We start from the raw sequence: 56687 nt of genomic DNA on the forward strand, positions 1-56687 counted from the left end.
AGCGCGCCGTTGACGTAGACCTGCGCGCGGTCGCGGCCGTCCACCACGCGGATGCGCTCGGGCTCGGTCGTGTCGCGCTCGATCTGCGTGCGGTAGAGGACGTAGCCGTAGGACTGGCCCATGTCCTCCATCGTCTGCGGGTAGAGCGAGCGGACGGGCTCGGGGTCGAGGCAGCCGAGGTTCTCGAAGAGACCGGTGCGCGCCTTGAGCTCGATCTTCTCGGCCGGGACGTTTACCGCGGACTTGATCAGCGGCTCTGCGGTCCAGTTGTCCGGGAAGAGGTCGCGCACGACGTCGCGCAGCTTGTACCACTTCTCGGTGGGGTTGCCCTCCTCGTTCAGAGGGGCGTCGTAGTCGTAGGAGGTGACCTGGTGAAGGTCGTGGGTGTGGCGGGCGGAGCAGCCGTTCATGAAGCCAAAGTTGGTGCCGCCGTGGAACATGTACAGGTTGATGGACCCGCCGAGCTCCAGAAGCTCGCGCACGGAGTCAGCCAGGTCCTGGGCGTCGCGCGTGATGACGTTCTCGCCCCAGCGGTTGAACCAGCCGTCCCAGAACTCCATGCACATGAGCGGCCAACTCTTGCCGTGCTCCTCGTGGAAGGCCTTGAGGTTGGCAAAGTTCTCGGCCGCGCGGGAGCCAAAGTTGCCGGTGACGAAGACGTCGTCGTCGATGAGCGTGCCTGCGCGCAGGCATCCGCGCCACGGACCGTCGGAGGTGCACAGGGGGACGTCTACCCCGCGGTCGAGCATGAGGTCGCGGATGCCGCGCAGGTACTCCTTGTCCTCGCAGTAGGAGCCGTACTCGTTCTCCACCTGCATCATGAGGATGTTGCCACCGCGCGTAACCTGACGCTCGACCAAAATGGGCATGAGCGCGTCATAGTAGGCAGCGACGCGGGCGAGGAACTTGGGGTCGCGCGAGCGCGGACGCAGGGCGTGGTCTGCGAGCAGCCAGGCGGGCAGGCCTCCCCACTCCCACTCGGCGCAGATGAACGGCGACGGGCGGACGATGATCCACAGGCCCAGCTCGGTCGCCTCGTCGAGGAAGCGGGCCAGGTCGCAGATGCCCTCGAAGTCGAACTCGCCGGGACGCGGCTCGTGGAGGTTCCACGGCACGTAGGTCTCGACGGTGTTGAAGCCCATCGCCTTGAGGTTGTAGAGGGAGTGGCGCCAGTCCGACGGGTGAACGCGGAAGTAGTGAATCGAGCCAGAGAGAATCGTGAAGGGCTTGCCGTCGAGCAGGAACTGGTCCTTGATCTCGAAAGTGTGCATCTCACTCCTCACGTCCGGACCGCTGGTTAATCGTTAAAGCGTCGTTCCGCGCGTCGTCGGTCGCTGGTCGCGCATGGTAGCCACTATACACGTTCTCGACATGTTTGTTGTGAAATTATGAAGAGACGTGTGAACGGTCGGTTTTGTCCCGTGAGTGGAGTTTTCTGTTTTCGCAGTTCAGAAGTGGTATTAGTCACCACTTTTCGAATAAACACCAGCTAGTTGATAGAAAGAACTGGTAGTAACAACTGTATCAGTAATACCAGTGGTACTTATTTCGGCAGACCACTCGTCCCGCCCCCGGACGGCGCCGTGCGCCACGCCCGCCCAGAAAGATATGATGGGACAGACGCCTCCGGGGTATCTGTCAGATGGGACAGACACCTCCGGGATATCTGTCACATACCGCTGGCAAAGGAGCCGCCATGATCTCCACCGTCACGCTCAACACCTCCATCGACAAGGCCTACCAGCTTGCCTGCCCGCTCGTGGACGGCACGGTGATGCGCGTGCAGACCTGCATCGACAACGCCGGCGGCAAAGGGCTGAACGCCGCCCGCGCGGTCGCGACCTGCGGCGAGAAGATCGTGGCCACGGGATTTGTGGGCGGCAACAACGGCCGGCTTCTCTGCGAGCTTCTGGACGCCGACGGCATCGAGCACGACTTCGTGCACGTGGCGGCCGAGACGCGCTGCTGCGTGAACGTGCTCGAGCCAAACGGCCGCTCGACGGAGTTCCTGGAGCCCGGCCGCGCCGTGAGCGCGGACGAGGTGTCTGCCGTGCGCACGAAGGTCGCCGAGGTGGCGGCACGCGCCGACGTGGTGACCTTCAACGGCTCCGTGCCGGCAGGCTGCAGCGACGACATCTACCGCGAGCTGGTGGAGGTCGTGCGCGCGGCGGGCAAGCCGGCGATCCTGGACACCTCGGGCAAGCTGCTCGTGGGCAGCCTGGCCGCCCGTCCCGCGATGATCAAGCCCAACACCGACGAGATCCAGGCGATCCTGGGCCGCAAGCCGGAGTCCATCGACGAGATCTACGCCGCGGCGCGCGAGGTGCACGAGACCTACGGCATCGAGAAGGTCGTGGTGTCGCTGGGCGGCAACGGATCGGTCATGGCCTGCTCCGAGGGCGTCTTCCGCGGGCGCGCGCCGCGGATCGAGGTGGTCAACCCCGTGGGCTCGGGCGACACGATGGTCGGCGCCTTCGCCGTCGCCATGGAGCGCGGCATGGCAGTTAAGGACCAGCTCGCGTTTGCGATGGCCTGCGCGAGCGCCAACTGCCTCACGCCCTCGACCGGCCACTTCGACATGGCCGTGGCCGACGAGCTGCGCACCGGCACGAGCGTCGAGAAGGTCGCGTAGCCTCCGAACCTGGCGGCGCCCCGGCCCTCCCCTGTGCCCAGACAGTCCTCGCCGCAAAGAGCGCGGCTGCGGAACTGCGCCAGAGGAAGGCCGGGCGCCTTTTGCTGCAGGGTATGTACACCGCCTCTTGAGGGTATGTACACCTTTCCGGAATGCTCGTTCTTCTCGACAGCTCATCTACCTGGGGAAACGCTGATAGTCCGAACTCGGACGATGTACATACCCGGTATGCGCGGCGTACATACCCTCGATGGCGGCGGGGATGATGAGTGATGGGCAGCGGCTACGGGGCCGGACGCAGTTCAAGGCGGGCCGAGAAGGACGGGCGCTCGCCGGCCGTGACGTCCACCGTGAGCGACCCGCCCATCGACACCGCGAGCGCGCGGGCGACCGCGAGACCAAGGCCGGTGCCGCCGGAGTTGCGCGCGGGGTCTCCTTGGTAGAAGCGCTCCGTGAGGCGCGCGGGGTCGAGCCGGGCGGCGTCGGCGGGCGCAACGGGGTTCTCGACCGTGAGCGTCGTGCCCTCGACGCGCACGCACGGCGCGCCCGAGCCGTGGACGAGGGCGTTCTCCAGCAGGTTGGCGATCACACGCGCGAGGCCGTCGGGCGCAGCGAGCACGGGCGCGGTCTCGCCGAGCCGCACGTCGGGCTCCCAGCCGCGCACCGCGAAGACCCCATAGCGGGCGGCGAGCGCATCCGCCGCGGCATCAGCGAGGTCGCAGGCGACAAGCTCCGGCTCCCAAGACGGGTCCGCGGCGCGGGCGTAGGTGAAGAGGTCGTCCACGAGCACGCGCATGGCAGCGAGGCGCTTCTCGGCACCCTCGAGGTAGCGGGCGGCGCGCTCCGGGTCCGTCGCGCGCTGGGCGAGCTGCAGGTAGCCCTGGGCCCCGGCGAGCGGGGTGCGGATGTCGTGGGAGAGCGCGGCGAGCTGCTCGCGGAAGCGCTCATCGGCGCGGCGGCGCTCGAGGTCGCGCTCGAGGTCTGCGTCCAGGTGGCAGTCGACCGCGCGGGCGAGCTCGGCGACGGCAGGGTCGGCGGACTCCAGACGCGCACGGAGCGCGGGAGCCACGGCGGCGCGGTCCAGCAGCTCCGCCAGCCGCGCGAGGTCGCGGTCGCGGGCCCGGCGTGACGAAAAGGGGCTGTCCCTCTTCATCACAGGCTCACACGGGACATGAGCCTGTGGGAGATGACCCAGAACGCCGCGATGCAGACGACGCACGTCACGACAGGACCCAGGTCAAGCGTCGCGTTCATGCTGAGCAGCGCCGCCGGCTGAAGCGGCATCAGCAGCTGGGCCAGGTCGTAGGCGAGCTCCTGGGAAAACGGAATCGCCACCGCCATGGGCACGAGAAGCGCCAAGTTGAGCAGGCCACCTGCGAGCATGATCGAGATGAGCAGCGTCGTCCCAAAGCCGCGCGAGCGCCGGGAGAGCCACAGGAGCAGCAGGCCAAAGGCGGCGTACGTCCATCCCACGAGCATGCTGGCGAGCACGCGCAACACAAGCTCGCCCAGCGGCATCCCCTCGAGCTGTGCGCCGGGCGCGAGCAGCAGGATGAGCCCCAGCAGAACCGTCCAAGCCGTGAGCACCATCGAAAGCATGAGCGCAAGAATCATCCGCGTAGCCACGTAGTCGGCCCTTCCTCGCTCTGTGGCAATCGAGGCCCGCAGCCCGTCCGACGACAGGTCATGAACCGTGATGCCGGTCACAGCGAAGCACGTGCCAAAGATGGCTCCCGTATTGACAAGCGAGAGGAGCGACGACTCAAACGATATGACCAGATGCATGTCGGCATTCTGCGGGGTGAGCAAGGTCGTGAGGAGAGTCGCAAGGGCCCGCAGTGCCGGCAGCACAAAGGCCCCCTTCACGTAGGCGTCGCGCGAGGCGAGGTAGAGCGCGGCGCGAAGCTGGTTTCTCAGGTTGGTCATGGTGCTCACCTGCCCTTCTTTGACGTGCGGCGTCCGGCGGTGCCCGCCTTTCCGTCGATGATGCGCACGAGCTCGGCCTCCACGTCAGGCGCGCTCACGGCGAGCTCCGTCACGGCGATGCCCGCGGCCAGGAGCACCTGCGCCAGCACCGTGCGGTCCGGCTCGCCGCCGCCCGGCGCCGTCACGCGCAGGGCGCCGTCCGGCAGCACGCGCACCGTGAGGCCCGGCAGCTCCTCGGCGAGCACGGCCACCGTGCGCTCCGGGGCGTCGACGCGCAGCGTGAGGTAGGTGGCGCAGGCGTCGGCGAGCTCGTCGGAGGTGAGCTGGCGCATGAGGGCGCCGTCGCGCATGATGCCGTAGTGCGTGCACATGCGCTCGAGGTGCGTCAGGATGTGCGAGCTGATGACGATCGTCACGCCGCGCTCGCGGTTGAGGCGGATTAGAAGGTCGCGCAGCTCGGAAGCCCCCGTGGGGTCGATGCCGTTGAGCGGCTCGTCGAGCAGCAGCACCTCGGGCGAGCCGAGCAGCGCGAGGGCCACGCCGAGGCGCTGGCGCTGGCCCGCGGAGAGGTCATCCACGTAGGAACCGCGCGGCCAGAGCGCACGGCGCTTGCCGTCGCCGCCCGTTCGCTCGTCCAGGCCCACAGCCGCAAGCACTTCTCGGCACGCCTTCTGTGGGTCGGGCAGGCCGAGCACCAGGGCGCGGTTCATAAGGTTCTCGAAGGCATCGAGCCGGCCGTAGACCGCGGGCGCCTCTATGAGCACGCCGACGCGCGGGTCGGACTCGCACGGGCGCAGCTGCCTGTCAAGGACGCTCACGGTGCCCGCGTCCTGTCGCATGAAGCCCGCGACGAGCTTGAGCAGGGTGGACTTGCCCGCGCCGTTCTTGCCCACGATTCCAAAGACGGAGCCGGCAGGCACGGCGAGGCTCACGTCGCACACCGCGCGCACGCGGCCGCGCGAGAAGGACTTGGAGAGGCTGCTCGTCTCGATGGCGTTCATGGTGTCCCCCTTCCCTTGCTGCTTTCAGCCTACCCGGAAGGTGTCGGCAAACGCTCCAGAGACCTACAAGACTTTGACAAGATGCGCGCGTGGCAACGGGAAAGCGCGCCAACCCTACAGGCTCTTCGGAAGGTTCCCGTAGACCCCCTGTCTATGTCCCACGCGCACGACCTCAATAAGCAGCCTGTCCTCATGGATGCTGGCAAGTATGCGATATGACCCCACGCGATAGCGCCAACCCGACTCCGTTCCCTGGATCTGCTTTGATCCGGGAATGGCCTTGGGGTTATCGCAGCCCACGAGGTTTGTCTCAACCCACCTGACAACCATCGAGCGCTGCTTCCTTTCAATGGAAAGCAGCTCCTTGGCAGCTCGTCTCGTCCACTCGACCTCGTAGCTCACTCAGCATCGGCGGCCATCCTCATGACCTCCTCCATGCTGTAGCGGATACCGTCATCTGAACGAATCGCCTCGTCATAGGCAAGCTTGTCCGCAGCCTCCTCGACCTTCTCGAGGGCCGCCTCCCTCACCACATCGGAAAACGTGCTCCCCACGAAGTCGGCGTATGCCTGAATCCAAGACTTCTCCTCAGGCGCAAAACGAATCGCCGTCGCCCCCATTGCCATGGTCTGCCCCTTTCGTACTACGCTGTAGTACGAATAGTATACCCACTTACTGGCTAGAAGTCGTCTCGAGCTTGAAGCCGATGCCCCAGACGGTCTGGAGGTAGGCGTCGGTGCCGGACGCGCGAAGCTTGGCGCGCAGGTTGCTCACGTGCGTGGCGATGGTGCGCTCCTCAGTGAGGGCCTCCTCGCCCGCAACCAGCTCAAAGAGGGCGCGCTTGGTGAAGACGCGGCCGGGCTCGGCCATCATGGCGGCGAGGATGTCAAACTCGGTGCGCGTGAGGCGCAGCGGAGCGCCGTCCACGGCAAACGTGCGGGCGGCGGAGTCGAGCTCCCAGCGGCCAAAGCGCGCTACGACGCCCGCGCGCTCTTCTCGCCCGCGGCCGCGCAGCTGCACCTCCACGCGCGCGAGCAGCTCGTCGAGGTCGAAGGGCTTGACGAGGTAGTCGCTCGCGCCCAGGCGAAGGAGCGCCACGCGGTCCGTCACGGCGGACTTCGCCGAGGTCACGATTACGGGAGCGGCAACGCCGGCAGCGCGAAGGCGCCCGATGAGCTCCTCGCCGGGGACGCCGGGCAGCATGAGGTCCAAGATCACGAGGTCGAAGGGCCGGTTCTTCTCGGCGGCGCGCTCTGCCGCAAGCAGGGCCTCCGTGCCGGAGAAGGCCGGCACGCACGCGTAGCCCTCGTCCCCGAGAAAGGTGCAGACCACCTCGGAGAGCGCGGCGTCGTCCTCGACCACGAGGGCGTGGGGGCTGTTGGCGAGCGTATTCATGGAGCCAGTATAGCCCCGACCCCGCCGTGAGGGTATGTACACCGCCCGCTCAGGGTATGTACACTTTCCGGCCCACCAGCACTTCTCGCCCGCGTCTCTGACCTGCGGCTTTGCGAGAAGAACCTCAAAGTCGACTGTACATACCCGATATGCGCACTGTACATACCCTCAGGGACGGGCGCCCCTCAGCGCGTAAACGGCCACTCTCCCGCCGCGAGCGCCTCGATTGAGGCGGCCACCGCGTCGTCCTCGCAGGCACCGATGTGCCAGCGCGCCGCCTCGGCCGCCTCCGGCGCGGCGCCCGCCACCGCCACGGAGTTCTTCACGGCGGCGAACATCGGCAGGTCGTTGTCCGCGTCACCGAAGACCACGACGTCGTCGAGGCCCACGCCCAGACGCTCGGCCAGCCACGCCACCGCGGTGCCCTTGTTCCAGCCGCACGGCATGATGTTGGAGTACGTGGGCATGGCCCGGTCCACGTCAAACGCCACGACCTCGGCACCCAGCCGTGCGACGAGCTCGGCCATGGCCGCCTCGCCCGCGCCGGTGAAGACGTTGGCCTTCACCACGGGAAAGTCCGGCAGCTCACGTGTCACGCGGCAGCGCTCGGCATAGGCCGGGAAGTGCGCTGCCAGCACCTCGAGCTCGCCCTCCACCAGAAGCGGGGTCGCGTCGTCAAAGCAGACCAGCCCGGCGCCCGGCGTGGCGGCGACGATGGCGCGCAGCTGCTCGAGGGCGTCGGACGCGAGCGACTGCTCCATGACCTTCTCGCCGCCCAGGTAGACCTGCATGCCGTTGGTCGCGAGCGCCGTGGAGCAGCAGGCCGCGTCCCCGCCAAAGAAGTCCGGGATCCACGAGTAGCCGCGTCCGCTCGCGGCGCCCACCCAGAGGCCGGCGTCGATCGCCGCGTGGAAGGCGGCGACGGTGCGCTCCGAGACCTGGCGCCGACCGCGCGGCAGGATGGTCCCGTCAATGTCGGTGAGGATGAGCTTCACGGCCACGTTCTTCTCCCTTCGCCTTGTGCCCCGCGCATGGGGCGCACTCAGTATATGACGCGGCAGCCCAGCTCGGCCGCGTCCGCGCCCACCACGCCCTCCGGGTCCGCGTCCATGATCACGGCCTCGACGCGCTCGAGCGTCCCAAACCACAGGAGTCCGGCAGCGCCGACCTTGCTCTGGTCCATGAGGACGAACGTCCGAGAGGCGCAGCCCAGGTACGCGCGCTTGAGCTCGGCCATGTCCTGGTTGTTGGTCATGAGGCCGCGACCGGGCACGTAGGACGTTGGCGTGACGAAGGCCTTGTCCGGGTGGAGCATCTCGAGCGTGCGCATGGCGAGCGGGCCCGCGGTGTAGCGGTGCCCCTTGCGCAGGCTGCCTCCGAGCATGATGACGTCGAGGGAGGGCGCGGAGCGGTCGACGTAGTCGGCGATCGTGAAGTCGTCGGTCACGATGGTCACCCCCGTCCGTCCCGAGATGGCGCGGACAAGCTCGAGCGCCGTGGTGCCCGAGTCCACGAGCACCGCGTCCCCGTCCTCCACGAAGGGAGCCGCCAGCCGCGCGATGGCCTGCTTGGCCTCCACGTTCACGTTCACGCGCCGGTCCTGCACCGAGACCGTGAGCGTCTTGGAGAGCGAGACGGCGCCGCCGTGCGTGCGGCGCAGCTTGCCGTCGCGCTCGAGGGCGTCGAGGTCGGCGCGCGCCGTCACGCGGGACACGCCAAAGGCCTCCGCGAGCTGCTTGACCTGCACGGACGTCGCGCGGTCGAGCATGGAGAGAATCGCCGCGCGCCGCTCCTCTGATGACATTGCCATGCTCGCCCGCCCTTCTCGACGCTGTTCTCGCCCGCCGGCTACGCACCCGCCGGCTGCGTTTGTGTGCGAATTGTGTTTCCTTTTCTTGCCTTACCGGCAATCTATCACATTGTCTTTGCTTTCGTTTTGGAAAGCGCATCGGGCGGCGGCGGGGCTTGGCCGCCCAGCGGAGGGCGAGAAGAACGCCAGCGCTGCCTTTGCTTTCCCTTCCCCGCGCCGCTCGGCGGGCGCGCCGGGCCCCGCACGCGCGCGGGCCGCCTACAATGGCGGTATCAGCCGCTCCGAGGAAGGGAGTTTCGATGCTCGTCACCACGAAGGAAATGCTGCTCGACGCCCAGGCCGGCCACTACGCCGTCGGCGCGTTCAACGTCGAGAGCCTCGAGTTCGTCATGGCCGTCGTGAAGGCCGCCGAGGAGCTGCGCTCCCCCGTCATCATGCAGACCACGCCCGGCACCGTGAAGTACGCCAACCTCGACTACTTTGCCGCCATGTGCCGCGTCGCCGCCGAGCAGGCGAGCGTGCCCGTGGCCATCCACCTCGACCACGGCGACGGCTTCGACCGCGCGGTCCAGGCCATGAAGGCCGGCTACACCTCCGTCATGATCGACGGCTCCCACGACACCTTCGAGGACAACATCGCCCTCACCTCCTCCGTGACCAAGGTCGCCAAGCCGCTGGGCATCCCCGTCGAGGCCGAGCTCGGCAAGGTCGGCGGCAAGGAGGACGACGGCCCGGCCGTCGAGGGCGAGAGCCCCTACACCGACCCCGAGGAGGCCCGCGAGTTCGTCGAGCGCACCGGCTGCACGTCGCTCGCCATCGGCGTGGGCACCGCGCACGGCGTCTACACCGAGACCCCGCACATCGAGCAGAGCGTCGTGAAGGCCATCCGCTCCGTCGTGGACGTGCCGCTCGTGCTCCACGGCACCTCCGGCGTGCCCGACGACCAGGTCGCCGAGGCCATCAAGAACGGCATCTGCAAGGTCAACTACGCCACCGAGCTGCGCCAGGCCTTCATGCGCGGCTTCATGGGCTACATGGCCGAGAACCCCGGCGCCTTTGACCCCAAGAAGCCCAACAAGCCCGGCATGCAGGAGATCACCGACCTCGTCAAGGTCCGCATGACCAACCTCGGCTCCGTCAACAGGGCATAAGACAGGCACCGCCCCGACCACGCAGCTTTGGCCCCGGTTGCCGTCCCCGTGAGGGCGCAGCAACCGGGGCCTTCCTGTGTTTATAGGGCCCACGGAGCCCGTCCTCGTACTCCCGTGAGGACAAGGACGTCGAGCGAGAAGAACCTGCCCGCGTCACATAAAACGGGCCCCGACGCGCGCGGCGCGGGTCCGTTGACATTTTAACCTGACGACATTGTCAAAACGCTACGCCTCGGCGAGGCCGGAGTTGACGAGCTCGGCGATCTTCTCGGCATCGTCGAACGCCTGGACGTTCGCGCGGAAGCCGTCGTCCATGAGCAGGGCGGCCACCTTGGAGAGCAGCCGCAGATGCGTGGTGCCGGCCTCGGCGGCGGGCGTCAGGATGGAGATGGCGCAGGTGACGGGCGCATTGTCCATGGAGGGCCACTCGATGCCCTCGGTGAACTTGACGACGATCATGCCCGCCGCCTTGATGGCGTCGCTCTTGGCGTGGGGGATGGCGAAGCCGCCCGTCATGCCCGTGGTGCCCTCGACCTCGCGGGCCTTGTACGCCCCGTAGACGCCCTCGGCGTCATCGGAGAGGCCCAGCTCGACGGCCTTGGCGGCCAGCAGCCTGAGCGCCTCGTCGACGGAAGCGGCGCTCTGGCCGAGAACAACGTTGGATGCGGGAACGAACTCGCTCATCTCTACCCCCCTGCCCGGCGGCGTTCGCCGCCCGTGCCTATTCGTAACAGATACATGGTAGCACCGCGCGGGGAGGACGAGGACATCGGCGTCATCCTCCCCGCGCGGGCACATTCGGGGCTCACGTGAGCGCGTCGGCGACGAAGGCGCGGGACAGCCCGGACTATCCCCTGGCCTCGCGACGCAGGCGCAAGGCCTCGTAGGCGCAGCCGTACATGGCCGCCTGGTTTCCGAGGCTCGCCGCCTCGATGCGTGCCTCCTTGCACGGCTTGAGCGCGTACTCCGCGAACTTCTTGCGCAGCTCGGGGGCGAAGGTGGCAAAGGCACCCGCCACGCCGCCGCCGATGAGGTACATCTCGGGGTCCACGATGCAGGAGATCTGCGACATGGCCAGGGCCAGATAGTCGCACATCTTGTCCACGGCGAGCTGGGCGCACTCGTCGCCGCCCGCGAGCGCGCGGAAGACGGAGAGCGTGTCGGTGGCGTGCTCCACGTGCACCGGCGTCACGCCGCGACGCTCGCACTCCTCGAGGTAGAGGCGCACGATGCCCTGCGCCGAGGCGTACTGCTCGAGGCAGCCGCGCCGGCCGCAGCCGCACGTGCGCGTCTCGTCGCGGTTGAGCGTGATGTGGCCGATCTCGCCGCCCGCGCCAAAGGAGCCGGCGATGAGCCTGCCGCCCACGACCACGCCGGCGCCGACGCCCGTGCCCAGCGCGATGAGCACGTAGCTGGAGACGCCCTGCGCCACGCCGGCCCACATCTCGCCGAGCGCCGCCGCATTGGCGTCGTTGACGAAGGCGATGCTCGCGTTGGGGAACTCCGCGGAGAGCGCGCCGACAAAGCCCTCGGGGTCGAGCTTGATGTTGGCGAGAAGACCCACGGTGCCGTCATCGGCCACGGGACCGGGGATGTCCAGGCCGCAGGCGATGACGTCGGCGGCGGTGGCGTCGTGGGCGGCGAGGACCTTGCCCAGGCCCTCGGTCACGGTGGCGTATGCCACGGCGTCCACGAGCGCGGGCGTCGGGATCTTGCGCTCCTCGAGCAGCTCTCCCTCGGGCGTGAACAGTCCCGCCTTGATGCTCGTCCCGCCGACGTCGATGCCCAGCACCATATCCATGTCTTGTTCCTCCCTTGCCGTGCGGGGACTCCCGCGGCCAAACGTATCCCCGATGATAGCCACCCGCAGAAGCTCTGTGACCATCTTCTGCGCGGGCGGGTCCGGGCGTCGGCGGACGGGTACACTGAGGGTGCGTCACCCTCACGCACGTCACCCAGAGCAGCGAGGAGCACCCATGGCAGAGACGAACCCCACCACGCAGCCCACAGCCGACCCCAAGACGCAGCCCGCCGCAGATGCCGTCGCGCAGGGGGTCACGATCCCCTCGACCAACCGCGGCGAGATCAACGCCGCGCTCTCCAACCCCCGCGCAGACATGGAGGCGCTCGACGCCCTCGAGCGCACGCTCTTCTCGCTGCGCTACGCCATGGGCGAGATCGGCGGGCTCGGCCCCGTGATCGACCCGCCCAAGGCCACCGCCCAGCGCGGCGAGGCCATGGCACAGCTGCAGGAGCTGTCCGTGCGCGCGCTCTGTGACCCTGCCGTGGCGCCGCTGCTCGGTCGCCTGGAGCAGGAGCCCGAGCTCATCGGCGAGACCCGCATGGCGCAGGTCAAGATCCTCAAGCGCGACCGTGCCTCCCTCGTGGACGTGCCCGCCGAGGAGCAGGCCGCCTTCAGCCGTCTCACCGTCGAGGCCAACGACGTCTGGCGCCGCGCCAAGGCCGCCAACGACTGGGCGTCGTTCGAGCCCTACGTCGACCGCATCGTGGCGTCGCTTCGGCGCATGGCCGAGTTCAAGGACGCCGAGAAGGACCCGTACGACGTCTGGCTCAATGAGTACGAGTGGGGCACCGACCGCGCCTTCTACGACCGGTTCTTCTCGCAGGTGAAAGACTGCGTGGTCCCGCTGCTCGCCGACTGCATGGCCAGCCGCCACAAGCCGAGCCACGCCTGCGTGGAGGGCACCTTCGACGTGGAGCGCCAGTGGCGGCTCGCGGGAGACCTCGCACGTCTCGAGGGCCTCGACGAGGGGGCCCTCTGGATCGGGCGAACCGAGCACCCCTTCACCTGCGGGCTCTCGCGCGACTTTGTCATCGTGACCGGCCACGCCTACCCCGACAACGTGCTCTCCAACGTCTTCTCCATCCTCCACGAGGGCGGGCACGCCCTCTACGAGCAAAACGTCGATGCCGCCTACGCGGGCACCTCGCTCGCCGAGGGCACCTCGATGGGCATGCACGAGGCACAGAGCCGCTTCTTCGAGAACCTCGTGGGCCGCTCCGAGGCCTATGCGCCCACGCTGCTGGCCGTGCTGCGCCGCCACTTCCCGGGGCAGTTTGCCCGCGTGACGGCTCACCAGCTCTACCTTGCGGAGAACTGCGCCGAGCCGGGTCTGGTCCGCACCGAGGCCGACGAGCTCACCTACCCGCTGCACGTCCTCGTGCGCTACGAGATCGAGCAGCTCCTCTTCTCCGGCGAGGCCACCGCGGCCGACGTGCCGCGCCTCTGGGCCGAGAAGTACCGCGAGTACCTAGGCGTCACCGTCCCGGACGACGCGCGCGGAGCTCTGCAGGACACCCACTGGTCCGACGGCTCCTTCGGCTACTTCCCCACCTACGCGCTGGGGTCGGCCTTTGGCGCTCAGCTCAAGGCGGCGATGATCCGCGGCGGCATAGACTTCGAGGCGGTCTGCGCCTCGGGCGACCTCGCGCCCATCCGCTCCTGGCTGCGCGACAACATCTGGCACTGGGGCCGCGCCAAGGACTCCGGCGAGCTCATCGAGGCGGCGTGCGGCGAACCCTTCTCGGCCACCTACTACACCGACTACCTGACCGAGAAGTTCTCCACCATCTACCGCCTGTAAATTGGGGACGTGTTTTTTCGTTCAGACGTTTTGGGACAGGTTTCCCAGCGGAGGGGCCGCGGATGAGAGCGCTCATACAACGCGTGGAACAGGCGTCGGTCGAGGTGGACGGCGTCGTGACGGGCAGCTGCGGCGCCGGCTACCTGATTCTGCTGGGCGTGGCGCCCCGCGACGACGAGGCCCTGGCGGAACGCCTCTGGCGCAAGGTGTCCGCGCTGCGCATCTGCGCGGACGACGCCGGAAAGACCAACCGCTCGCTGCTTGACACTGGTGGCAGCGTGCTCGTGGTGAGCCAGTTCACGCTCTACGCCGACGCTCGCCGCGGCAACCGGCCGTCATTCACCGGAGCGGCCGGTCCCGATCTCGCCGAGCGCCTCTACGACCGGTTCTGCGACCTCGCCGAGGCGGAGCTGGGCCCAGGGCGCGTGGGCCGCGGAGTCTTTGGCGCGGACATGCGCGTGAGCCTGGTCAACGACGGGCCCTTCACCGTCCTTCTCGACACCGACGAACTGGGCTGGGGCTCAGCCAGGGGTTGACGCGCGCGGCGCAGGTCGGGGCCTGATGATAGACTCGGTGGGCTGCACGTCAAACTTGCTGATAGAAAGGCTCTCGCATGAAGATCGTCGATGAGTTCAAGGAGTTCATCGCCCGCGGCAACGTCATGGACATGGCCGTTGGTATCATCGTCGGTGGCGCGTTCACCGCAATCGTCAACTCGCTCGTGACCAACGTCATCCAGCCGCTGATCACGCTCGTGACCACCGTCTCCAGCACCGCTACCGGCGGCGCGGCCGACGGCGCCACCGAGGCCATCAACAGCCTGCGCTGGCTCGTTCCCGGCACCACCGATCAGTACATCGACCTCGGTGCCTTCATCTCCGCCATCATCAACTTCCTGATCATCGCCTTCGTGGTCTTCTGCATGGTCAAGGGCCTCAACACCATGCGCGAGCGCATGGACGCCCTCGCCAAGAAGGAGGCCGACGAGGAGGCTGCCGAGGAGGCCGCGGCCCCGCACTGCCCGTACTGCCTCGAGGAGGTCAAGGCCGGCGCCACCCGCTGCCCGCACTGCGGCGAGAAGATCGAGGCCTAGGCTCCCCTCTCATTGCACGTTAGCGCCGCCCGGCACCGCGCCGGGCGGCGCTTTTCTATAGGTAGCTCCAAGTTTTCCGTGCAATCCTGTCCTTCAGTCCATATCGCCCGGTACCCGCATGCAAAACCCGCCCTCAATCCATCGGATTTCTGGGGCCCATCAAGCGTCCGGGACCTTCCTCCGAGAAAACCCGCAGGTCAGCTTCATATCAATTTTTATATTTTTATTTCGCCGGCCAAAATGAGCCATTTCTCCATGTCTTGGAGCACGATTTTGTATGAGCGGACCGGGAAAAATGGATTGAAGGGCACTTTTGCACACTTAAGAAGAACGCGGCCCGGGCAACCATGCCCGGGCCGCTTCACAAGACTCGAAACACCATGCTGCCCTAAAGCGGGCGGGCCAGCATAGAGCTACGGAAGGCGCGAGGTCACGAGCGTCATGTCGCCGGCAAACGTGAGCGTGCCGCAGCCGGCAGGCGCGAGGAAGTGCGTACCCAGACCAATCTCGTGCTCGACGCCCGCCTCGGCAGCGCATACGGTTCCGGAGCCCTCGATCACGCTCACGCACATGAACGGATACGGCTGCTCCACCGCCTTCCCCCCGCTCACGCGCACGCGATCCACGACGAAGTTGGGGCACTCCATCAGCTCGGTCACGCCGTCGACCTCGGGCGCGGTGACCTCACCGGACGCGGGCGCCTCCATGCCGTAGTCCACCACGTCGAGGCTCTGCTGGATGTGCAGCTCACGCGGCTTGCCGTCATCACCAACGCGATCGTAGTCGTAGACGCGATACGTGACGTCGGAGGACTGCTGCGTCTCCAGAATCAGCGTGCCACCCTGGATGGCGTGGACGGTGCCCGGCTCGATGGGGAAGAAGTCGCCCGCGCGGCACGGCACGAGGTTGAGCATGTCGTCCCAGCGCCCCTCCTCGATCATGGCAGCGAGCTCGGCGCGGTCGTGCGCGCGCTGCCCGATCACGATCTTGGTGCCCGGGTCCACGGCGAGCACGTACCAGCACTCGCGCTTGCCCAGGCTGCCGTTCTCGTGCTCGGCGGCGTAGGCGTCGTCCGGGTGCACCTGCACGGAGAGGTTGTCCTTGGCGTCGATGATCTTGACCAGCAGCGGGAAGCGGTCGCCCTCGACGTCGCCGAAGAGCTCGCGATGCTCGTCCCAGAGCTCGGAGAGGTGCTTGCCGTCCCACGCGCCGCCGGCCACGACGCAGTCGCCGTTGGGGTGCGCGCTGATGGCCCAGCACTCGCCGATCGGGCCGTCGGGAATCTCGTAGCCAAACTCGGTCTCGAGCTTGCGGCCGCCCCAGATCTTCCCGTGGAAGATGGGCGTCGGGAAGATGAGGTCGCGCGTGATGTCGGACATGCTTTCCTCCTGCTCAAAGGATGGTTCAGACGATGTCATCTTACCCCGTCGGGCAGGAGGTTGGTGCCGGGCTTGGCGCTCATGTGACACTGGCGTCAGGTTAGTTTGTCAAGTTTGTTGGGAGGCGGCGTCACCCTCACAGGTGAGCGTGCCACCAGCCGTGTCGCCCCTCGCGCGCCTGGGCGTCCTCGGAAGGATGGAAGCGGTCGCAAACGTTGGAGGTGCGCAGGTACTCCTCGCCAAACGGATCGATCGTCGGAACGAGACTGCGCGGGTCCTCGGCAAAGTGGTTCTCAGGGCTCGTGTGGACGTGAGGGTCCGTCAGCGTGAAGCCACGGCTGCATGCGCCACGGAACTTGCCGGTCTTCTTGTTGCGCGCAAAGGACGCGAAGATGCAGTCGGTGCAGTGAAAGCCCATGCGAACCCTCCCCTATCGTGCGCTCGAGACGGTATCGTACCCCAACGCGAGCGGCATATTCACGTCGGCGGGCGGAACCTCGAGGCTTGCGGGCAGCCGGATGAGGATACTGCTTACAGGGATTGATCGAGGAGGACCATGGGACATCAAGAGGCCAACCGAGAAGAGCTGAGCTTCCCCTCCGCGGACGGGCGCTCGACCATCCGAGCGCTCCTCTGGCAGCCAAAGCTCGCCGCCGGCGAGCGGCCGCGCGGGGTCGTGCAGCTCATCCACGGCATGGCCGAGCACGTGGAGCGCTACGACGCGTTCGCAAACATGCTCGCCGAACACGGTCTCGCGGTCTGCGGCGACGACCACATCGGCCACGGCGCCTCCTGCGACCCCGACGCCTACGGCTGCCTTCCGGCGCGCGGCGGCGCCGAGGCGCTCGTCGCCGACGAGCACACGCTGCGACGCGTCATGACCGAGCGCATGGGCGCAGACGTTCCCTACCTGCTCTTTGGCCACTCGCTCGGCAGCTATATCGCCCGCGTCTACCTGGCGGAGCACGGAAGGGGCCTCGCGGGCGTGGTCCTCAGCGGAACCGGCACCCTCCCCGTCGCCGTCTCGTGGGCGGGGCATGCCCTCGCGCGCCTCACCTGTGCCGTCCGTGGCGAGAAGTACCGATCAAAGCTGCTCGACGGCATGGGCGTCGGAGCCTATGCGCGAGCCGTCCCCGGCGCATCGGGCTGTGAGTGGCTCAGCCACAACGAGAAGAACGTGGCCGCCTACGTCGCCGATCCCCGCTGCGGGTTCATGTTCTCCGCGGGCGGCTACGCGGCGGTCACCAAGCTCACGGCGCGCGCCTGCTCGCTTTCGTGGGCCCGGCGCGCGCCTCACGACGTGCCCCTGCTCTTTGTCTCCGGCGCGGAGGACCCCGTGGGAGACAACGGCAAGGGGGTGCGGGCCGCGGCGAAGCTCGCGCGCCGCGCCGGGCAAAGGCACGTGGACGTGCGCATCTACGAGGGCATGCGCCACGAGATCCTCAACGAGAAGGACGGCGCGCGCGTCATGGGAGACGTGCTCTCCTGGATCGAGGCGCGGCTCGACGGGAAGGGACGCTAACATGGGCACCGAGAAGTACGTGATCGCGCTCGACCAGGGGACCACCTCGTCGCGTGCCGCGCTCGTCGACCGCGCCGGCCGCATGGTCGACGTCGTCCAGCGCCCCTTCCAGCAGATCTTCCCGCATCCCGGCTGGGTCGAGCACAACCCGCAGGAGATTCTCTTCTCGCAGCTCGGCAGCTGCACGGAGCTCATCGCGCGCCACGGGCTCACCGCGGCAAACGTGGCCGCCATCGGCATCGACAACCAACGCGAGACCACCATCGTCTGGGATCCGGCGACGGGGGCGCCCGTGTGCAACGCCATCGTGTGGCAGTGCCGGCGCACGGCCGAGATGGTCGAGCGGCTCTGCGGCGCGCCCGAGATGAGCGCCACGATCAGGGCGAAGACGGGCCTTCTGCCCGACGCGTACTTCTCGGCGAGCAAGATCGCCTGGATCTTGGAAAACGTTCCCGGGGCGCGCGAGCGCGCCGAGGCGGGTGAGCTGCTCTTTGGCACCGTGGACACGTGGCTTGTCTGGGTGCTCACAGGCGGCCTGGTGCACGCGACCGACCCCACCAACGCCAGCCGCACGATGCTCTACAACATCCACGAGGGTCGCTGGGACGAGGAGCTCCTCGCCCTCTTTGGCATCCCGGCCTCGATGATGCCCGAGGTGCGCCCGAGCTCCGGCCTCTTTGGCGAGACGAGCTACCCGGGGCTTCCTGCCGGCATCCCCATCATGGGCGTGGCCGGCGACCAGCAGGCGGCCCTCTTCGGGCAGTGCTGCTTTGCGCCCGGCGAGGCCAAGAACACCTATGGGACCGGCTGCTTCATGCTGCTCAACACCGGCAGCGAGGCCCGAGCGAGCGAGCACGGCCTCGTTACCACCATCGCCGCCGCGCCGCCGAACGTCACAGACACGCAGTACGCCCTCGAGGGCTCCGTCTTTGTGGCGGGCGCGCTCATCCAGTGGCTGCGCGACGAGCTGGGCATCATTCGCACCGCGGCGGAAACCGAGGCGCTCGCGCAAAGCGTGCCGGACACCGGCGGCGTCTACATCGTGCCGGCCTTCACCGGGCTCGGGGCGCCCTGGTGGAAGCCCGACGCCCGCGGCGCGATCCTGGGCCTCACGCGCGGGACCACGCGCGCCCACCTCGCGCGAGCCGCGCTCGAGGCGCTCTCGTACCAGATCTGCGACCTCGCGGACGCCATGGCCGCCGACGCCGGCGGCGCGCTCGACGTGCTCAACGTCGACGGCGGCGCCTCGGCAAACGACTTCCTGATGCAGTTCCAGGCCGACCTGCTGGGGCGGGAGCTGCGGCGCCCCGCCAACACCGAGACCACCTCGCTCGGGGCGGCCTACCTGGCGGGGCTTGCCTCTGGGTTCTGGAGCGGCACCGACGAGCTGCGTGGCCTGCGCGAGACCGACGACGTCTTCCGCCGCACGATGGACCCGTCGCGCGCGGACGCCCTTCTCGCCGGCTGGCACGACGCCGTGCGCCGCGTGCTGTAGGGAGGCGAGACGGTGGGAACGGGCACGTGACAATTCAACCTGTCCTAATTGTCACGCGCCTACCCCCTTTTGGGTCACGCTCGCCAGACGAGCTCTCCCGCGACCGGGTCAAAGTCCTCGCCCAGCCGCTCCGAGCAAAACTCCACGCACCATGCGCGCGAGAAGCCCTCGCAGCCCTCGAAGGCGCGGATGCCGTTTGCCGCGGCAAGCTCCTCGGTGTAGTCCGCCAAGCGTCGGGTGGCGAAGCCCTCCCCCTTCGCCCGCTGCGTGACCAGCGCCGTGAGCCGGCACTCGTCGACGCGCGCGCCCGCGTCCGAGAAGGACGCGCTCACCTGGGCCATGCCGCCCACCATCGTGTCCATGCGGCTCTGGCCCGAGACGAAGTTGCCCACGGACCAGAACACGGGCACCGTCCGCCCGTCCGCTGAGGCCAGCACCTCGAAGGGCTGCAAAACGTGAGGATGGCCGCCGATGATGACGTCCGCACCCGCGTCGGCGAGCGTCTGCGCCCATCCGCGCTGGTCGGCGTTGGGCTCGGCGGCGTACTCGTCGCCCCAGTGCGGGCAGGCAACGATGAGGTCGGCGCCCGCCGCGCGTACGGCGGCGACGTCGGATGCCACGAGCTCCGCGTCCATCATGCGCACGCACCAGGGCTCCGGCAGCGGGACGCCGTTCATGTACGTGGCGTAGTTGAGCACGGCGACCGTGTGTCCCGCGCGCTCGATGACGGGCCGCTCGCCGGCAGCCTCCCGGCTGTCCGCGATGCCCGTGACCAACATGCCCGGATGAGCCGAGCGCCAGTAGGCGAGCTCGGCAGCTATGCCGTCCAGCCCGCGGTCGAGCGCGTGGTTGTTGGCGTGGAGCACCACGTCAAAGCCTGCGCCGACCTCCGCGTCGCCAACCTCCTGCGGGCCGTTGAAGCTGGGATAGCCCGAGAGGCCGAGCGCCTCGCCACCCAGGATCGTCTCCTGACTCACGAGTGCGAGGTCCGCCGCCTCAACGTCATCCGCGACGTGCGCAAAGAGGTGGGCGTAGTCTCGCGTCCCATCCTCGCCAAGGCCGCTCTCCTGCACGCTCGGATGCAGCAGGACGTCGCCGACCGCAAGCAGCGTGAGCCGCTCGCCGCCCTCGGGAGGCTCCGCTCCGGACGCGTCCGCCTCCGCGTGCGCACGGTCAAAGACCGTCCCCGGTGCGCGCCCCGTCTCAGGCGCCGCCGCGTGGGAGCATCCCGCCAGCGCCCCCAGCCCCGAAAGCGCGGCAGCCGAGAAGAGCGAGCGACGTGTGAGCATCATGCGGGCCACGGTAACCTCCTTGCGACAGGTGCGCGTGGCCCCATTGTCGCATGTTCTTATTGCCTGACGCGCCTCTCGGCACCGGCATCGAGTAAGAGTTTCTTGCAAGAAGCGGGGTCAAATGGAGGCACTTCTCGCAAGAAACTCTTACTCGGCGCAGTCGGACGGCTCTTGGGCCGAGAAGAACCTCGAGACAGAAAAAGGGCCGGCGCGCGGCCGGCCCCAGGCTGAACTAGAAGTCCGCGTTGCCCACGGTGCGCGGGTGCGGGATGACGTCGCGGATGTTGTCGACGCCGGTGAGGTACATGACCATGCGCTCGAAGCCCAGGCCAAAGCCGGCGTGCTGGCAGCCGCCGTAGCGACGCAGGTCGAGGTAGTACTTGTACTGATCGGGCTCCATGCCCAGCTCCGCGATGCGGCGCTCGAGCACGTCGAGGCGCTCCTCGCGCTGCGAGCCGCCCACGATCTCGCCGATGCCAGGCACGAGGCAGTCCACCGCGGCAACGGTCTTGCCGTCGTCGTTGAGGCGCATGTAGAAGGCCTTGATCGCGGCCGGGTAGTCGGTCACGAAGGTCGGGCGCTTGAAATGCTCCTCGGTGAGGTAGCGCTCGTGCTCGGTCTGCAGGTCAGAGCCCCAGTCGACCGGATACTCGAAGACGTGGCCGGAGGCGGCGGCATCCTGGAGGATCTGGATGGCCTCGGTGTAGGTGACGTGGGCAAAGTCCGAGGTGGCCACGTGGGTGAGGCGCTCGATCAGGCCCTTGTCCACGAACTTGTTGAAGAACTCCATCTCGTCCGGGCAGTGCTCCATCACGTAGTTGATCACGTACTTGAGCATGTCCTCGACGCATGCCATGTCCCCGGCAAGGTCGCAGAAGGCCATCTCGGGCTCGACCATCCAGAACTCGGCCGCATGGCGACGCGTGTTGGAGTTCTCGGCACGGAAGGTGGGGCCAAAGGTGTAGACGTCGCCAAAGGCCAGCGCGAAGTTCTCGGCCTGGAGCTGGCCGGAGACGGTGAGGTTGGCGGCATGACCGAAGAAGTCCTGGGACCAGTCGATCTGGCCCTGCTCGGTGCGCGGCGGGTTCTCGAGGTCGAGCGTGGTCACGCGGAACATCTCGCCCGCGCCCTCGGCGTCGGAGGTGGTGATGATCGGCGTGTTCACGTAGACGAAGCCGCGCTCCTGGAAGAACTGGTGGATGGCGAAGGCCGCCACGGAGCGCACGCGGAAGACGGCGCGGAAGAGGTTGGTGCGGCTGCGCAGGTGCTGCTGGGTGCGCAGGAACTCGCGGGTCTGGCGCTTCTTCTGCATGGGGTAGTCCGGCGCGGAGGCGCCCTCCACCACGATGGTCGCGGCCTGGAGCTCAAAGGGCTGCGGGCGATCCGGCGTGAGCGCGAGCGTGCCCGTGACCACGAGGGCCGAGCCCACGCCCGTGGCGGCGATCTCGTCATAGTTGGCGAGCTTCTCGCGGTTCATGACGACCTGCAGGTCCTTGAAGCAGGAGCCGTCGTTGAGCATGACGAAGCCAAAGTTCTTCATGTCGCGGACCGAGCGGACCCAGCCCGCCACGGTGACGGTGGTGCCGCCGATCTGGTCCATGTCGGCAAAGAGCTGAGAGATGTGGGTGCGTTCCACGGGGGTTCTCCTTTTGCGAGACGAGGTTCTTCTCGATATGCCGGTCTAACTCTAGCGCAACGCGCGTGACGGCGCTTGCAGGGCCCGTGGCAAAGGAGCGTCGTGACGCCCGACTGGTAATCTTGCGTGACCAATTATGAGGAAATTGGTCATGTGAGATTACCAGTCTTGGAGTCAGAGGCCGGTCGCATCGCGCAGGTGCCCGCGTGGAAGTGGCTTCTCTCGAGCAATGCGGTTGCCGCGGACAAGTAGAATCTAGTTACGCATACGACGCGGCTCGGCCGCCGGAAGGAGAGCATATGGAAGCCTACAAGCGCGAGTTCATTGAGTTCATGGTCGAGTCCAACGTCCTGAAGTTCGGTGACTTCACGCTCAAGAGCGGGCGCAAGTCCCCCTTCTTCATGAACGCCGGCGCCTACGTCACGGGCTCCCAGCTCAAGCGCCTGGGCGAGTACTACGCCCACGCCATCCACGATAACTTTGGCCTGGACTTCGACGTGCTCTTTGGGCCGGCCTACAAGGGCATCCCGCTGGCCGTGACCACGGCCATCGCCCTGCACGAGCTCTACGGCAAGGAGGTCCGCTACTGCTCCGACCGCAAGGAGGAGAAGGACCACGGCGCCGACAAGGGCGGACTGCTCGGCACCAAGCTCGCCGACGGCGACCGCGTGGTCATGATCGAGGACGTCACCACCTCGGGCAAGTCCATCGACGAAACCTACCCCAAGGTGACCGGTGCCGCCGACGTGGAGATCAAGGGCCTCATCGTAAGCCTCAACCGCATGGAGGTCGGCAAGGGCGGCGTCGTGACCGCTCAGCAGGAGATCCAGGAGAAGTACGGGTTCCCGGTGGCGAGCATCGTGAGCATGGCCGAGGTCGTCGAGGCGCTCGACGGCACCGTCATCACGCCCGAGCTCAAGGCCGCGATCGACGCCTACTACGAGCAGTACGGCGTCAAGTAGCGCGCGACGAGAAGAGATGAGGAGGGCGGGCCGCCAGCAAGCTGCGCTGGCGGCCCGCCCTTTCTTTCAATCCGTCCCAGGTCGAGGGCTACTCCGCCAGGCTCGTCGCCCAGACGCAGTCCTCGGGCATGCGGGCGTTGCCGGACGCGACCTCTGCCGGAATGCGACTGTCGAGCGCAAAGAGCTCAGAGAGCGTGACGAACTCGTAGCCCTGGCTCTGGAGCTTCTCCAAGATCTTGGGCAGGGCCTCGAGGTCCTGGTCGCGGTTGCCGCCACCGTCGTGCATGAGGATGATCGCGCCGCTCCAGATGCCCTCGGTGCAGTTGCTCACGATCGTGTCGACGCCTGGGAGCTCCCAGTCGAGGCTGTCGAGGTTCCAGATCACGGATGCCGAGAAGTTCCCGCCCGAGTTGACCCATGTCTGGGCGTCGAGCGAGCCGTACGGCGGGCGCAGCGTCGTGGTGTCGCCGCCGCCCGCAGAGGAGATCGCGGAGAAGGCGTCGCCGATCTCGGAGCGCAGCGTGTCCGTGTCGATTGCCGTGAGCTGCTCGTGGTTTTGCGTGTGGGAGCACACCTGCGAGCCCTGGGCCTTGATGGCCTGCACAAGGTCCTCGCGGCCGGGAATCTGCGAGCCCAGGCAGAAAAACGTCGCGCGGGCACCATGCTCGCTCAGGATGTCGAGGTAGCGCTGGGTGTAGCTGCTGGGGCCGTCGTCGAAGGTGATGGCGACGACCTTGCGGTTGCCCTCCGGGCGCGGGTTGATGCTCTCGAGCTTGACGTTTTGGACGGGCTCGATCACCTCGCCGGCGACCGTCTCGCCCGAGACGTCCCCGACCGTGAACTTCTGCCTGCCGACCTTGCCGTACTGGGAGACAAAGGTGATGGCACCCACGGAGTCGGCGGGCTCGAGCTGGGGCTGGACCTCGCGCTCCTCCTCGTGGGAGGCCTCGACGACGTCGGTGCCGTCACCGATGATGATCGACTCGTTGCCCGAGGCGCGGAAGGACGCGGCGGCGCCCTCGTCGAGGGTCTCGCCGTCGACCGTGGCGGTGAACGCGGTCCCGCCGCCCTCCTCGAGCAGGTTGCCCCCAACCGAGACGAGGTTGCCCGCCTTGGGGGAGATGCCCTCGTCCTCCATGATCTGCTCGAGCGTCGCGCTGGCGCTCACGTCCACGCCCGTGCCGTTGACGATCACGCGCACGGTGCGGTTGAGCCACATCCAGATGCCGCCCCCCACGATGGCGGCGATGACGAGCAGCGCGAGAACCGCGACCAGGCGGCTCTCGCGCGAGGAGCGCCGCGGCTGGCGCGGCTGACGGCCCGGCTGCTGACGACGGGAGGGAGTCTGCGCGCGCAGGTGCGGGGACGCCGCGCGCTGCTGACGGGGATAGTAGTTCTCGCTCATGTGATTCCGTCCGTTCGCGCGGGGACGAGAAGTGCCTTGTGTGGTGTGATTTCCCGCGCCACCCACAGCCTACCATCTTGGACCGCCGCCGTCCGTGACGTTGGCGTCATGTAAACCGAGGGTGACATCTGGGCGCCATCAGTTGGGAGCTTCTGTAAATTGGGGACTGTCCCCAACTTGCTGCTAATTGGGGACTGTCCCCAATTAGCAGAGAGTCCCCGATTGGCAGAAGACTCGAAGGCCTACAGGCGCGAGACGAGCTCCTCGGCGGGACGGCGCTTGAAGTGCATCGCCGCGGGCTCGTCACCCTCCGCGGGATAGCCGAGCGGGAAGAGCGCCACCAGGTCATAGCCTGCCATCTCGGGGAAGGCCTCTTTCACCGCGGGCGCGTCGAAGTGGCCGACCCAGGTGGTCCCCAGCCCAAGGTCGTGCGCGGCCAGCATGATGTGGGTGCCCACGATGGACGCGTCCACGTCGGCGAAGTTACGTCCGTCGTACTTGCGCACCCACGCCTCGTCGGGAGCGGCCCCCAGCACCAAGATCACGCGCGCCCCAAAGGAGAAGCGCGTGAGCCCGGAGAGGCGCTCCACGACCTCGGGACTCTCCACGACCCAGAGGTGCCACGGCTGCTTGTCCACTGCGGTGGGCGCGGCGACGGCGGCGTCGATGAGCGCCTGGACCTTCTCGTCCTCCACGGGCCGGTCGGCGAATGCGCGACAGGAGTAGCGATCGTGCGCGAGCTGCAGGAAATCGGTCATGGGGACTCCCTCCTCTTGGTGGACACGTCGAGTATACCCGCGACGCACGGGGTAGAATGGAAGGCCCGCGAACGGAGGAGCACGCATGGCAGACGCATCCGCAGCCACGACCATCGATGAGGGGCCCAACGCCCCCGGCTCGCTGGGGAGGCTCATCCCCTGGCCGGACGAGTCAACCTATCCCAACATCCCCGCCGAGGAGGCGCTCGACCTCTTTTTGGGCTGGGTCGAGTCTCGCGGCATCGAGCTCTGGCCCCACCAGGAGGAGGCGCTTCTCAGCCTGGCCGCCGGCGACCACCTGATCTTGGGCACGCCCACGGGCTCGGGCAAGTCGATGGTGGCGCTGGGCATGTGCTTCATGAGCGTGTGCACCGACCGACGGGCCTACTACACCGCCCCCATCAAGGCCCTGGTGAGCGAGAAGTTCTTTGACCTCGTGGAGCTCTTCGGCCGTGAGAACGTGGGCATGATCACCGGAGACGCGGCCATCAACGCGGAGGCGCCGATCATCTGCTGCACGGCGGAGATTCTCGCCAATCAGGCCCTCCGCGAGGGCGAGACGTGCGACGTGGGCTGCGTGGCCATGGACGAGTTCCACTTCTACGCGGACCCGGACCGCGGCTGGGCCTGGCAGGTGCCGCTGCTCACCCTCCCCCACGTGCAGTTCCTTCTGATGAGCGCCACGCTGGGCGACACCTCCTCCATTGCCGCCGCGCTCTCCGAGCACACGGGAGGGCGCACGGTGGACACGATCGCGGACGCACCGCGCCCCGTGCCGCTCTCCTACGAGTTCGTGGACACGGCCCTGGAGGGCACGGTGGAGCTCGCGCTGCGCGCGGGCGAGGCGCCGCTCTACATCGTGCACTTCGCGCAGGACGCGGCGCTGGCGAGCGCGCAGTCCCTGGCGAGCTACGGCGTCTCCACCAAGGAGCAGCGCGAGGCCATCAAGGAGGCGATCAGGGGCACGCGCTTCACCACCACCTTTGGCAAGACGCTCCAGCGCCTGCTCGGCTGCGGCGTGGGCGTGCACCACGCGGGCATGCTGCCGCGCTACCGCCTGCTCGTGGAGAAGCTCGCGCAGCAGGGCCTGCTGCCGGTCATCTGCGGCACGGACACGCTCGGCGTGGGCATCAACGTGCCCATTCACACCGTGGTGCTCACCGCGCTCTCCAAGTTTGACGGACGCCGCATGCGCCACCTCAACGCGCGCGAGTTCCACCAGATCGTGGGCCGCGCCGGACGCGCCGGCTTTGACACCGAGGGCCACGTCATCGCCGAGGCCACCGAGTACGACATCGAGAACGCCCGCGCGCTCGCCAAAGCTGGCGGCGACCCCAAGAAGGCGCGCAAGATCAAGACGAAGAAGCCGCCCGAGGGGTTTGTGGGCTGGAACAAGCAGACCTTCGAACGCCTGGAGGCGGCCGTGCCGGAGCCTCTGCGCCCGCGCATGAAGGTCACCCACTCGATGGTGCTCGCCGAGGTCGAGCAGGGCGGCGACGCCTGGGCGCGCGTGCACAAGCTCATCGAGGACTCCGCGCAGCCGGCCGAGGAGAAGGCCGCACTTGCCACGCGCGCCGACGAGATCTTTGCCACGCTGCTCGACGCCGGCGTGGTCACGCGCGAGGAGGGCCCCGAGGGCGACGTCTGGTCCACCACCGTGGACCTGCCGGACGACTTTGCCCTCGACCAGCCGCTGTCACCGTTTCTGCTCGCCGCGCTGGAGCTTCTGGACCCCGAGTCGGAGACCTACGCGCTCGACGTCATCTCCATGGCAGAGGCCACGCTCGAGGACCCGTTCCAGATCCTGCGCGCCCAGCAGCGCGCCGCGCGCGACCGCGCGATGTCCGAGATGAAGGCCGAGGGCATCGAGTACGACGAGCGCATGGAGCGCCTGCAGGAGGTCACCTGGCCCAAGCCGCTCGAGGAGCTGCTCGACGCCGCCTTTGCCGAGTACTGCGAGAAGGTTCCCTGGGCGCGCGACTTTGCGCTCTCCCCCAAATCCATCCTGCGCGACATGGTGGAGACGGCGAGCGACTTCAAGGAGTACGTAGGCCGCTACGGCATCGCGCGCTCCGAGGGTCTGCTGCTGCGCTACCTCTCCGAGGCGTTCCGCGCCCTCGACCGCACCGTGCCGCTCGACAAGCGGGACGAGCGCCTGAACGACATCATCGCGTGGCTGGGACTTGTGGTGCGCACGGTGGACTCCTCGCTCGTGGACGAATGGGCCGCCGCCGGGGAGAGCTCCGCCGAGGGGCTCGACGCCGCCCCGCCCGCCGCGGACGAGGTCGTGCGCGACCGTCGCGGCCTCACGCTGCTCGTGCGCAACGCCCTTTTCGCCCGCGTGCGGCTGGCGGCGTTTGGCAGCGTCGACGAGCTCGGCAAGCTCGACGCCGAGTGGGGCTGGCGGGCGCCGGTGTGGCAGCGCGCCCTAGACCGCTTCTACGAGGAGCACGAGGAGATCGTGCTCGACGGCGACGCACGCAGCGCTGCGTATTTCTCAATCGACGCGTCCGACGAGCGCGCGACCCACGTCTGGCACGTGCACCAGGTCTTCCGCGACTCCGACGACGACCGCGACTTCGGCATCTGGGGAGACGTGGATCTCGACGCCACGCAGGACGAGGGCGCCGTGGTGTTCTCGAGCTACCGCGTAGGCTTCGTGGACGACGAGTAGCAAGCCGCGGCGGGCCGGGGCGACGCGCCCCTTCCCGCCGCGACCCGTCGGAGCGCTTCGGATGGAGCACCCTCACGTCGTAGGCAGTTTTTGCGAGCAGCCCCGGCGCCTCGCCTTGCCCAGCATAGTTTTCGCAGGTAAGAAGGTCGTCACTTCGGCATCTACTCGGGCTTCTTCCAAAAACTGCCTACAACGCGAACCTCGGGTTATCCGATGGGCACTGTTCCTCGGAATAGGCGCGCCTCCGGATCGGTCAAGCGAGCATACAGGTCTTTCTGAGCGGCGCGCTCGTCAGCAGTATAGGACCTCTGCTCAATGCCAAACCGCTCCCTCACCATCCAGATGAACGTCTCAAACTTCTCGAACGTTCTCATCTGTCCCCAAGTTGCAGAGACTGTCTTGACCCCCATTGCCTCGAGAACGTTTCTACGCGCCTGCGTATGGTCGTAGCGATACTTTCCCGTATGGTACTCATAACTGTCGTATTCAATGTTTCCGCGAACAGACGGTAAGTAGATGTCCCCCTTGAAGTACTTTTCCCCTACGAGAGGACGAAGCCTCTCGTCAACGTCGATGCGCTGGTTGGCGACTATTTCCGGCATTGCCCAGCCACCATGCTCCGGGGGGAGAACAAAGGTGAGCGCCAGCAGGATTTCCATCGGGGAAGCCGTGCAGGGGACTACATATTGGAGGGCCTTCCGGGCAACGACGAGTCCGTATACCTTCGAGAGGGAGTCGAGACACGTCCCCATCCTTTCTGGCAGAGTGAGGGTCTCTCGTTTTCCGGCATAATCTCTCCCCTTATCTGATATTGCGAACTCCGCACACAGATGGCAACCGATTTCGACCATCCTAGTGAAGTCGCTTGTTGACGCGAGCTGCAGATATGTGAGCTCGGGAGAACAGACGCAGTTTGTGCCCGAAAGCTCGAAGAGCGATCCCGAGGGGAGGCCCGCCTTCCACACATGGGTGACAACGCTCTTGAGGTGGCGCTGGCTGGAGCGATCGGGAACGAGCACGTGCAGCGGGACATCCTCGGAATAGCCAAAGGGGAGGTGCGCTTCCTTAATCTCACTCATGTTTGCGCTCGCCCAGGCAAGATTCTTTCTCTCAGAACCGTTGGGAATGCACTCGTCCCCCGTCTTCGTAAGCCAGTAGCGCAACGCAGACTCATGACTCAAGCAAATTGGCATGTCTACCTCCCAGCTTGATGGGCTCGTAGGAGGCAGCCTAGCGACTGCGTGGATTTCCCGTCTGCCTCTCTTCTGCACGGGAGCTTCCCTCAATCTGCTACCCCAGCTAAATCGGTCAGGACAATTCACTGAGGCGTCGCGGAGGCGGAAATTGTTTCGGTGAGAGGCGCCCGTTTCGGGGCGTGCGGCTGTTGTAGGCAGTTTTTTGAAAGAGCCCGAGTACAAAGGCAGACCGCAAGGCCTCAGCCTGCACTTTCTCGGCGCATTATGCGTCTCTACAGTACCCTGCCCGAAAAAACTGCCTACAACAGTGGGGGCGCACAGCCCCACTTCCTGCGCACCCCATGGGTAGTAAAGTTATAAGTTAATTTTTAGCCCTCAAAAGGCACCACGTGGGCAACGGCGTCAGCCGGCTGGATGCGCGAGCCGCCGTTGTCGAGGTCCACGAGCACGTAGCGGTCGTTGCCCATGCCGAGCTCCTTCATGTAGGAGAGCTGGCGCAGGCCGTGGCGGGTCTCCATGCGCTCCACAAGGGCGTGGCGGTCCTCCTCCCTCATGGCGTAGACCAGGTCGACGCAGGCCTGGTCAATCGCGAGGATGTCCGTGGAGGCGAGGATGCCCACGTTGGGCGTGACCACGGGCTCGGCCGCCGTGCCCTCGCAGTCGCAGGAGACGGACATGTTGCGCATCACGTTCACGAAGGTGATGCGCTCGCCGAAGTGGTCGCACACGGCCTTGGCCGACTCCATCATGCGCTCCATGAACTCCTCGTCCGAGATGTCCCACATGTCGTCGGAGCCGGGCGTGGTGTGAATCTCCTTCTTGCCGATCCTGCCGTCGGCGCAGCCGATGCCGATGTTCTTGGCCGAGCCGCCAAAGCCGCCCTTCGTGTGCCCCTTGAAGTGCGTGAGCACGAACAGGGAGTCGTAGTCGGCCAGGTGCGAGCCCATGTGCACCTCGTCGAACCACTTCCCGCCCGCCACGGGAAAGGGCGTAGCACCGTCCTCGTCCATGATGTCCACGGGCGCGAAGGTCCAGCCGTTGACCTCGAGGGTCGCCCGGTGCTTCTCGGTGGTGTCGCGGTCACCGGCGTAGTAGCTGTTGGTCTCCACGATGGTCGCGTCCGGGAGGTCGGCCTTCAGGAGCTCCGCCACCCACGGGCGCGGGATGATGTTGGGCCCGTGCTGCTCCCCGGTGTGGAGCTTGACGGCCACCTTGCCGGAGACGTTACCGCTCACCTGCTCGTACGCGCGGCGCAGGCCCGCCGCGGAGAGGTCGCGCGTGAAGTAGACGATCGACTCGTTGCCGCCGCGCTCCTCGTAGGGGACGTAGCGCTCGCCGCCGGTGCCGGGCTGCGGGTTCTTCTCGGCCATGATGCCTCCTTGTTTAGAGTTCCTGTGACTCGTAGTATACACTTTAGAGACGTATCGTCACTTGTTTTTCGGCAAACATGAGAACGCCCCGTCAGCAGGCATCGACGGAGCGTCCTCGAAAGAAGAGGGGTTCGGCGCGGCGCATGGCAGAGTCCGCCCCGAAGGGAGGTGGCAGCGGGTACTAGCCCCTGACCTCGCGGACCAGCGCGGCGGCCTCGCGCGTGAGCTCGAGCATACGGTCAAACGCGCCGGCACGGATGAGGTCGGGCTTGACCATCCAGGTGCCACCGCAGGCAAGGATCGCGGGGCACGCGAGGTACTCCCGGAGGTTCGCGGCCGAGACTCCGCCCGTGGGCATGAAGCGGTGACCAACAAAGACCGAAGCCAGGGCCTTGATCGTGTCGAGCCCGCCGTACTGGGCGGCCGGGAAGAACTTGGTGACCGCAAGCCCCTTGTTCACGAGCGCCGTGACCTCCGTCGGCGTGACGCCCGCCGGCAGCACCGGCACCTCGTTCGCAAGGCACCAGTCCACGACCTCCATGTTGTAGCCCGGGCTCACGATGTAGCGAGCCCCGGCGCCGACGGCGCGACGCGCCTGGTCGAGCGTGAGCACCGTGCCCGCGCCCATGAGCAGCTCGGGACACTTCTCGCTCATCTCGTGGATGGCGTCCGCGGCGCAGGCGGTGCGAAAGGTCACCTCGGCGGAGGGCAGGCCTCCCTCCACGAGCACGTCCGCCACCGGGAGCGCGTCCTCCACGCGGTCGAGCACGACCACCGGGACCACACCGATCTTCTCGACCTGCCGATAAAAGCCGTCCATGTAGCTCATTGCCATCCCTTCCCCCAAACGTGTTTGCCTTGAGTCTAGCGCGCCACGCGATCCCTTTGTCGTTGTGCCCGATCGGCGCTATGGCGTAACATTATTTACTCGATATTCCACGCGGCGGCAGGAGGAGGCGCATGGCCGAGAACCTCGAGAGCGCTCAGGGCGCCCACGCAGACGACCCCATCTTCCAGCAGGAGCAGGCTCACCTCTCCGAGCTCTACGCCAAGCTGCTGCAGATCCGCGACGAGATCTCCGAGGACCTCGAGAGCAACCACCGCGGCGCCAAGCAGGACCTCATCGACATGTCCGAGGAGGTGCGCCTGGACTTTGGCGGCGCGGACGAGACCATCGAGACGCTCGCCGCCATCGAGACGCTCAACTCCGTCATCGACGCCTACAATCAGTACCACGACTTCAACGTGGACAAGCTGCGCCGCGTGATGCTTCTGCTCATGCAGCCCTACTTCGCGAAGGTCACGCTCGAGATGCGCCCGGGCCGCCCGCCGCGCGACGTCTACATCGGCGCCGCGGGCATGACCGACGAGCGCAGCCGCCCGCTCGTGGTGGACTGGCGCTCCCCCGTCGCCGAGACCTACTACAACCAGGAGATGGGCCCCACCTCCTACCAGGTGGACGGCAAGACCCGCACGGTCAACCTCACGCTGCGCCGCCAGTTCGACATCGTGCGCGACCAGCTCAACATGTACTTCGACACCACGATCGCGATTCAGGACTCGCTGCTCCTGGGCGCCCTCAAGAAGCGTCACACCGAGAAGCTCCAGGCCATCACGGCCACCATCCAGCGCGAGCAGAACGAGGTCGTGCGCCATGACGACGTGCCCGTCCTTCTCGTCAACGGCATCGCGGGGTCGGGCAAGACGTCGGTGCTGCTGCAGCGCATTGCGTTCCTGCTGTACCGCGAGCGCGCGACGCTCTCCCCGGACCAGGTGTGGCTCTTCACGCCCAACACCGTCTTCGAGAGCTACATCGACACCGTGCTGCCCTCCATGGGCGAGGCCAACCCGCAGACCGTGACCTGGCGCGCGTTCGTGGAGGCGCAGGGGGCCGGCGAGCGCGACCTGGGCCTCGACACCGACCCGGCCTCGCTGCGCCGCCTCGAGGCCGCAGCCGCCGACCTCGTGCTCGAGGCTGACGACCTGCGCGAGATCCGCGAGGGAGACGAGGTGCTGCTCAAGCCGGGGCAGATCCAGGGCGCCGTCGAGAAGTTCTCTCAGTTCCCGGTGGGACCGCGCTTCACCGCGCTCGTGAAGGACGAGCTGCACAGCCGCCTCGAGCGGCGCTTCACGCAGATGTCCAAGAGCGAGGAGCTGCAGGAGGAGATGCTCGAGATGGACATCGAGCAGCAGGTCGAGGTCTTTGGCGAGACCATCTCCCCCGACGACGAGGCGCAGACCATCGAGTACGCGCGCCGCCTCGTGGAGTTTCGCTACGCGGGCGCGCACGAGCGCATCGAGCGACTCGAGTGGCTGCGCTTTGACCGAATCGGCATGCGCATGCTCGGCGCCAACGCGCTCTCCGCGACGGAGTGGCTGTTCCTGCGGCTCCTCTTTACCGGCACGGGCGACAAGAGCGCGCGCTTCGTCATGCTCGACGAGGTTCAGGACTACACCGAGGCCCAGCTCATGGTGCTTGCGCGTCACTTCTCGCGCGCGCACTTCCTGCTGCTGGGCGACGAGCACCAGGCCATCTTCGAGGGAACGGCCACCTTCGACCGCATCGCGGAGATCTTCCGCGAGACCCACGGCAGCGTTGACGAGTGCCGCCTGCTCACGAGCTACCGCTCCTCCCCGGAGATCACGGCGCTGTTCACCGGGCTTCTCGAGAAGGACGAGCAGCTGCGGCTCACCTCGGTACAGCGTGCGGGCGTGGAGCCCGTCATCCGCTCGTTCGACGACCGCGAGGAGTACCTCGAGGCCCTGCGCGCCGCGGTGGCCGAGCCCGGCGAGGGCCTCACCGCCGTCGTGGCCGAGAGCGACGCGCGCGTGAGCTGGCTTGCCAAGCAGCTCGGCGACACCGTGACGGTCCTGGGCAAGCACGCGGCGCTTCCCGCCGCCGGAACGGTGCTGCTGCCCCTGCGCGTCGCCAAGGGCCTGGAGTTCGACCACGTCATCGTGCCCGACGCGCAGGCCGAGGTCTACCCTGACGCCCCTCTCGCGCGCCGGCGCCTCTATACCGCGCTCTCCCGCGCCATGCACCGCGTGACCGTGCTCGCCCAGGGGCCGCTCACCCCGCTTCTGCGATAACGGCACCTACCGGCTGGAGCTGATAGTCACGTCAGGTTGACAGTCACGTCAGGTTATATTGTCACACCTCAGGCGCGTGACAATATAACCTGACGTGACTGTCAACTCGGCGACCGCAGGGAACGTGAGACAATAGGGCAACAACCGGCGCAGGCGAGGAGGTCCCATGTTCAGCCCCTTCCGCAGCGAGCAGGGCGCGCCCAAGACGATCGCCGAGGTCGAGTATCCCGACCTCGAGCAGCTGCGCGACCTCGAGGAGGGCTTCGCCCTCGAGCTCAAGCAGACCTTCTCGCCGAGCGTTCGCCGCAAGATACCCAAGATCGTCGCCTCGTTCGCCAACTCGCGAGGCGGCTGGCTCGTCATCGGCATATCGGACGCCGAGAAGGACGTGTGCCCGGTACCCCGCCCCGGGGCAGACGTGAGCCAGGTCGTCGGCGAGCTCTGCCGGCGCCACGTCTCCCCCGCCCCGCGCTTCTCGGCGCGCTTCCTTCCCGATCCCGCCTCGCCTGAGCAGGGCGTCATTCTCGTCCAGGTCCTCGAGGGGGACTTCCCGCCCTACGTGGCCGACGGCATCGTGGAAATCCGCGAGGGCTCCACGTCCGGTCCCGCCGCGGGCACGGCGCTCGTGGACCTCTACGACAAGGCCACGCGCCGCCGGCTCGAGGTGCGCGCCTTCTGCAAGCGTACCGTCTACTATCCCATGCCCGACGCCCGTCGCAGGGAGCTGCCGCTCTTCAACCTCTACCTCTTTAGGATGGGGCGCGACTCCGAGGAGGCCTTCTCGCGCGACCGCTCCAACGAGACCGCCGCAGCGATGCGCGTGGCGTTTGGACAGCAGGGGCTCGACTGCCGCATCCAGCACGCCCACGACAGCCTCGTCTTTCGCATCCCCGCACGCGACGAGACCGTGGTGCCTCACTCCGCGATCGAGCTCTTCCCGGACGAGTCGATGAAGCTCTCCGTGCCGGCAGTCCTGCTCGAGGGGCGGGAGCGCGACCGGGCACTTGCCACGATGACGCGCCGCGCGCTCTTCCCGCCCGCCGAGGGAGCGCGCCTCATCGACGCCGCGGCGACGCTCAGCCGCGTGAAGCGCATGGCGACGCTGCTCGACCGCTACGTGCGCGTGCGCGACATCCCCTGGCAGGAGTACGCCGTGGCCTACGAGCTCGAGAACATGGCCGGCGTGACCCTGTGGTCCGACGACGAGACCTATCTCCGCTATGCTGAGAAGCACGGCGTTCTCTACTGCGCGACCACCGACTGCCTCTCGCGCGTACGCTATCTCAGCGACGGAGCACACGACACCTTCCGCGCGCGCCAGTTTGCGGGGAGCCACTTCTTCGAGGCCTGCGGCCTGCCGCTCGGCTCGCCCGATCCCGAGGACAACGAGCTCGTGGACGCCCTGCTCCGTTCCTGAGCCTGTGAATTGAGGGCAGTCCCCGTGCGGTTGACGATCACGCCAAGTTGACAATCACGTCAGGTTATATTGTCAACCGCGCGGGCTGACAATCACGTGTGGTTGACAATATAACCTGACGTGATTGTCAACCTATGCGTAGCGACGCGCCATCGCCACCGTCTCGTCCAGATACCAGCCACCAAAGAGCACGCAGTGCAGAAGCAGCGGCGCCAGCTGGTGGAGGCCCACGCGCTCCCGCCAGCCATCCGCAAGTGGCGAGGCCTCGTCATAGCCGAGAAGAACCTCCTCCAGCAGCGGGTGCCCAAAGAGCGCGAGCATCGCGAGGTCCGTCTCAGCATGGCCGCCGTAGGCCATGGGGTCGATCAGGACGCTGCCCGTCGGTGCGGCACGATTGCCGTCCCAGAGCACGTTCCCGGACCAGAGATCGCCGTGAAGGCGTGCGCAGGGCACGCCCGCCGCACGCACGAGCTCGGGCTGCGGCGCATCAAACTCCCCTGCCGTCAACCGCGCGGCCACCCGCTCAAAGAGCCGCAACTCAGATGGGCCAAACTCACCGCTATCGACAAGGCTGCGCACGTAGTTCATGACGCGATGCTCGGCGAAGAACGCGCCCCAGCTCGCCGCGGCATCCTCGCGCGCCACGTAAGGCGTGCGGGCGCGCCCGCACCACGGCTCTCCCGTCCAGCCCTCCGGGGCGCAGCCGTACCACGACGCGCCCGCGGCATGCATGCGCGCCAGCGCCGCGCCCGTGCGCCGAGCCGCCGCGACCGAGGGCGCCCCGGTCCTCACGCGCTCCTCGACGAGCTGGTCCTCGCTCACGCTCAGCACGCGCACGACGCGGACCCCGCCGTTCTTCTCGGCCTCCGCAAGCCAGCGCAGCGCCGCCGCCTCACCCGGAAGGTTGTCCCCGTACCCAGCGGCCTTCACGAACGTCTCCTGCATCTCCGCCCCCTTTGTGCAGCTTTTCTAGCCTCCTGAGGTCCACGGGTACAATAGTGCCCCAAGCAGACGACCGAAAGGACCAGCATGGCCGGCAGCATCAACTATCAGCTCGCGCGCTTCGAGGCGTCGTACGGCACCGTGGCACAGCTTCCCGCCTCCACCACGCCCGAGGTGGCGGTGGCCGGCCGCTCCAACGTGGGCAAGTCGTCGCTGCTCAACAAGCTCTTCAATCGCAAGGGTCTGGTCAAGGTCTCGAGCACGCCCGGCAAGACGGCCAACATCAACTTCTTCGACGTCGACGGCATCCGCTTCGTGGACCTGCCCGGCTACGGTTTTGCCAAGGTGTCGCAGAAGGAGAAGCAGCGCTGGGCCAACCTCATCTCCGGCTACTTTGCGCAGGAGCGCAGCTTCAACCTCGTCATCGCGCTCGTCGACATCCGCCACGACGCCCAGAAGCTCGACCACGAGATGGTGGGGTTTCTTCTCGAGAGCGAGCTGCCCTTCGTGGTGGCGCTCACCAAGGCCGACAAGCTCGGTCGCTCGAAGCAGATGCAGCAGGCCGCGACCATTGCCAAGCAGCTCGGCATCGACCGCGAGCAGGTCGTGATCACCTCGTCCGAGACCGGTCAGGGCATCGACGAGCTCCGTCGCCGCATCGCCGACGCCTGCCTGTGAGCTCGGGGCGGGCTTTCTGCTGATTGGGGATGCAAATTGGGGACGTGTTATTTCGTGCAGACGAAACAACGTCTGCACGAAATAACACGTCCCCAATTTGCATCCCCAATCAGCAGAAAGCCCGCCCCGAGCTCACAGAACGCCGAGGTGCTCGAGCAGGACCTTGAGGCCGATGAGGATCAGCACGACGCCGCCCACGACGCTCGCGGGCTTCTCGTAGCGCGCGCCAAAGAAGTGCCCCACCGCCACGCCCGCAAACGAGAGGCAGAACGTGATGACACCGATGAGCGAAACCGACGCCACGATGTCCACGTTGAGCGCCGCGAACGAGATGCCCGCCGCCAGGGCGTCGATCGACGTCGCCACCGCCAGCACAAGAAACTCGCGCAGGTCGATGCCGCTCGTGTCCTCGCACCCGCATTCGTCCTCCTCGTGGAAGGCCTCCCAGAGCATCTTTCCGCCGATGAAGGCGAGAAGGACAAAGGCCACCCAGTGGTCGACCGGCTCGATCAGCCACATGAACTGCGTGCCCAGCGCCCAGCCCATGAGCGGCATGAGCGCCTGGAAGCCCCCGAAGAAAAGCGCCAGCACCGCGGCCGTGCGCAGGTTGAGCTTCCGCATCCCCAGGCCGCGGCAGATCGAGACCGCAAACGCATCCATCGACAGCCCCACGGCGATGAGCACCAGCTCGACGATTCCCATGACGTCCCCTCTCCTTGGCGTCAAACAAAAAGACTCGCGACAAGGGCACTCACCCTCGTCGCGAGTCTCGTTGATTAAGGCGCGCCAGGCGTTTTCCGCCAGCGTGTTGACGCGCCGCACGCCTTCGCGGCGTGCCACTACTCCCTCGTGGACGGCCATCATAGCACAGGGGCGCCGCGCAGGGCCGCGGCGGAGCGGGCGCGGCGGGACGGCACGCGCATTGCCTACTCGGCGGACTTGAGGGCGCCGACCATGTCGATGCGGTCGAGCGAGCGATTGGTGATGAGGTTCACGGCCACCGTGAACACGAACGCCAGCACCGCGGAGATCACGTAGGTGAGCGGGTCCACCACCACGTCGAAGTACAGCGACGGCATCCGCAAGATCCACGTGAGCGAGCGCGCGAGGGCATAGCCGAGCGGCATGCCGAGCACCACGCCGATGCCCGTGAGGATGATCGTCTCCTTGTTGATGTAGCTGTGCACCTCGGGTCGCTTGAAGCCCAGGACCTTGAGCGTCGCGAGCTCGCGCTCGCGCTCGGAGATGTTGGTGTTGGAGAGCGTGAAGACCACGGTGAACGCAAGGGCGGCGGCAAGCACGATGACCACGTAGACCACGGTGTTGATGAGCGTGAAGGCGCTCGAGAAGTCGCGCACGAGCTTGGCCGTGGATACCACCGAAAGCAGGCGGTCGTCCTGCGTGAGGCGCTCGGAGAGCTCGATCTGCTCCTCGCTCGCGCCCGCAAGATGGGCGAGCACGCCGTTCATCTCGCACTTCTCGCCAAATGCCGTCTCGTAGGCGTCCGCGGTCATGAAGATCGTGTTGCTCAGGTAGTTGAGCGCGATGCCGTCCACCCGCACGGCCCCCTCGGCGAGCGCGGAGTCCTGCAGCGCCAGCTCGTCGCCCAGCGCAAAGCCCATGACCTGCTCGGCGTTCTTGGTAATCACGGCACCGTCTTCCGTGAGCTCGAGCTCGCTGCCGCCCTCGTCCTCGAGCTGCGTGTAGCCCGCGAGGTCGGCGGCCTCGGGCATCACCACGAGCTGCACGGTCTCCTTGTCGTCGCCGTAGCTCACCGTGAGGCTGTCGATGTAGACGCGAATGAGGTCCTCGACCTCGGGGTCGGCCTCGAGGTCGGCCACCACCTCGTCGAGGTGGTCAGCGGAGCTCACAGCCATGAGGTCGTAGCGGGTCACGCCCGCGTCGCCGTACTGGCGCGGCGAGAGCGAGAGCACCGTGTCGCGGATGCCAAAGCCCGTGATGAGCAGCGCAACGCACCCCGCGATGCCAAAGGTCGTCATAAGGAAGCGCCGCTTGTAGCGGAAGAGGTTGCGCGCCGTGACCTTGTTGAGGAAGCTGAACCTGTTCCAGACGGGCGCGATGCGCTCGAGCAGGATGCGCGAGCCCGCGCGCGGCGCCTTGGGCCGCATGAGCTCTGCCGGGGACTCCTTGAGCTCCTGGCGGCAGGTGAGAACCGTCGCGCCCACGATGCCCAGCGCAAAGAGAGCGAAGGCCACGGCAGAGCTCGCCACGTCAAAGCCGTACATGAAGCCCGGCAGCGCATACATGGTCGAGAAGATCGTGAAGATGATGGCGGGCAGCACGACGAAGCCGAGCACGTTGCCCACGATCGCTCCCACGACACAGGCCGCCAGCGCGTAGAGCGCGTACTTGGAGAGGATGCGGCCGCGCGAGTACCCGAGCGCCTTGTAGACGCCGATGAGCCCGCGCTCCTCCTCGACCATGCGCGTCATGGTGGTGAGGCTGATGAGCACCGCCACCACGAAGAACACGACGGGAATCACGGTGCCGATGGCCTCGATCGAGGAGGCGTCGGAGTCCACGCTCGCGTAGCTCGAGAGGCTCGAACGGTCCTGGACGTACCACGTGGCGTCAGGCAGGTCCTCGATCTCGGCGCGCGCGTCGGCGATCTCGGCGAGGGCGTCGTCGCGCTCGGACTCGAAGGTGGCGCGGGCGTCGTCGAGCTCAGCCTGGCCGTCGGCGATCTCTGCCAGGGCATCGTCGAGCTGCTGCTGCGCGTCCGCGAGCTGCTCCAGGGCCTCGGCGCGCTGGCGGTCGAGCTCTGCCTGTCCCTCCTCGAGCTCCGCCCAGCCGTCCGCAAGCTCGCGCTCGCTCTGCTCGAGCGTGGCCTGAGCGGAGACAAGCTGGTCATAGGCGTCGCGCAGGTCCTGCCAACCCTCGTCGATGATGGCCTGCTGCTTGGAAAACTCCGTCTCGGCAGTGGTCTTTGCCTGCTCGATGCCGGCGTCAAGCTGCGCGAGACCGTCGTTTGCCTGAGCGAGGCCCGCCGCGGCCTGGACGCGGCCGCCTGCCAGCGCGGCGGCGCTCTGCTCGCTCGCGGGGTCGGCAGAGCCCAGAGCGATGATCTGCTGGAGGCCCGCCTGCGAGCTCTCGAGGCTCGCGAGCTGCCCCTGGATGGTCTCGACGCCCTGCTGCGCGGCGTCTCGGGACGCCTGGAGCTCCGCGCGCTGCGCCGTGAGGCCGGTGAGCGTGGCCTGCAGCTGCTCGCGCTGGGCGAGAAGCGCCTCGAGCTCCGGGCTCCTCTGCGGCGCTGCCGCCTCGGCTGCCGCGCCCACCTCGGGCCCCTCCGCGCCGGACGCCTCCTCGGGCTCCTCCGCGCCACCCGTCTCGCCGGGAGCTTCCGGCTCGCCCGTCTCGCCCTGCTCGAGCGCCGCTATCTGCGCGTCAATGGCGTCGAGCGCCGCCTGGGTCTGCCCGATGCCCGCGTCGAGCTCTTCGAGCGCGGCGTCGATGGTCGCGATCTGGCCCGTGAGCTCCTCGGCCTGTGCCTGGAGCTGACCGGACATCTGCCCCAGGGACTCCGAGACGGGCGTCAGCGCGGAGGCCGCCTGGCCCATCGCGCCCGAAAACGCGCTGACCGCCGTCTCGGCGCTGCTCTCGTCCGCTGTCTGCACCTGCTCCCAGGCCCCGCGCACCTGCGCCGCGACGCCCGAGAGCGCCTCGCCGGCCTCGGGCAGCGAGCCCGCCATCGCGTCGAGCCCGTCGGCCATCTGGATGACGCTGCCGTCGAGGGTCGCTATGGTCTGCGTCAGGCTGTCCACGGTCGCCTCGACCTCGGCGCGCTGCGCCTCGAGCTCCGCGATCGTCGTGGCGTAGAACTCGTCGCGCGCTGCGTCGAGCTGCGCCTGACCGTCCCTCAGCTGCTGCTCGGCGCCTGGGAGCGCCGCGTTGTACTCCTCGATGCCGGCGGCGAGCTCGGCCTTTCCGTCGGCGAGCTGAGCGGCTCCGTCCTCGAGCTGCGCGCGCCCGTCGTCAATCTCCGCCTGGGCGTCGTCGAGCTGGCCCAGCGCGTCGGCGCGCTGCTCGTCAAGCTCTGCCTGACCGTCGGCCACCTCGGCGCGTCCGTCGTCGAGCTCCGCCTGGCCGTCGGCGATCTCCTGTTCGGCATCCGCGAGCTCCTCGAGCGCCTCGGCCTCCGCCTCGTCGACCTCCTCGGTGGCGTCCGCGCGGATGCCCTCCCCGCGCACCCGCTCGCGCTCGCCGCGCGCGTCCTCGACGCGCTGCTTCACGGCGTCGACGATCTGGTCGTACTCGTCGGAGTAGCACAGCGGCTCGCTCGCGCCCTCGACGATGAGATAGGCCACCGTGTACGCCTCGGCCGTCGCGCATTCGGGCGTCACGAAGAACGAGTACTGCGACCCGCCGCTCGAGCGGAACGACATCGTCCCCTCGCCGGCGTTGACGTCCATCGGGTCGAGCACCGACCCCACGATCGTGTAGTCGCGGCGCTCGAAGACCTCCGTCGAGCCGGAGTCGAGCGCGTCGAGTCCCTCGTCCTTCTCGCCCTCTGCGGCGTCCTCGTCGTCATCGGCGCCGTGGAAGGTCACCGTGTCGCCGATGGTAAGGCCGGAGTCCTTGAGGTAGCGCTGCGTGACGGCGATCTCGTCCTCGCTCTCGGGCAGGCGCCCCTCGAGCACGAGCGGCTCGTTCATGCCGGAGGGCGAGAGCGCCTTGACGTCGACCTTCTCGGAGACCGAGCCCACCGTCGTGTAGGCCGTCTCCACGTAGCCGCCCTCGGCGGCCTCCACGCCCTCGAGCGCGGCGAGCGCCTCCACGTCCTCGTCCGTGAGGCCGAGGGTGGACTGCACGCGCACGTCGAAGAGGCTCTGCTCGTCAAAGAACGCGTCGGCCGAGTTGCGCAGGTCCACGCAGGAGGCGCGCAGGCCCGTGAGCATCGTCACGCCGAGCGCCGTGATCGCGGCGAGCGCCACGAAGCGCTTGAGGCTCCCGCGAACCGTGCGCAGGATGTCGCGCGTGAAGGCGCTCTGTGACGCGGCCGACGACATGGCTACCACTCGATCTCTGCGATGGGCGTGGGGTCGTCGTTGGTCGTCATGCTCGTCACGCGTCCGCTCTTGAAGCGGATGAGACGGTCCGCCATGTCCGCGAGCGCCGCGTTGTGCGTGACGATGATGACGGTTATGCCCTCGTTGCGGCACATGTCCTGCAGGAGCTGCAGGATCTGCTTGCCCGTCTGGTAGTCGAGCGCGCCGGTGGGCTCGTCGCACAGAAGCAGCTTGGGGTTCTTGGCCATGGCGCGCGCGATGGAGACGCGCTGCTGCTCGCCGCCGGAGAGCTGCGCGGGGAAGTTGCTCAGGCGCTCGGCCAGGCCCACCTTCGTAAGCGTCTCCGCGGGGTCGAGCGAGTCGGGGCAGATCTGCGTCGCAAGCTCCACGTTCTCGAGCGCGGTGAGGTTGGGCACGAGGTTGTAGAACTGGAAGACAAAGCCCACGTCAGCGCGGCGGTACAGCACGAGGTCGTTCTCGCTCGCACCGGAAAGGTCGCGGCCGTCCACGCGAACGGTGCCCGAGGTGGCGCTGTCCATGCCGCCCAGGATGTTGAGAGCCGTGGTCTTGCCCGCGCCCGAGGCGCCCAGGATGACGGCGAGCTCGCCCTGCTCGACGGTGAAGCTCGCACCGTCGAGGGCGTTGATCTTGGCGGACCCCTCTCCGTAGGTACGCACGACGTCTAGGAAGTCTATGTAGGCCATGCCGGCTCCGATTGCTCGACAGCGTGTTGTCTAATCGAAGTATACTGGGGTTGGCGGGCGATAAGAACCACCGCTCGACACGCGGCGCGCAAGTGTCGTGGAAAAGGGACCGCTCCCGTTCCGCATTTCCAGAGATGGAGGGCGCCATGAGAAAGCAGCCGCAGGTCACGGAGCAGACAAGGGCCAATCTCCGCCAGGCGTTCTGGGAGCTCTACGCCGAGAGGCCCGTGGAGAAGATCTCGGTCCGTGAGATCACCGACCGCGCCGGCTACAACCGCGCGACCTTCTACCTCTACTACCACGACGTCTACGAGCTGCTGGCAGAGATTGAGGACCAGGTGCTTGGCGTCATTGAGCGCCTGGTGAACGAGCGCCTGCTCAAGGGCGACCGCCTCGACTTCTCCCAGCACATGGGGCTCATCCTGCGTCTGGCCCAGCGCTCGCGCGACTACACGCGCGTCCTGCTGGGCCCGCACGGTGACCCGGCGTTCACCCAGCGGCTCAAGGGCATCCTGAGCCCGCTCATCGACCGCTTCTTCCTTCCCGAGGAGCCTCTCGGCCAGCAGGCGGAGCATATCGTGCGCGAGTTCTACCTCTCCGGCATCGTGGCCACGATCCGCACCTGGACCGCCGAGGAGGACCCCATGCCCATAGAGCAGCTCATCGGCGTCATCGTCAACGTCGTACTATAGGGTCCGCCCGCCAGCCGCCGACCGCCCCCGCGAGCCGGGGACATGCGCGTTGGGGACAGTCCCCAACGCGCATGAGTGGGACAGACATCCCGGAGGCGTCTGTCCCACTAGGAAGAACGAGAACCGGCTAGTTCTTGGCAAAGAACGCGAGCGCGATGGCGCCCGGCCCCACATGCGTGCCGATGGTGGCGCCCACCGAGGTGATGGGCAGGTCCTCCTCGGCCACCTTGCCCTCCCAGATGGCGCGGTTGTCGTCCAGGTACTTCTTCAACAGCTTCTGGGAGAGGCCCGTGTAGCCCAGCAGCACCGGCATCGTGAAGTCGATGCCGTGCTTCTCGACCTGCTGGTGGAGCTGGTTGCGCCCGTTCTTGGAGCCGCGCGCCTTGCCCAGCATCACGACCTCGCCGTCCTCGACGCCCACGACGGGCTTGATGGAGAGCAGCTCACCGATGGCGCCCACGCTCTTGGGGATGCGGCCGCCGCGCTTGAGGTACTCGAGCGTGTCGAGCAACGCGAGCAGGCAGACGCGGTCCACGACCGCCTCAACCTTCTCCGCAACCTCGACGGCGCCCAGGCCCTCGTCGACGAGGCGCAGCGCATAGAGCACGAGAAGGCTCTGGCCGATGGTGACGTTCTTGCCGTCGACCACGTGAACCTCGGGATAGTCCGCAGCGGCGGTGACGGCGCTCTGATAAGTGCCGGAGAGCTTGGAGGAGAGCGTGATCACCACGGCCTCCTCGCCCGCAGCACGCACCCGCTCGAAGGCCTGCTGGTAGGCATACGGGGTGGCCTGGCTCGTTTTGGGCAGCTCGTCGCTCTCGATGAGCAGCTCGTAGAAGCGTTCGTTGGTGAGGTCGACGCCGTCGGCGTACGTGGTCGCGCCAAAGGTGATGCCCAGGGGGAGCACCGTGAGGCGGGAGTCGAGCTCGCCCGGGAGGTCGATCCCGGAGTCGGTGATGATGCGGACGGACATGGCGCTTCCCTTCTGTCGGACGGCGGCCTACTGGCCGTCTCGCCCGTACGTCTTGAGCTTCTCGAGAATGTGGTTGAGCGAATCGTACATCTGCAGGCGCTGACGTGCGGCAAGCCCACCGCCAGCCTCGTCGAGCACTCGGTGAATGATGTCGTCGAGCGGGCGCGCGGCCTCTCGTCCCTTCTCGGTGAGGCGCACCGGGGCACGATATCGGGAGGCATCCTCGTCCTCGGCGTCACCCACCTCGACGAAGCCATCTTCGGCGAGGTGCGCCACGGTGCGCGACATCGCGGCGCGGCTCACGTCGACCAGGCGAGCGAGCTCGGAGGCGGTGAGCCCCTCGGGGTACTTGACCAGGTAGTAGAGGCACATCACGTCCGAGCCGCGAAAGCCCAGGCGCTTGGCCTCTGCCGTCTTGATGCGCTGAATCTCTTTTCCGAGGGCGCTGATGATGCCGACGAAGTCCTCGAACCGCGTCCCCCTCACGTTGCCTCTCCCCCTCGTGCTCACACATGTTAACTAATTAACATTATGGCCGAGCACGACCTTGCTTCAAGTGCGGCACGCGATATTCACACGACTCTTGAGGCTGCCCGCTTGCTCTTTTGCCTCTCAATCCATATTGCTGCCGGGCCGCAGACAAAACTGCGCTTCGATCCATGAAAAAATGCGCCTCCGCTGAGGGGCTGACCAGAAAAACTGCAGGTCGCGCTTCAGCCACTGTCCCCAATCTCTACCGCAGGCCGATCGTTCGCCCATTTTTCCATGGATCGAAGGCGGCTTTTGTTTCTTGAGACGGACGAAAATGGATTGGAAGGCCAAATTGCAGACTTGCGAGCTTCTAGAGACCGCCCAGCACAGCCCACGACCGCGCTCGATTGTTTCGGACCAGAAAACTCCCTTGCGCGCGCGACGGGGCACGCGTATCTTGTCCACAACACATACGTCCCTCGACCAGAAGCGAAAGGAGCGCCGGAGCATGAGCAACGTCGTCAACGTCAACGTTCGCACGTCCATGAACTGGTGGTGGCGCAACTTCTCCTCGCTCGGTCGATGGTGAGTCTCACGCGCCATATCCATTTGCGCTGAAAGGGCTCCCGGAAGACCGGGAGCCCTTTTCTTGTGACGCCATCATCGCCGGCCACCAAAATGCACGCCGACAAGAACCTCGATCAAGAACCTCTCCCAGAAAGGAAGTCACCATGTCCGAGAACACCGCCACCCAGACCGCCGCCCGCACCGTCGCCACCGCCGACCACGGCAAGCTCGACATCCAGGCCCTCGTCCTTCTCGCCGTCCTCCTGGCCGCCGGGTTCATCCTCAACTTCACCGTGGGCAAGGCCATCTCCGGCATCTCCGGAGGCCTCATCAGCCCCGAGTTCATCATCTCCGCCTTCTGCCTTACCATCCTCGTGGTGCGCCCCAACATCGGCCAGGCGCTCGTGATCGGCCTCATCTCCGCCGCCGTCATCCAGGTCACCACCACCTCGCCCTTCATCGACTTTGCCGCCGAGGGCATCGCCGCGATGCTCATGGCGCTCATCGTCGCCGCTGGCATGGCCTCCCCCGCCAAGAAGTTTGTCCCGCTCGCCGGCTCCTTCGTCACCACCGTGGTCTCCGGCGTCATCTTCATGCTCATCAAGATCGCCATGGTCGGCGGCGCGGCCGAGCTCGCCGCGGCGATGCTGCCCGTGGTCCTGCTCACCGGCGTCTTCAACGCCATCCTCGTGAGCGCGCTCTATCTGCCCATCAAGGCCGCCCTCAAGCTCAACGACTAATGGGTCAAAAGGGGACTGTCCCCTTTTGACCTAAGAAAGGTCACCATGGCCCAGCCCTCCCCCATCATCCGGCTCGACGACGTCTCGTTCTCGTACGGCGCGTCCGCGACTCCCGCGCTCGACCACGTCTCCCTCTGCATCGCGCCGGGGGAGTTCGTGGGCGTGATCGGACCCTCGGGAGCCGGCAAGTCCACGCTCGCCGCCGCCCTGTCCGGCGCCATCCCCCATCACTATCGCGGACAGCTCTTCGGGGCCGTGACCGTGGACGGAAGCGACACCTGCGAGGTCACGCTCACGGACATCTCTCGCGTCGTGGGCAGCATCAACCAGGACATCGACGCCCAGATGGTCGCCTCCGTGGTGGAGGACGAGCTGCTCTTTGGCCTCGAGAACTTCGGCGTGCCCCACGACCAGATTCCCGACCGCCTCGCCAGCGCGCTCGAGACCGTGGGCATCGCCGACCTGCGCGAGCGCGAGATCGCGACGCTCTCCGGCGGCCAGAAGCAGAAGGTCGCCATCGCCGCCATGCTGGCGCTGCGCCCGCGCGTGCTCGTCCTCGACGAGCCCACCGCCGCACTCGACCCCGTCTCGTCGAGCACGGTCTTCGAGACGCTGCGCGCGCTCAACCGGGACGCCGGCATCACCGTCGTGGTCATCGAGCAGAAGGTCGCCCTGCTCTGCGAGCACTGCGACCGCATCGTCGTTATGGACCGGGGCCGGGTCGCCTTTGACGGCACGCCGCGCTCGGTCTTCTCGCACGGACGCAACCTCAGGGCGCTCGGCGTGGACAGCCCCCGCGTGGCGCGCATCTCCAACAGTCTCGCCGAGCACGGCGTCATCGAGCCCGGGGCGCCCTGTCTCAGCGTGGCCGAGGCGCGCGACCTTGTGGCCGACCTCGTCCGCGGACAAGCCGCAGGCGAGAAGAACGCGGCGGCAGGCACCCCCGCAAAGCCCCGCCCCGCCCTGCCCGCCGACCCCGTGGTCAGCTTCCGCGACGTCAGCTTTGCCTACCCCGGGAGCCGCGCCACCGTGGAGCACCTCAGCTTCGACGCGCGGCCCGGCGAGATCGTGGGCGTCGTCGGACAGAACGGCGCCGGCAAGACGACCCTCACCAAGCTCCTAAACGGGCTGCTCAAGCCCGCCTCCGGCGAGGTGCTCGTAGCCGGCCTCGACACGCGCGACACCCCCACGAGCCGCCTGGCCGCGCACGTCTCCACGCTCTTCCAGAACCCCGACCGCCAGCTCTGCAAGGACACCGTCCTCGACGAGGTCGCCTTTGGGCTCGAGCTTACGGGCGTCGGAGCGGGCGAGGCCCGCGAGCGCGCACGCTCCGTCGCCGAGCGCTTCGGCCTGCCCCTCGACGCCGCGCCCTTCTCGCTCTCCCGCGGACAGCGGCAGATGGTCGCCCTGGCCTCCGTGGTCGTGATGGAACCGGAGGTGGTCCTTCTCGACGAGCCCACGAGCGGCCTCGACTACCGCGAGTGCATGACGGTCATGGAGACGGTGCGCGAGATGGCCGAGAAGGGCTGCGCCGTCGTCATGGTCTGCCACGACATGGAGGTGGTCTCGGATTTTGCCGAGCGCGTCATCGTCATGGCCGACGGGCGCATCCTCGGGCAGGGTCCCGCGGACCAGGTCTTTGCGGACGCCGGGCTCATGGCCCGCGCCGACGTCGAGGCGCCGCAGGTCGTGCGCCTTGCCGCCGAGCTCGCGCGCGACGTCTCGCCCGCCTTTGCGGGGGCCTCCCAGGTCTCCGACATCGTCGACACCGTGGAGGGGATGCTCAAGTGACCAGCGTCATCGACTACGTTCCCGGGGACACCCTGCTCCACCGGCTCAACCCCGTGACCAAGCTCGCCCTGGCCGCCGCCATCATCGCGGCGACGCTGCTGGCGGACACCTACCCGCTGCTGCTCGCCCTTCTCGCCCTCACGTTTGCGCTCGCCGCGTACGCCGGCGTGCCCGGACGGCTTGCGCGCCTGCTCAAGCTCGTGGTGCCCCTCGGCGTGGTGATGTTTGTCTTCCAGCTGCTGTTCACCCGCACCGGTGACGTTGTCTGGGGCTTTGTGACCACCGACGGCCTGCTCACGGGCCCCAAGGTATGTCTGCGCCTCATGGGCGTGGCGCTGCCGCTCGTGCTCATGCTCATGGTGACCAGGCTCACCGACCTCGCAAACGCCTGCGTCGAGGTGCTGCGCGTCCCATATCGCTACGCGTTCACGTTCACCACTGCGCTGCGCTTTGTCCCCGTGTTCTCGCAGGAGATGAACGCGATCATGGAGGCCCAGACCGCCCGAGGCGTGGAGTACGACACGCGCAACCCCATCCGCAAGCTGCGGCTCATGCTGCCTCTCTGCGTGCCACTGCTCGTGAGCTCCGTCGGCCGCACCGAGGCCACGGCGCTTGCCGCCGAGCAGCGCGGCTTCTACCTGCGCACGCGCGAGAGCAGCTACCGACGCTACCCGCTCGTGGCGCGCGACTGGGCGGTCCTTGCCCTCTGCGTGGCGCTCGTGGCCCTGGGCGTGGTGCTGTAGGGCGGGGCCGAGCCGTCCCGGGCGCCACCCCAGCCCGGCGATTTAGTGTACAAAATCAGATTTCACTATATATATGCAGGTGATTTTTCCGAACAACTCTGATTTTGTACACTAATTCCCCCGCAAGGGGCGACACAAAACGACCCCGCCCATGAGGACGGGGTCGCGGGGGAGCTGAGGCTCGGGTTAGTCATCGTCGCGGTCGTCATCCCAGTCGTCGCGGTCGTCGCGGTCGTCGTCCCAATCGTCGTCGCGGTCATCCAGGTCGTCGCGGTCGTCGTCCCAGTCGTCGTCGCGGTCATCCAGGTCGTCGCGGTCGTCGTCCCAGTCGTCGTCGCGGTCGTAGCGGTCCTCGTGCCAGTCATCCCAGTCGTCGCGGTCGTCCCAGTCGTCATTGCCGTCGACGTCGGCCTCGAGGACCTTGCCCGTGCGGGCGTCAACCTCGTACTCATACTCGACGCCTCCAGACGTGAACTCCATCTCGTACACGCCGTCATCCAGCTCGTACTCGTGGTCGTTGAAGCTCGCCTCGGTCAGCCCGAGCTGGGAGAGCACGATGTCCTTCGCCGCATCGAGACCAATGTATCCGCGGTCGTCGAGCTGCTCGGGCGCCACCGTCAGCGCGTCGGAGGCAAGGCCAAAGCCGCCCACCGTTGCGCGCACATCGTCCTCGATTCCCCGCAAGAAGTCCTCCCCGGGATAACTCGAGCCCTGCTGAAGCTTCACGACCACGTTGCGGTCGTGGCCGTCAACCGTCTGATTGAAGTGCCCTGCCTCGTAGATCTCCTCCACCAGGTCGGAGACGACCTCCCGGCACTGGCGCCCCTCGTAGCCCCCGTATCCGCTCGTCACCCCGCGGCCCTCGTCGTTCACGCCCTCGACCTCGGTGACGAGGCCATCGTCGTCATACTCGATCTCAATCTCGGGATTGACGCTCAGAAGCAGGGTTCCCGCCGCCTGGGACGCCTGGGCGATCGGGGTCTCGCCGGCACCGTCCGCCGTCTGCGTCGCAGCGGGCGTCGTCCCGCAGCCCGCCAAAACCGCCGTGAGGGCGATGCCCATGGTCGCGCCGGTCAGGATGTTCTTCAGGCTCGTGGTCTTCATGGTGTCCTCCTTGGGTCGTAACCTCTGTTTTGCCTTGCAGTGAGAGGTTGCGCGGGCGCCCCACCAAAACCGGGGTCGCTCAGAAAGAAAAATCCGCCAGGCGAGAAGAACGTGCGACGCAGCTAGTCGTCATTGTCGTCCCCATCGTCGTCATCGTCGTCCCCATCGTCGTCATCGTCGTCCCAGCCGTCGTCATCGTCCTCGTCGTCATCGATGGCCTGGGGAGCTTGTGGCGCGGGCGGATTGGGCGCGGGCGCTGTATCGGTCTCGGGCGGAACCGGCGCGACTCCGTCGTCTTCGTCATCGTCAAGATCATCAAAACCGTCATCGTCCCAGTCGTCCGCATCGTCAAGGTCATCGTCGCCAGGCGAGCCGCCAACCGGCGCCCCCGATCCCTCGACCACCACGCGATGGTCGAGGTGGACCTCCAGCTCGATCACGAGCCGGTCCTCGGTCGCCGTCTTCCACTCCTCGTCGCCCGACTCCACGGTCAGCTCGATGGTGCCGCCCTCCTTGAGATAGCCCTGCTCCTCGGCCCTATTTGCCAGGTCGTCCGAGACGTCGTCAATCGTCCTTCCGTAGAACGAGAACCCGCTCACCAGCGCCTCGCCGTCAGCGTTTTCTCCCTCCACGTCCACGACGCGGTCAAAGCGGTTGACCTCCATGCTCACCTCGGGGTTGATACGCATGTAGACGGTGCCAATGGGTAGGCGCCACACGACGCCGCCGGCGATGACGGCGACGACGAGACACGCCGCGGCGGCGATCAGTCCCACGCGCCTGCGCGTCCTTCTCACCTTCCGCGCCTCAAAGGCGAGCAGCTGACCCTCATCAAAGATGACGACGTCATCGACCTCCTGGCCGACTTCGTATCCGAGGTTGGGAACCCGCACGAAGCGCCCCTCCTCGTCGAGCGCCACGGCATAGCTCGCAGCGCACTCCAAGATCAGGTAGCTCATCGACCGTCACCTCCCCCGCTGCCCACGATTTTGCACAGGTGGCCACGAATTATTTCGAACCCGTTGGTGTAGGCAAGCAGCAGCGCCACGAGGTAGGTTCGATGGCGCTCGAGCGTCTTCTTCTCGACCCCAGAGCCGCGAGCAAGATCGGAGATCGGCAGCTTCTTGGTGGCAAGGAGCCGCTCCAGGAGGCCGGGGTTGGCACGGGCATGCTCGAGCGCCCGCCCGCACGCCTCGAGCGTGCGCTGCTGGCGCGGGCAACTCTCGGTCACGTCAAAGAGCGAGATGCCAAACTCCTTGAGCTGCGCCGTGAACTCCGCGATTTCCGCCCGGCTCGCAAGGCGCGCCTCGCGCTCCGCGATCTCGTCCTTCTCGGCAGCAAGCGTCTCGACAAGCGGGCGGTCGTCCTCGTCGTCGGCCGTCGACCGACGCTCGTCGAGGGAGAGAACCTCGGCGTGACGGCGTTCGCGACGCCTGAAGTCAATCAGGCGGTTCTTGATGCTCAGGGCCGCAAGGGGAAGAAATGCGCCCCGGGATCGATCGTATGACATAACCGCCTCGTGGAAGGCAAACATGGCAATCCCCAGCTCGTCGTCGCGCCCCTCCCGCGGAGGCCGGCCCATGAACCTGGCGGTCTCCGCCTTGATGAACGGAAGGTAGCTTCGCACCAGCTCGTCGGCGGCGCGCGGGTCCCTCTTGGCCGCACGGACGCGAACGACTATCTCCCTGTTCTCTCTCATCGTCTCCCCTCGACAACAGGATGCGAAGGCACCGCTCCAAAACCGGGGTCGTTTGCAGAAAATGCCTGAAAGGTTCAGGTTACCGGCCCCATGCCGCAACAACGTAAGCCCCGTGTAAGAAGCGGCGGGCGGCAAAACCGGGCTCGCTAGTATGCCCTCTCCGCAAGGCTTTTCTCGCCAACTGGGCAAATGCGAGGGAGCAGTCACGAAAGGCATACTAGCGAGCCCGGAGACGACCACAGCGCCTTTCTGTCCGGGCCAAGGCGCATAATGGGGCGAGAAGAACCCGACGACAGGAGCCCCATGGCGGACCTCACGCCCCTCGACATCCTGCGCACCACCTTCGGCTACTCGAGCTTCCGCCCGCACCAGGCCGAGATTGTGGACGCCGCGCTCGCCGGGCGCGACGTGCTGGCCGTCATGCCCACCTCGGCGGGCAAGTCCGTCTGCTACCAGGTTCCCGCGCTCGCGCTGGCCGCGCGCGCCGGGGCGCTCACGCTCGTAATCTCGCCGCTCATCTCGCTCATGGCCGACCAAGTGGGCGCCCTGCGCCAGTCTGGCGTGGCGGCGAGCTACCTCAACTCGACGCTTTCCGCCGGCGAGCGCGCGAGCGTGCTCCACGGCATCGCCTCGGGCGCGCTCGCGCTTGTCTACGTGGCACCGGAGCGCCTCGACGACCCAGCCTTCCTCGAGACCGTCTCCGCGCGCGGCGTTGGCCTGCTCGCCGTGGACGAGGCACACTGCATCTCGCAGTGGGGCAACGACTTCAGGCCCAGCTATCAGCGCATCATTGAATTTCTCGAGGCACTTCCCGCACGCCCGCCGGTGATGGCGCTCACGGCAACGGCCACGCGCGCGGTCCGCAAGGACATCGCCGCGGCGCTCGGACTCTCCGACCCGTTCACCGTCATCGCGAGCTTTGACCGGCCAAACCTCTCCTTCGCCGTGTCCCGGCCGCGGGGCGGCGCCGAGAAGGACCGGATGCTCGTCGCCTTTGTCCGTCAGCGCGCCACGCTCTCCGGCATCGTCTACTGCTCGAGTCGGCGTGCCGTTGAGGAGGTGTGCGACCTGCTGTGTGACGAGGGGCTCGCGGCCACGCGCTACCACGCGGGCCTCCCCGCCGAGGAGCGCGAGCGCAACCAGGAGGACTTCCTCTACGACCGCTCCCGCGTGATGGTGGCCACCAACGCCTTTGGCATGGGCATCGACAAGTCCAACGTGAGCTACGTGGTCCACTACAACCTGCCGCTCAGCCTCGAGAACTACTACCAGGAGGCGGGGCGCGCCGGACGTGACGGCACCAAGGCGGAGTGCCTTTTGCTCTACTCCCCCGGCGACGTGCACACGGCGGAGTTTCTGCTCTCGCGCAGCGAGCCGCGCGAGGGCCTCACGCCCGAGCAGATAGAGACGCTTGCCGAGCGCGACGCCGAGCGCCTGCGCCAGATGGTCTTCTACGCAACCACCACCGAGTGCCTGCGCGCCCACATCCTGCGCTACTTTGGTGAGGAGACTCCGGCCTACTGCGGCAACTGCGGCAACTGCCTCACGGACTTCGAGGAGGTGGACGCCACCACCGACGCCCTCAAGGTCGTGAGCTGCGTGGCGCGCATCGCCCAGCGAGGACGCAGCGCGGGGGCGTCGATGATCGTGGACGTGCTGCGCGGCTCGCGGGGCGAGAAGGTCCTGCGCCGCGGCTTTGACACCCTCTCGACCTACGGGATCATGGCCGACGTTCCCGCGGCGCGCGTGCGCGCCATCCTGGATGAGCTGGTCTTCCGCGGCGTTCTCGCGCGCACGGGCGGGGACTACCCCACGATTGCGCTCACGGAGATCTCGAGGGCGTTCCTTCGCCGCGAGGCCCCCTGGGACGAGCCGTTCGTGCTCAAGGTCGCAAAGGGCGCGCCACGCGTCGAGCGCGCTGTCGCCGCGCCTGCCAAGACCCGCGCCGCGACGGACGTCTCCGAGCTCGACGAGGTGGGTCAGGAGCTCTATGCCCGGCTTTCGGAGCTTCGGGGCGAGCTCGCGCGCGAGCAGGGCGTGCCGTCATACTTCATCTTCTCCAACGCCACCCTCGTGGACATGTGCGCCAAGCGGCCGAGAAACGCAGACGAGCTGCTCGGCGTCTCCGGCGTGGGCGCCAAGAAGGCCGAGCGCTACGGCGAGCTCTTCCTCGAGAAGATCAACGGGTAGTAGCGGGGACTGGGTTGACAGTCGCGTCAGGTTATATTGTCAACTTGACAAAGTTGACAATATAACCTGACGCGACTGTCAACCCAGCTCCACGGTATAGAGCGGCTTGTAGCGAGCGCCATCCGGCTCGAGGATGCTGCGGAACAGCGTGACGCGCGTCGCCTCGTCCGGCAGCGGGAAGGCCAGGTCCCCCAGTGCCCCACGAGGCACGCGTGCCCGTCGGGCCAAAGTGACGTGCGGCAGGAAGTCCTTCTCGTCATAGGCGAGCCCGCGGGCGGAGAGCTCTGAGCGCACCCGCGCGGCAAGGTCCATGAGCCGGGGGTCCTTCTCGATGCCCAGCCAGAGCGTGGCGTCACGGGAGCGCCCAAAGGTGCCGAGGCCCGTCGCACGCAGCCGCACGGGGCCCGCGCCCGCGCACGCCGCGTCGAGCGCAGCCATCGCCGATCGCGCCTCCGCCTCCCCCACCTCGCCGAGAAACGCCAGGGTGAGGTGGTGGTTCTCGCCCGACACAAAGCGCCCCGCACACGCGGCCTCGAGCCCGCGCGCAAGCCCCGCGACCTCGTCCGCAAACGCCTCCGGCAGCTCCAGCGCAATGAACGCCCTCATTTCTCCCTCCTTCCTTTCTCACACGGTATCAGAACAAGTGTTGCAGTGTTTGTGACCGACGCGCAAAGGGCAATTGCTGTCCGGCGGACGGGGCATCATGGGATGACGACAAGAACGCGCGTTTGGAGCAAGCATCGTGGAGAGCGCCTACCTCTGCATCGACCTCAAGTGCTTCTATGCCTCGGTCGAGTGCGTGGACCGCGGGAAGGACCCCTTCGAGCACCGGCTCGTGGTGGCGGACCCCACGCGCGGCCCCACCACCATCTGTCTCGCCGTCTCGCCGGCCATGAAGGCGGCCGGCGTGCGCAACCGCTGTCGCGTCTTCGAGATTCCAGACGGGATCGATTACGAGATGGCGCCGCCGCGCATGCGCCGCTACATGGAGGTCTCGGCAGACATCTACGAGCTCTACCTGAGGTACTTCTCGCCGGAGGACATCCACGTCTACTCCATCGACGAGGTCTTCATCGACGTGACCCCCTACCTCGCCCTCTACGGCAAGACGCCACGCGAGCTGGCCACGATGCTCATGGACCTCGTGCTCCGGGAGACGGGCGTGTGCGCCACGGCGGGAATCGGCACCAACCTCTTTCTTGCCAAGGTGGCGCTCGACATCACGGCCAAGCACGTGGACGACCACATCGGCGAGCTCGATGAGGCCCGCTACAAGTGCCTCATCTGGCCGCACCGCCCCATCACGGACGTCTGGGGCATCGGCCCGGGGATCGCGCGGCGCCTCGCCCGGATGGGCGCGCACGACATGGGCGGCGTGGCGCTTCTTCCAGAACAGGCGCTCTATGACGAGTTTGGCATCAACGCCGAGCTGCTCATCGATCACGCCTGGGGCGTCGAGCCCTGCACGATGGCGGAGATTCACGCCTACAGGCCCAAGGCGCACTCGCTGGGCTCCGGGCAGGTCCTCATGCGCGACTACAGCTTCGAGGAGGCACGGGTGATCCTGCGCGAGATGGTAGACGGCCTCGTGCTCGACCTCGTGGACAAGGGCCTGGTCTGCGGGCACGTCTCGCTCTTTGCGGGCTATGCCCGCGAGCGCCTGTCGGAGGCCGAGAAGAGCGCGCCCGCGCAGGTCTTCACCGGCGAGCACGGGACGCGCGTGCTGGGCCGCCATGACGAGGCAGCCAACGCCTCGCGCAAGCTCGCCGAGGCGACCAGCTCCCGCGAGGCGCTCACCGCGGCGTTTCTGGCGCTCTTCGAGGAGATCGTCGACCCCAATCGAGCCGTCCGGCGCATCAACATAGCCATGGGCGAGCTTGTGCCGGAGGAGTACGCGGAGCTCACGCTCTTCTCGGACCCCACGGCGGACTCGGACGAGAAGAGCCTCGCCCGAGCCACGATGGCCGTGAAGCGTCGGTTTGGCAAAAACGCGCTTGTGCGCGGGATAAGCCTGCGCCCGGAGGCCACGGCGCGGGAGAGAAACCAGCAGGTCGGAGGACATCATGAGTGACCAGCAGCCAAGGCGTCGCGTCGACCGCGCGGCGCAGTTCATGCCGTTTGCCGCGCTCACCGGCTACTACGACCTCATCCGCGAGCGCGCCGCCGCCCACGGCGCGCCCTCGGACGGAAGGTGCTCCCCTACGCCTGGCGATAGTGCGCGAAGAAGTCCGCAAGATCCGTCATCGCCTCGCGCAGAACCTCCATGCGCGGGAGGTAGACGATGCGGAAGTGATCGGGCTCCGGCCAGTTGAAGCCGCCGCCGCGCGTGATCAGGATGCGCTTCTCGTGCAGCAGATCAAGGGCGAACTGCTCGTCATCGGTGATGTTGAACTTCTTCACGTCGATCTTGGGGAAGATGTAGAACGCCGCCTTTGGCTTGACCGCCGTGATGCCGTCGATGGCGTTGAGCGCCTCGTAGACGTAGTTGCGCTGCTCGTAGACGCGCCCGCCCGGCTCGACGTAGCGCTCCACGCTCTGATAGCCGCCGAGCGCCGTCTGGACGATGGACTGCGCCGGCACGTTGGAGCACAGGCGCATGTTGGAGAGCATATTGATGCCGTAGATGAAGTCGCGCATGCAGCGCTTGTTGCCGGAGAGGACCATCCAGCCGATGCGATAGCCGGCGACCATGTGGGACTTGGAAAGGCCGGAGAACGTGACGCACGGCAGATCAGGTGCGAGGGAGGCGATGGAGATGTGCTCGTGGCCGTCCATGCACAGACGGTCGTAGATCTCGTCCGAGAAGATCATGAGCTGGTGGCGCCGCGCGATATCCACGATCTGCTCGAGCACCTCGCGCGGATAGACCGCGCCGGTGGGGTTGTTGGGGTTGATGATGACGATGGCCTTGGTGTTGCTCGTGACCTTGGCCTCCATGTCCGCGAGGTCGGGCGTCCACTCGGCCTGCTCGTCGCAGAGGTAGTGCACCGGGGTGCCGCCCGCGAGCGTGGCGCACGCGGTCCAGAGCGGGTAGTCGGGGCTCGGGATCAGAATCTCGTCGCCGGTGTCGAGCAGCGCGTTCATGCAGAGCTGGATGAGCTCGGAGACGCCGTTGCCCGTGTAGATGCCGTCCATGCTCACGTTGGGCAGATGCTTGATCTGCGCGTACTGCATGATGGCCTTGCGCGCGGAGAAGAGGCCGCGGGAGTCCGAGTATCCCTCGCAGTCGGGCAGCTGCTGGCGCATGTCGTGCACGACCTCGTCGGGCGTGCGGAAGCCAAAGGGCGCGGGGTTGCCGATGTTGAGCTTGAGGATGCGCAGGCCCTCGTCCTCCATGCGGGCCGCCTCGTCGGCCACCGGGCCGCGGACGTCGTAGAGGACGTTGTCGAGCTTGTTGGACTTCTTGAACTCACGCATAGTGGCGCTCCTTTTTGTGGACGTGCTGGCAGAGGGGGTCGTGGGGGCGGTCTCAGGCCGCGCGGAAGCTCGCGCGCCGTCTGCCGTGGCAAGCCACGTCTCCGGGACGCCCAAGATGTCCGCCAGCAGGCGAAGCGTCG

49 protein-coding genes (2 of these 49 cut by a window edge) are annotated in these 56687 nt (G+C 67.2%); 18 read left to right on the plus strand and 31 right to left on the minus strand.

The features are described from left to right. Positions 1-1271: the 5' portion of a beta-galactosidase gene (locus B5F85_RS04355; RefSeq protein ID WP_087314745.1), read on the minus strand. Its footprint begins 535 nt before the window's first position; 1271 of the gene's 1806 nt are visible here — the first part of the coding sequence; its start codon is at positions 1269-1271; the stop codon falls past the left edge of the window. A 425-nt stretch (positions 1272-1696) separates the two neighbouring features. On the opposite strand from B5F85_RS04355, the gene B5F85_RS04360 reads away from it, so the two are divergent. After that, positions 1697-2632 (plus strand): 1-phosphofructokinase family hexose kinase, encoded by a 936-nt coding sequence (locus B5F85_RS04360; RefSeq protein ID WP_087314748.1) that lies wholly within the window; start codon positions 1697-1699, stop codon positions 2630-2632. 283 nt (positions 2633-2915) lie between these two features. On the opposite strand, the gene B5F85_RS04365 is transcribed toward B5F85_RS04360, so the two are convergent. From B5F85_RS04365 to B5F85_RS04400, 8 genes are all read right to left on the minus strand, one after another. Then, a complete protein-coding gene (locus B5F85_RS04365) occupies positions 2916-3785 on the minus strand; it encodes a HAMP domain-containing sensor histidine kinase (RefSeq protein ID WP_087314750.1) in 870 nt (289 codons plus the stop codon). Continuing rightward, entirely contained in the window at positions 3785-4567 is a 783-nt protein-coding gene (locus B5F85_RS04370; protein ID WP_087314752.1) for a hypothetical protein, read from the minus strand. Before B5F85_RS04370 ends, B5F85_RS04365 begins: the two co-directional genes overlap by 1 nt. Beyond that, positions 4564-5559, minus strand: coding sequence for an ABC transporter ATP-binding protein (locus tag B5F85_RS04375; RefSeq protein ID WP_087314754.1), 996 nt, complete (start codon positions 5557-5559; stop codon positions 4564-4566). The genes B5F85_RS04370 and B5F85_RS04375 overlap by 4 nt, the downstream gene beginning before the upstream one ends. A 114-nt stretch (positions 5560-5673) precedes the next feature. After that, positions 5674-5961, minus strand: coding sequence for a type II toxin-antitoxin system RelE/ParE family toxin (locus tag B5F85_RS04380; RefSeq protein ID WP_087314756.1), 288 nt, complete (start codon positions 5959-5961; stop codon positions 5674-5676). Further along, complete coding sequence (locus B5F85_RS04385; protein ID WP_087314758.1) at positions 5958-6185, minus strand: DUF6290 family protein; 228 nt, start codon at positions 6183-6185, stop codon at positions 5958-5960. The genes B5F85_RS04380 and B5F85_RS04385 overlap by 4 nt, the downstream gene beginning before the upstream one ends. A 46-nt stretch (positions 6186-6231) precedes the next feature. Further along, positions 6232-6954, minus strand: coding sequence for a response regulator transcription factor (locus B5F85_RS04390; RefSeq protein WP_087314760.1), 723 nt, complete (start codon positions 6952-6954; stop codon positions 6232-6234). 185 nt (positions 6955-7139) lie between these two features. Continuing rightward, complete coding sequence (locus B5F85_RS04395) at positions 7140-7955, minus strand: HAD family hydrolase (protein ID WP_087314762.1); 816 nt, start codon at positions 7953-7955, stop codon at positions 7140-7142. A 41-nt stretch (positions 7956-7996) separates the two neighbouring features. Then, complete coding sequence (locus tag B5F85_RS04400; protein WP_087314764.1) at positions 7997-8764, minus strand: DeoR/GlpR family DNA-binding transcription regulator; 768 nt, start codon at positions 8762-8764, stop codon at positions 7997-7999. A 299-nt stretch (positions 8765-9063) separates the two neighbouring features. Between B5F85_RS04400 and B5F85_RS04405 the strand changes: the two genes are divergently transcribed. Further along, positions 9064-9915 carry a class II fructose-bisphosphate aldolase gene (locus B5F85_RS04405; RefSeq protein ID WP_087314766.1) on the plus strand — a complete coding sequence of 284 codons (852 nt, stop codon included), beginning with the start codon at positions 9064-9066 and terminating at the stop codon, positions 9913-9915. A gap of 225 nt (positions 9916-10140) precedes the next feature. Here the strand turns inward: B5F85_RS04405 and B5F85_RS04410 are convergent, their stop codons facing one another. Together B5F85_RS04410 and B5F85_RS04415 are read right to left on the minus strand one after the other, a co-directional pair. Continuing rightward, positions 10141-10599: a PTS sugar transporter subunit IIA gene (locus B5F85_RS04410; RefSeq protein WP_087314768.1), complete on the minus strand. Its 459-nt coding sequence runs from the start codon at positions 10597-10599 to the stop codon at positions 10141-10143. A 163-nt stretch (positions 10600-10762) separates the two neighbouring features. Then, a complete protein-coding gene (locus B5F85_RS04415) occupies positions 10763-11716 on the minus strand; it encodes an ROK family protein (protein ID WP_087314770.1) in 954 nt (317 codons plus the stop codon). A 175-nt stretch (positions 11717-11891) separates the two neighbouring features. Here B5F85_RS04415 and B5F85_RS04420 point away from each other — a divergent pair, with 175 nt between their 5' ends. The 3 genes from B5F85_RS04420 to mscL all read left to right on the plus strand — a co-directional run bounded on the left by B5F85_RS04420 (position 11892) and on the right by mscL (position 14613). After that, the gene (locus tag B5F85_RS04420; RefSeq protein WP_087314772.1) at positions 11892-13520 is read left to right on the plus strand and encodes a carboxypeptidase M32; all 1629 of its coding nucleotides are present in this window, start codon (positions 11892-11894) and stop codon (positions 13518-13520) included. A 62-nt stretch (positions 13521-13582) separates the two neighbouring features. Continuing rightward, complete coding sequence (dtd, locus tag B5F85_RS04425; protein WP_087314773.1) at positions 13583-14056, plus strand: D-aminoacyl-tRNA deacylase; 474 nt, start codon at positions 13583-13585, stop codon at positions 14054-14056. A 77-nt stretch (positions 14057-14133) separates the two neighbouring features. Next, positions 14134-14613: a large conductance mechanosensitive channel protein MscL gene (gene mscL, locus B5F85_RS04430; protein WP_087314775.1), complete on the plus strand. Its 480-nt coding sequence runs from the start codon at positions 14134-14136 to the stop codon at positions 14611-14613. Between the two features lie 413 nt (positions 14614-15026). Here the strand turns inward: mscL and manA are convergent, their stop codons facing one another. Further along, complete coding sequence (manA, locus tag B5F85_RS04435; protein WP_204204630.1) at positions 15027-15992, minus strand: mannose-6-phosphate isomerase, class I; 966 nt, start codon at positions 15990-15992, stop codon at positions 15027-15029. 136 nt (positions 15993-16128) lie between these two features. Continuing rightward, on the minus strand, positions 16129-16410 hold the full coding sequence (locus B5F85_RS04440; protein ID WP_087314779.1) for a hypothetical protein: 282 nt from the start codon (positions 16408-16410) through the stop codon (positions 16129-16131). 138 nt (positions 16411-16548) lie between these two features. Here B5F85_RS04440 and B5F85_RS04445 point away from each other — a divergent pair, with 138 nt between their 5' ends. Together B5F85_RS04445 and glpK are read left to right on the plus strand one after the other, a co-directional pair. Next, on the plus strand, positions 16549-17514 hold the full coding sequence (locus tag B5F85_RS04445; protein WP_087314781.1) for an alpha/beta fold hydrolase: 966 nt from the start codon (positions 16549-16551) through the stop codon (positions 17512-17514). 1 nt (position 17515) lies between these two features. Next, a complete protein-coding gene (glpK, locus tag B5F85_RS04450; protein ID WP_087314783.1) occupies positions 17516-19009 on the plus strand; it encodes a glycerol kinase GlpK in 1494 nt (497 codons plus the stop codon). A 74-nt stretch (positions 19010-19083) separates the two neighbouring features. Here the strand turns inward: glpK and B5F85_RS04455 are convergent, their stop codons facing one another. Continuing rightward, the gene (locus B5F85_RS04455) at positions 19084-20301 is read right to left on the minus strand and encodes a CapA family protein (protein ID WP_239386700.1); all 1218 of its coding nucleotides are present in this window, start codon (positions 20299-20301) and stop codon (positions 19084-19086) included. A 232-nt stretch (positions 20302-20533) separates the two neighbouring features. Continuing rightward, on the minus strand, positions 20534-21937 hold the full coding sequence (gene asnS, locus B5F85_RS04460) for an asparagine--tRNA ligase (RefSeq protein WP_087314787.1): 1404 nt from the start codon (positions 21935-21937) through the stop codon (positions 20534-20536). A gap of 299 nt (positions 21938-22236) precedes the next feature. Between asnS and pyrE the strand changes: the two genes are divergently transcribed. Further along, positions 22237-22899 (plus strand): orotate phosphoribosyltransferase, encoded by a 663-nt coding sequence (gene pyrE / locus B5F85_RS04465; protein WP_087314789.1) that lies wholly within the window; start codon positions 22237-22239, stop codon positions 22897-22899. Positions 22900-22987: 88 nt separating this feature from the next. On the opposite strand, the gene B5F85_RS04470 is transcribed toward pyrE, so the two are convergent. Beyond that, complete coding sequence (locus tag B5F85_RS04470) at positions 22988-24304, minus strand: polysaccharide deacetylase family protein (protein WP_087314791.1); 1317 nt, start codon at positions 24302-24304, stop codon at positions 22988-22990. 242 nt (positions 24305-24546) lie between these two features. Further along, complete coding sequence (locus B5F85_RS04475; protein ID WP_087314793.1) at positions 24547-25062, minus strand: nitroreductase family protein; 516 nt, start codon at positions 25060-25062, stop codon at positions 24547-24549. Positions 25063-25147: 85 nt separating this feature from the next. Here B5F85_RS04475 and B5F85_RS04480 point away from each other — a divergent pair, with 85 nt between their 5' ends. Further along, positions 25148-27736: a DUF3516 domain-containing protein gene (locus tag B5F85_RS04480; RefSeq protein ID WP_087314795.1), complete on the plus strand. Its 2589-nt coding sequence runs from the start codon at positions 25148-25150 to the stop codon at positions 27734-27736. A gap of 206 nt (positions 27737-27942) precedes the next feature. Here the strand turns inward: B5F85_RS04480 and B5F85_RS04485 are convergent, their stop codons facing one another. From B5F85_RS04485 to eda, 3 genes are all read right to left on the minus strand, one after another. Further along, entirely contained in the window at positions 27943-28815 is an 873-nt protein-coding gene (locus tag B5F85_RS04485; RefSeq protein WP_143786130.1) for a hypothetical protein, read from the minus strand. A 485-nt stretch (positions 28816-29300) separates the two neighbouring features. Further along, a complete protein-coding gene (locus tag B5F85_RS04490) occupies positions 29301-30302 on the minus strand; it encodes a DUF362 domain-containing protein (protein WP_087314799.1) in 1002 nt (333 codons plus the stop codon). A gap of 181 nt (positions 30303-30483) precedes the next feature. Next, a complete protein-coding gene (gene eda, locus B5F85_RS04495; RefSeq protein ID WP_087314801.1) occupies positions 30484-31131 on the minus strand; it encodes a bifunctional 4-hydroxy-2-oxoglutarate aldolase/2-dehydro-3-deoxy-phosphogluconate aldolase in 648 nt (215 codons plus the stop codon). A gap of 131 nt (positions 31132-31262) precedes the next feature. Here eda and B5F85_RS04500 point away from each other — a divergent pair, with 131 nt between their 5' ends. Together B5F85_RS04500 and B5F85_RS04505 are read left to right on the plus strand one after the other, a co-directional pair. Then, a complete protein-coding gene (locus B5F85_RS04500) occupies positions 31263-33392 on the plus strand; it encodes an ATP-binding domain-containing protein (protein WP_087314802.1) in 2130 nt (709 codons plus the stop codon). 166 nt (positions 33393-33558) lie between these two features. After that, the gene (locus tag B5F85_RS04505; RefSeq protein WP_087314804.1) at positions 33559-34809 is read left to right on the plus strand and encodes an ATP-binding protein; all 1251 of its coding nucleotides are present in this window, start codon (positions 33559-33561) and stop codon (positions 34807-34809) included. 132 nt (positions 34810-34941) lie between these two features. Here the strand turns inward: B5F85_RS04505 and B5F85_RS04510 are convergent, their stop codons facing one another. Continuing rightward, complete coding sequence (locus B5F85_RS04510) at positions 34942-35754, minus strand: fructosamine kinase family protein (protein ID WP_087314806.1); 813 nt, start codon at positions 35752-35754, stop codon at positions 34942-34944. A gap of 84 nt (positions 35755-35838) precedes the next feature. On the opposite strand from B5F85_RS04510, the gene yihA reads away from it, so the two are divergent. After that, positions 35839-36429 carry a ribosome biogenesis GTP-binding protein YihA/YsxC gene (gene yihA / locus B5F85_RS04515; RefSeq protein WP_087314808.1) on the plus strand — a complete coding sequence of 197 codons (591 nt, stop codon included), beginning with the start codon at positions 35839-35841 and terminating at the stop codon, positions 36427-36429. 132 nt (positions 36430-36561) lie between these two features. Here yihA and B5F85_RS04520 read toward each other — a convergent pair whose 3' ends face one another. The 3 genes from B5F85_RS04520 to B5F85_RS04530 all read right to left on the minus strand — a co-directional run bounded on the left by B5F85_RS04520 (position 36562) and on the right by B5F85_RS04530 (position 42160). Next, positions 36562-37131 carry a manganese efflux pump MntP family protein gene (locus B5F85_RS04520; protein ID WP_087314810.1) on the minus strand — a complete coding sequence of 190 codons (570 nt, stop codon included), beginning with the start codon at positions 37129-37131 and terminating at the stop codon, positions 36562-36564. A gap of 224 nt (positions 37132-37355) precedes the next feature. Continuing rightward, positions 37356-41456, minus strand: a complete 4101-nt coding sequence (locus B5F85_RS04525; RefSeq protein WP_087314812.1) for an FtsX-like permease family protein — start codon at positions 41454-41456, stop codon at positions 37356-37358. 2 nt (positions 41457-41458) lie between these two features. Beyond that, positions 41459-42160, minus strand: coding sequence for an ABC transporter ATP-binding protein (locus tag B5F85_RS04530; protein WP_087314814.1), 702 nt, complete (start codon positions 42158-42160; stop codon positions 41459-41461). A 146-nt stretch (positions 42161-42306) separates the two neighbouring features. Here B5F85_RS04530 and B5F85_RS04535 point away from each other — a divergent pair, with 146 nt between their 5' ends. Continuing rightward, on the plus strand, positions 42307-42852 hold the full coding sequence (locus B5F85_RS04535; RefSeq protein ID WP_087314986.1) for a TetR/AcrR family transcriptional regulator: 546 nt from the start codon (positions 42307-42309) through the stop codon (positions 42850-42852). Positions 42853-42979: 127 nt separating this feature from the next. On the opposite strand, the gene B5F85_RS04540 is transcribed toward B5F85_RS04535, so the two are convergent. Both B5F85_RS04540 and B5F85_RS04545 read right to left on the minus strand, forming a co-directional pair. Further along, the gene (locus B5F85_RS04540; protein ID WP_087314816.1) at positions 42980-43825 is read right to left on the minus strand and encodes a DegV family protein; all 846 of its coding nucleotides are present in this window, start codon (positions 43823-43825) and stop codon (positions 42980-42982) included. Positions 43826-43852: 27 nt separating this feature from the next. Beyond that, a complete protein-coding gene (locus B5F85_RS04545) occupies positions 43853-44311 on the minus strand; it encodes a MarR family transcriptional regulator (RefSeq protein ID WP_087314818.1) in 459 nt (152 codons plus the stop codon). Positions 44312-45027: 716 nt separating this feature from the next. On the opposite strand from B5F85_RS04545, the gene B5F85_RS04550 reads away from it, so the two are divergent. From B5F85_RS04550 to B5F85_RS04560, 3 genes are read left to right on the plus strand one after another with little or no spacing between them, the layout of a single operon-like run. Then, positions 45028-45603 (plus strand): hypothetical protein, encoded by a 576-nt coding sequence (locus B5F85_RS04550; RefSeq protein WP_087314820.1) that lies wholly within the window; start codon positions 45028-45030, stop codon positions 45601-45603. A 45-nt stretch (positions 45604-45648) separates the two neighbouring features. Continuing rightward, positions 45649-47394 (plus strand): energy-coupling factor transporter ATPase, encoded by a 1746-nt coding sequence (locus B5F85_RS04555; protein ID WP_087314822.1) that lies wholly within the window; start codon positions 45649-45651, stop codon positions 47392-47394. Then, positions 47391-48137 carry an energy-coupling factor transporter transmembrane component T gene (locus B5F85_RS04560; protein ID WP_087314824.1) on the plus strand — a complete coding sequence of 249 codons (747 nt, stop codon included), beginning with the start codon at positions 47391-47393 and terminating at the stop codon, positions 48135-48137. The genes B5F85_RS04555 and B5F85_RS04560 overlap by 4 nt, the downstream gene beginning before the upstream one ends. 186 nt (positions 48138-48323) lie before the next feature. On the opposite strand, the gene B5F85_RS04565 is transcribed toward B5F85_RS04560, so the two are convergent. From B5F85_RS04565 to B5F85_RS04575, 3 genes are all read right to left on the minus strand, one after another. Further along, complete coding sequence (locus tag B5F85_RS04565) at positions 48324-49241, minus strand: PepSY domain-containing protein (RefSeq protein ID WP_204204637.1); 918 nt, start codon at positions 49239-49241, stop codon at positions 48324-48326. A gap of 122 nt (positions 49242-49363) precedes the next feature. Beyond that, on the minus strand, positions 49364-50200 hold the full coding sequence (locus B5F85_RS04570; RefSeq protein ID WP_087314826.1) for a hypothetical protein: 837 nt from the start codon (positions 50198-50200) through the stop codon (positions 49364-49366). Beyond that, the gene (locus B5F85_RS04575; RefSeq protein WP_087314828.1) at positions 50197-50940 is read right to left on the minus strand and encodes a sigma factor; all 744 of its coding nucleotides are present in this window, start codon (positions 50938-50940) and stop codon (positions 50197-50199) included. Before B5F85_RS04575 ends, B5F85_RS04570 begins: the two co-directional genes overlap by 4 nt. 303 nt (positions 50941-51243) lie before the next feature. Here B5F85_RS04575 and recQ point away from each other — a divergent pair, with 303 nt between their 5' ends. Beyond that, positions 51244-53130, plus strand: a complete 1887-nt coding sequence (gene recQ / locus B5F85_RS04580; RefSeq protein ID WP_087314830.1) for a DNA helicase RecQ — start codon at positions 51244-51246, stop codon at positions 53128-53130. Between the two features lie 78 nt (positions 53131-53208). Here the strand turns inward: recQ and thpR are convergent, their stop codons facing one another. Beyond that, entirely contained in the window at positions 53209-53736 is a 528-nt protein-coding gene (thpR, locus tag B5F85_RS04585) for an RNA 2',3'-cyclic phosphodiesterase (RefSeq protein WP_087314832.1), read from the minus strand. Between the two features lie 136 nt (positions 53737-53872). On the opposite strand from thpR, the gene B5F85_RS04590 reads away from it, so the two are divergent. Then, positions 53873-55201 (plus strand): DNA repair protein, encoded by a 1329-nt coding sequence (locus tag B5F85_RS04590; protein ID WP_087314834.1) that lies wholly within the window; start codon positions 53873-53875, stop codon positions 55199-55201. A gap of 128 nt (positions 55202-55329) precedes the next feature. Here the strand turns inward: B5F85_RS04590 and B5F85_RS04595 are convergent, their stop codons facing one another. After that, a protein-coding gene (locus B5F85_RS04595) for an aminotransferase class I/II-fold pyridoxal phosphate-dependent enzyme (RefSeq protein ID WP_087314836.1) crosses the window boundary here: on the minus strand, positions 55330-56687 show its 3' portion. It continues 157 nt past the right edge of the window; the window shows 1358 of its 1515 coding nt (coding positions 158-1515); its start codon lies off the right edge, out of view; it ends in the stop codon at positions 55330-55332.

The organism is Olsenella sp. An293 (assembly GCF_002159495.1).
In the GTDB taxonomy this organism is placed as follows: domain Bacteria; phylum Actinomycetota; class Coriobacteriia; order Coriobacteriales; family Atopobiaceae; genus Thermophilibacter.

Bases quoted from the DNA above. Each gene is read 5' to 3' on its own strand.
- B5F85_RS04360 (WP_087314748.1), top strand. From the start codon at position 1,697: ATGATCTCCACCGTCACGCTCAACACCTCCATCGACAAGGCCTACCAG.
- B5F85_RS04365 (WP_087314750.1), bottom strand. From the start codon at position 3,785: ATGAAGAGGGACAGCCCCTTTTCGTCACGCCGGGCCCGCGACCGCGAC.
- B5F85_RS04375 (WP_087314754.1), bottom strand. From the start codon at position 5,559: ATGAACGCCATCGAGACGAGCAGCCTCTCCAAGTCCTTCTCGCGCGGC.
- B5F85_RS04385 (WP_087314758.1), bottom strand. From the start codon at position 6,185: ATGGCAATGGGGGCGACGGCGATTCGTTTTGCGCCTGAGGAGAAGTCT.
- B5F85_RS04390 (WP_087314760.1), bottom strand. From the start codon at position 6,954: ATGAATACGCTCGCCAACAGCCCCCACGCCCTCGTGGTCGAGGACGAC.
- B5F85_RS04400 (WP_087314764.1), bottom strand. From the start codon at position 8,764: ATGGCAATGTCATCAGAGGAGCGGCGCGCGGCGATTCTCTCCATGCTC.
- B5F85_RS04405 (WP_087314766.1), top strand. From the start codon at position 9,064: ATGCTCGTCACCACGAAGGAAATGCTGCTCGACGCCCAGGCCGGCCAC.
- B5F85_RS04410 (WP_087314768.1), bottom strand. From the start codon at position 10,599: ATGAGCGAGTTCGTTCCCGCATCCAACGTTGTTCTCGGCCAGAGCGCC.
- B5F85_RS04415 (WP_087314770.1), bottom strand. From the start codon at position 11,716: ATGGATATGGTGCTGGGCATCGACGTCGGCGGGACGAGCATCAAGGCG.
- B5F85_RS04420 (WP_087314772.1), top strand. From the start codon at position 11,892: ATGGCAGAGACGAACCCCACCACGCAGCCCACAGCCGACCCCAAGACG.
- dtd (WP_087314773.1), top strand. From the start codon at position 13,583: ATGAGAGCGCTCATACAACGCGTGGAACAGGCGTCGGTCGAGGTGGAC.
- mscL (WP_087314775.1), top strand. From the start codon at position 14,134: ATGAAGATCGTCGATGAGTTCAAGGAGTTCATCGCCCGCGGCAACGTC.
- manA (WP_204204630.1), bottom strand. From the start codon at position 15,992: ATGTCCGACATCACGCGCGACCTCATCTTCCCGACGCCCATCTTCCAC.
- B5F85_RS04440 (WP_087314779.1), bottom strand. From the start codon at position 16,410: ATGGGCTTTCACTGCACCGACTGCATCTTCGCGTCCTTTGCGCGCAAC.
- B5F85_RS04445 (WP_087314781.1), top strand. From the start codon at position 16,549: ATGGGACATCAAGAGGCCAACCGAGAAGAGCTGAGCTTCCCCTCCGCG.
- glpK (WP_087314783.1), top strand. From the start codon at position 17,516: ATGGGCACCGAGAAGTACGTGATCGCGCTCGACCAGGGGACCACCTCG.
- B5F85_RS04455 (WP_239386700.1), bottom strand. From the start codon at position 20,301: ATGATGCTCACACGTCGCTCGCTCTTCTCGGCTGCCGCGCTTTCGGGG.
- pyrE (WP_087314789.1), top strand. From the start codon at position 22,237: ATGGAAGCCTACAAGCGCGAGTTCATTGAGTTCATGGTCGAGTCCAAC.
- B5F85_RS04470 (WP_087314791.1), bottom strand. From the start codon at position 24,304: ATGAGCGAGAACTACTATCCCCGTCAGCAGCGCGCGGCGTCCCCGCAC.
- B5F85_RS04475 (WP_087314793.1), bottom strand. From the start codon at position 25,062: ATGACCGATTTCCTGCAGCTCGCGCACGATCGCTACTCCTGTCGCGCA.
- B5F85_RS04480 (WP_087314795.1), top strand. From the start codon at position 25,148: ATGGCAGACGCATCCGCAGCCACGACCATCGATGAGGGGCCCAACGCC.
- B5F85_RS04485 (WP_143786130.1), bottom strand. From the start codon at position 28,815: ATGAGTGAGATTAAGGAAGCGCACCTCCCCTTTGGCTATTCCGAGGAT.
- B5F85_RS04490 (WP_087314799.1), bottom strand. From the start codon at position 30,302: ATGGCCGAGAAGAACCCGCAGCCCGGCACCGGCGGCGAGCGCTACGTC.
- eda (WP_087314801.1), bottom strand. From the start codon at position 31,131: ATGAGCTACATGGACGGCTTTTATCGGCAGGTCGAGAAGATCGGTGTG.
- B5F85_RS04500 (WP_087314802.1), top strand. From the start codon at position 31,263: ATGGCCGAGAACCTCGAGAGCGCTCAGGGCGCCCACGCAGACGACCCC.
- B5F85_RS04505 (WP_087314804.1), top strand. From the start codon at position 33,559: ATGTTCAGCCCCTTCCGCAGCGAGCAGGGCGCGCCCAAGACGATCGCC.
- B5F85_RS04510 (WP_087314806.1), bottom strand. From the start codon at position 35,754: ATGCAGGAGACGTTCGTGAAGGCCGCTGGGTACGGGGACAACCTTCCG.
- yihA (WP_087314808.1), top strand. From the start codon at position 35,839: ATGGCCGGCAGCATCAACTATCAGCTCGCGCGCTTCGAGGCGTCGTAC.
- B5F85_RS04520 (WP_087314810.1), bottom strand. From the start codon at position 37,131: ATGGGAATCGTCGAGCTGGTGCTCATCGCCGTGGGGCTGTCGATGGAT.
- B5F85_RS04525 (WP_087314812.1), bottom strand. From the start codon at position 41,456: ATGTCGTCGGCCGCGTCACAGAGCGCCTTCACGCGCGACATCCTGCGC.
- B5F85_RS04530 (WP_087314814.1), bottom strand. From the start codon at position 42,160: ATGGCCTACATAGACTTCCTAGACGTCGTGCGTACCTACGGAGAGGGG.
- B5F85_RS04535 (WP_087314986.1), top strand. From the start codon at position 42,307: ATGAGAAAGCAGCCGCAGGTCACGGAGCAGACAAGGGCCAATCTCCGC.
- B5F85_RS04540 (WP_087314816.1), bottom strand. From the start codon at position 43,825: ATGTCCGTCCGCATCATCACCGACTCCGGGATCGACCTCCCGGGCGAG.
- B5F85_RS04550 (WP_087314820.1), top strand. From the start codon at position 45,028: ATGTCCGAGAACACCGCCACCCAGACCGCCGCCCGCACCGTCGCCACC.
- B5F85_RS04555 (WP_087314822.1), top strand. From the start codon at position 45,649: ATGGCCCAGCCCTCCCCCATCATCCGGCTCGACGACGTCTCGTTCTCG.
- B5F85_RS04565 (WP_204204637.1), bottom strand. From the start codon at position 49,241: ATGAAGACCACGAGCCTGAAGAACATCCTGACCGGCGCGACCATGGGC.
- B5F85_RS04570 (WP_087314826.1), bottom strand. From the start codon at position 50,200: ATGAGCTACCTGATCTTGGAGTGCGCTGCGAGCTATGCCGTGGCGCTC.
- B5F85_RS04575 (WP_087314828.1), bottom strand. From the start codon at position 50,940: ATGAGAGAGAACAGGGAGATAGTCGTTCGCGTCCGTGCGGCCAAGAGG.
- recQ (WP_087314830.1), top strand. From the start codon at position 51,244: ATGGCGGACCTCACGCCCCTCGACATCCTGCGCACCACCTTCGGCTAC.
- thpR (WP_087314832.1), bottom strand. From the start codon at position 53,736: ATGAGGGCGTTCATTGCGCTGGAGCTGCCGGAGGCGTTTGCGGACGAG.